Source organism: Aeromonas sp. QDB03 (assembly GCF_027707985.1).
In the GTDB taxonomy this organism is placed as follows: Bacteria; Pseudomonadota; Gammaproteobacteria; order Enterobacterales; family Aeromonadaceae; genus Aeromonas; species Aeromonas hydrophila.
Genome location: NZ_JAPCJG010000005.1, coordinates 1 through 57,671 on the forward strand (window position 1 = coordinate 1; position 57,671 = coordinate 57,671).

At 63.2% G+C, this 57,671-nt stretch carries 44 protein-coding genes and 1 tRNA gene (1 of these 45 running past the window's edge); 32 read left to right on the top strand and 13 right to left on the bottom strand.

Annotation, left to right across the window (positions count from 1 at the left end; genetic code table 11):
- Position 1 precedes the first annotated feature (1 nt).
- Positions 2 to 77 (bottom strand) — tRNA-Gly (locus PG900_RS13480).
- Positions 78 to 326: 249 nt separating this feature from the next.
- Between PG900_RS13480 and PG900_RS13485 the strand changes: the two genes are divergently transcribed.
- The 11 genes from PG900_RS13485 (at position 327) to PG900_RS13535 (ending at position 16,819) form a co-directional block, all read left to right on the top strand.
- Positions 327 to 3,764, top strand: coding sequence for an ATP-binding protein (locus tag PG900_RS13485; protein ID WP_270831609.1), 3,438 nt, complete (start codon positions 327 to 329; stop codon positions 3,762 to 3,764).
- A gap of 402 nt (positions 3,765 to 4,166) precedes the next feature.
- Positions 4,167 to 5,852 (top strand): ABC transporter substrate-binding protein, encoded by a 1,686-nt coding sequence (locus PG900_RS13490; protein WP_011706882.1) that lies wholly within the window; start codon positions 4,167 to 4,169, stop codon positions 5,850 to 5,852.
- Between the two features lie 119 nt (positions 5,853 to 5,971).
- Complete coding sequence (locus tag PG900_RS13495; RefSeq protein ID WP_011706883.1) at positions 5,972 to 6,955, top strand: ABC transporter permease; 984 nt, start codon at positions 5,972 to 5,974, stop codon at positions 6,953 to 6,955.
- A 1-nt stretch (position 6,956) separates the two neighbouring features.
- Complete coding sequence (locus PG900_RS13500) at positions 6,957 to 7,877, top strand: ABC transporter permease (protein ID WP_011706884.1); 921 nt, start codon at positions 6,957 to 6,959, stop codon at positions 7,875 to 7,877.
- A complete protein-coding gene (locus tag PG900_RS13505) occupies positions 7,874 to 8,896 on the top strand; it encodes an ABC transporter ATP-binding protein (RefSeq protein ID WP_270831610.1) in 1,023 nt (340 codons plus the stop codon). Before PG900_RS13500 ends, PG900_RS13505 begins: the two co-directional genes overlap by 4 nt.
- Positions 8,897 to 8,907: 11 nt before the next feature.
- Positions 8,908 to 9,900: an ABC transporter ATP-binding protein gene (locus tag PG900_RS13510; protein WP_016351558.1), complete on the top strand. Its 993-nt coding sequence runs from the start codon at positions 8,908 to 8,910 to the stop codon at positions 9,898 to 9,900.
- A 102-nt stretch (positions 9,901 to 10,002) separates the two neighbouring features.
- Entirely contained in the window at positions 10,003 to 11,730 is a 1,728-nt protein-coding gene (locus tag PG900_RS13515; RefSeq protein ID WP_270831611.1) for a glycoside hydrolase family 9 protein, read from the top strand.
- Complete coding sequence (locus tag PG900_RS13520) at positions 11,723 to 12,595, top strand: BadF/BadG/BcrA/BcrD ATPase family protein (protein WP_270831612.1); 873 nt, start codon at positions 11,723 to 11,725, stop codon at positions 12,593 to 12,595. The genes PG900_RS13515 and PG900_RS13520 overlap by 8 nt, the downstream gene beginning before the upstream one ends.
- Before the next feature lie 160 nt (positions 12,596 to 12,755).
- Complete coding sequence (locus PG900_RS13525) at positions 12,756 to 14,624, top strand: beta-N-acetylhexosaminidase (protein WP_270831613.1); 1,869 nt, start codon at positions 12,756 to 12,758, stop codon at positions 14,622 to 14,624.
- 217 nt (positions 14,625 to 14,841) lie between these two features.
- Positions 14,842 to 16,395 carry a methyl-accepting chemotaxis protein gene (locus PG900_RS13530; RefSeq protein WP_270831614.1) on the top strand — a complete coding sequence of 518 codons (1,554 nt, stop codon included), beginning with the start codon at positions 14,842 to 14,844 and terminating at the stop codon, positions 16,393 to 16,395.
- A 67-nt stretch (positions 16,396 to 16,462) separates the two neighbouring features.
- Complete coding sequence (locus tag PG900_RS13535) at positions 16,463 to 16,819, top strand: MGMT family protein (RefSeq protein ID WP_270831615.1); 357 nt, start codon at positions 16,463 to 16,465, stop codon at positions 16,817 to 16,819.
- A gap of 15 nt (positions 16,820 to 16,834) precedes the next feature.
- Here PG900_RS13535 and PG900_RS13540 read toward each other — a convergent pair whose 3' ends face one another.
- Positions 16,835 to 17,002, bottom strand: coding sequence for a hypothetical protein (locus tag PG900_RS13540; RefSeq protein ID WP_005303277.1), 168 nt, complete (start codon positions 17,000 to 17,002; stop codon positions 16,835 to 16,837).
- A gap of 114 nt (positions 17,003 to 17,116) precedes the next feature.
- Positions 17,117 to 19,738 carry a type I DNA topoisomerase gene (gene topA / locus PG900_RS13545; RefSeq protein WP_043160059.1) on the bottom strand — a complete coding sequence of 874 codons (2,622 nt, stop codon included), beginning with the start codon at positions 19,736 to 19,738 and terminating at the stop codon, positions 17,117 to 17,119.
- 361 nt (positions 19,739 to 20,099) lie between these two features.
- Between topA and astB the strand changes: the two genes are divergently transcribed.
- Complete coding sequence (astB, locus tag PG900_RS13550; protein ID WP_024944132.1) at positions 20,100 to 21,437, top strand: N-succinylarginine dihydrolase; 1,338 nt, start codon at positions 20,100 to 20,102, stop codon at positions 21,435 to 21,437.
- Between the two features lie 86 nt (positions 21,438 to 21,523).
- Here the strand turns inward: astB and sohB are convergent, their stop codons facing one another.
- Entirely contained in the window at positions 21,524 to 22,531 is a 1,008-nt protein-coding gene (sohB, locus tag PG900_RS13555; protein WP_024944131.1) for a protease SohB, read from the bottom strand.
- Positions 22,532 to 22,764: 233 nt separating this feature from the next.
- Here sohB and PG900_RS13560 point away from each other — a divergent pair, with 233 nt between their 5' ends.
- Together PG900_RS13560 and PG900_RS13565 are read left to right on the top strand one after the other, a co-directional pair.
- Positions 22,765 to 23,520 carry a YciK family oxidoreductase gene (locus PG900_RS13560; protein ID WP_016351568.1) on the top strand — a complete coding sequence of 252 codons (756 nt, stop codon included), beginning with the start codon at positions 22,765 to 22,767 and terminating at the stop codon, positions 23,518 to 23,520.
- Positions 23,521 to 23,619: 99 nt separating this feature from the next.
- Positions 23,620 to 24,504, top strand: coding sequence for a LysR family transcriptional regulator (locus tag PG900_RS13565; RefSeq protein WP_016351569.1), 885 nt, complete (start codon positions 23,620 to 23,622; stop codon positions 24,502 to 24,504).
- Between the two features lie 66 nt (positions 24,505 to 24,570).
- On the opposite strand, the gene PG900_RS13570 is transcribed toward PG900_RS13565, so the two are convergent.
- Positions 24,571 to 25,743 carry an MFS transporter gene (locus tag PG900_RS13570; protein ID WP_005303290.1) on the bottom strand — a complete coding sequence of 391 codons (1,173 nt, stop codon included), beginning with the start codon at positions 25,741 to 25,743 and terminating at the stop codon, positions 24,571 to 24,573.
- Between the two features lie 161 nt (positions 25,744 to 25,904).
- On the opposite strand from PG900_RS13570, the gene PG900_RS13575 reads away from it, so the two are divergent.
- Both PG900_RS13575 and PG900_RS13580 read left to right on the top strand, forming a co-directional pair.
- Complete coding sequence (locus PG900_RS13575) at positions 25,905 to 27,041, top strand: MalY/PatB family protein (protein WP_043160051.1); 1,137 nt, start codon at positions 25,905 to 25,907, stop codon at positions 27,039 to 27,041.
- 261 nt (positions 27,042 to 27,302) lie between these two features.
- Entirely contained in the window at positions 27,303 to 28,700 is a 1,398-nt protein-coding gene (locus PG900_RS13580; RefSeq protein WP_270831616.1) for a TAXI family TRAP transporter solute-binding subunit, read from the top strand.
- A 70-nt stretch (positions 28,701 to 28,770) separates the two neighbouring features.
- Here PG900_RS13580 and PG900_RS13585 read toward each other — a convergent pair whose 3' ends face one another.
- Positions 28,771 to 29,679: a LysR family transcriptional regulator gene (locus PG900_RS13585; RefSeq protein ID WP_011706900.1), complete on the bottom strand. Its 909-nt coding sequence runs from the start codon at positions 29,677 to 29,679 to the stop codon at positions 28,771 to 28,773.
- 187 nt (positions 29,680 to 29,866) lie between these two features.
- Between PG900_RS13585 and PG900_RS13590 the strand changes: the two genes are divergently transcribed.
- The 4 genes from PG900_RS13590 to ygjK all read left to right on the top strand — a co-directional run bounded on the left by PG900_RS13590 (position 29,867) and on the right by ygjK (position 35,361).
- Positions 29,867 to 31,123 carry an adenylosuccinate synthetase gene (locus PG900_RS13590; protein WP_005303296.1) on the top strand — a complete coding sequence of 419 codons (1,257 nt, stop codon included), beginning with the start codon at positions 29,867 to 29,869 and terminating at the stop codon, positions 31,121 to 31,123.
- 212 nt (positions 31,124 to 31,335) lie between these two features.
- Positions 31,336 to 31,872 (top strand): YbhB/YbcL family Raf kinase inhibitor-like protein, encoded by a 537-nt coding sequence (locus PG900_RS13595; protein ID WP_270797847.1) that lies wholly within the window; start codon positions 31,336 to 31,338, stop codon positions 31,870 to 31,872.
- Positions 31,873 to 31,883: 11 nt separating this feature from the next.
- Entirely contained in the window at positions 31,884 to 32,696 is an 813-nt protein-coding gene (locus PG900_RS13600) for a helix-turn-helix transcriptional regulator (RefSeq protein ID WP_270797846.1), read from the top strand.
- 184 nt (positions 32,697 to 32,880) lie between these two features.
- Positions 32,881 to 35,361 carry an alpha-glucosidase gene (ygjK, locus tag PG900_RS13605; protein ID WP_270797845.1) on the top strand — a complete coding sequence of 827 codons (2,481 nt, stop codon included), beginning with the start codon at positions 32,881 to 32,883 and terminating at the stop codon, positions 35,359 to 35,361.
- A gap of 78 nt (positions 35,362 to 35,439) precedes the next feature.
- Here ygjK and tyrS read toward each other — a convergent pair whose 3' ends face one another.
- Positions 35,440 to 36,639 carry a tyrosine--tRNA ligase gene (tyrS, locus tag PG900_RS13610; RefSeq protein WP_005303305.1) on the bottom strand — a complete coding sequence of 400 codons (1,200 nt, stop codon included), beginning with the start codon at positions 36,637 to 36,639 and terminating at the stop codon, positions 35,440 to 35,442.
- 114 nt (positions 36,640 to 36,753) lie between these two features.
- Here tyrS and PG900_RS13615 point away from each other — a divergent pair, with 114 nt between their 5' ends.
- Together PG900_RS13615 and PG900_RS13620 are read left to right on the top strand one after the other, a co-directional pair.
- Entirely contained in the window at positions 36,754 to 38,064 is a 1,311-nt protein-coding gene (locus PG900_RS13615; protein ID WP_270797844.1) for a peptidoglycan DD-metalloendopeptidase family protein, read from the top strand.
- A gap of 124 nt (positions 38,065 to 38,188) precedes the next feature.
- Entirely contained in the window at positions 38,189 to 39,292 is a 1,104-nt protein-coding gene (locus PG900_RS13620; protein WP_270831617.1) for an anhydro-N-acetylmuramic acid kinase, read from the top strand.
- A 99-nt stretch (positions 39,293 to 39,391) separates the two neighbouring features.
- On the opposite strand, the gene hchA is transcribed toward PG900_RS13620, so the two are convergent.
- Positions 39,392 to 40,255 carry a glyoxalase III HchA gene (hchA, locus tag PG900_RS13625; protein ID WP_270797842.1) on the bottom strand — a complete coding sequence of 288 codons (864 nt, stop codon included), beginning with the start codon at positions 40,253 to 40,255 and terminating at the stop codon, positions 39,392 to 39,394.
- An 826-nt stretch (positions 40,256 to 41,081) separates the two neighbouring features.
- Here hchA and PG900_RS13630 point away from each other — a divergent pair.
- The gene (locus PG900_RS13630; RefSeq protein ID WP_270797841.1) at positions 41,082 to 42,347 is read left to right on the top strand and encodes a RidA family protein; all 1,266 of its coding nucleotides are present in this window, start codon (positions 41,082 to 41,084) and stop codon (positions 42,345 to 42,347) included.
- 139 nt (positions 42,348 to 42,486) lie between these two features.
- Here PG900_RS13630 and PG900_RS13635 read toward each other — a convergent pair whose 3' ends face one another.
- Positions 42,487 to 42,888 carry a hypothetical protein gene (locus tag PG900_RS13635; RefSeq protein WP_270797840.1) on the bottom strand — a complete coding sequence of 134 codons (402 nt, stop codon included), beginning with the start codon at positions 42,886 to 42,888 and terminating at the stop codon, positions 42,487 to 42,489.
- Between the two features lie 410 nt (positions 42,889 to 43,298).
- Complete coding sequence (gene tkt, locus PG900_RS13640) at positions 43,299 to 45,290, bottom strand: transketolase (RefSeq protein ID WP_016351585.1); 1,992 nt, start codon at positions 45,288 to 45,290, stop codon at positions 43,299 to 43,301.
- 342 nt (positions 45,291 to 45,632) lie between these two features.
- Between tkt and metK the strand changes: the two genes are divergently transcribed.
- From metK to gshB, 5 genes are all read left to right on the top strand, one after another.
- Positions 45,633 to 46,784, top strand: coding sequence for a methionine adenosyltransferase (gene metK / locus PG900_RS13645; protein ID WP_270797839.1), 1,152 nt, complete (start codon positions 45,633 to 45,635; stop codon positions 46,782 to 46,784).
- Between the two features lie 69 nt (positions 46,785 to 46,853).
- Positions 46,854 to 47,399, top strand: coding sequence for a SprT family zinc-dependent metalloprotease (locus tag PG900_RS13650; RefSeq protein ID WP_270797838.1), 546 nt, complete (start codon positions 46,854 to 46,856; stop codon positions 47,397 to 47,399).
- Positions 47,400 to 47,475: 76 nt separating this feature from the next.
- Positions 47,476 to 48,159: an endonuclease gene (locus PG900_RS13655; RefSeq protein ID WP_060390007.1), complete on the top strand. Its 684-nt coding sequence runs from the start codon at positions 47,476 to 47,478 to the stop codon at positions 48,157 to 48,159.
- Between the two features lie 63 nt (positions 48,160 to 48,222).
- A complete protein-coding gene (rsmE, locus tag PG900_RS13660) occupies positions 48,223 to 48,954 on the top strand; it encodes a 16S rRNA (uracil(1498)-N(3))-methyltransferase (protein WP_029304178.1) in 732 nt (243 codons plus the stop codon).
- 114 nt (positions 48,955 to 49,068) lie between these two features.
- Complete coding sequence (gene gshB, locus PG900_RS13665; protein ID WP_270831618.1) at positions 49,069 to 50,022, top strand: glutathione synthase; 954 nt, start codon at positions 49,069 to 49,071, stop codon at positions 50,020 to 50,022.
- Positions 50,023 to 50,121: 99 nt separating this feature from the next.
- On the opposite strand, the gene PG900_RS13670 is transcribed toward gshB, so the two are convergent.
- A complete protein-coding gene (locus PG900_RS13670; protein ID WP_270831619.1) occupies positions 50,122 to 51,747 on the bottom strand; it encodes a methyl-accepting chemotaxis protein in 1,626 nt (541 codons plus the stop codon).
- A gap of 118 nt (positions 51,748 to 51,865) precedes the next feature.
- On the opposite strand from PG900_RS13670, the gene PG900_RS13675 reads away from it, so the two are divergent.
- Both PG900_RS13675 and ruvX read left to right on the top strand, forming a co-directional pair.
- Entirely contained in the window at positions 51,866 to 52,420 is a 555-nt protein-coding gene (locus PG900_RS13675; RefSeq protein WP_016351591.1) for a YqgE/AlgH family protein, read from the top strand.
- A gap of 46 nt (positions 52,421 to 52,466) precedes the next feature.
- Positions 52,467 to 52,889 carry a Holliday junction resolvase RuvX gene (gene ruvX, locus PG900_RS13680; RefSeq protein ID WP_011706917.1) on the top strand — a complete coding sequence of 141 codons (423 nt, stop codon included), beginning with the start codon at positions 52,467 to 52,469 and terminating at the stop codon, positions 52,887 to 52,889.
- A gap of 46 nt (positions 52,890 to 52,935) precedes the next feature.
- On the opposite strand, the gene dtpB is transcribed toward ruvX, so the two are convergent.
- Together dtpB and ampC are read right to left on the bottom strand one after the other, a co-directional pair.
- Positions 52,936 to 54,441, bottom strand: a complete 1,506-nt coding sequence (dtpB, locus tag PG900_RS13685; RefSeq protein ID WP_102988207.1) for a dipeptide/tripeptide permease DtpB — start codon at positions 54,439 to 54,441, stop codon at positions 52,936 to 52,938.
- Positions 54,442 to 54,955: 514 nt separating this feature from the next.
- Complete coding sequence (gene ampC / locus PG900_RS13690) at positions 54,956 to 56,104, bottom strand: FOX/MOX family class C beta-lactamase (RefSeq protein ID WP_270831620.1); 1,149 nt, start codon at positions 56,102 to 56,104, stop codon at positions 54,956 to 54,958.
- A 190-nt stretch (positions 56,105 to 56,294) separates the two neighbouring features.
- Here ampC and PG900_RS13695 point away from each other — a divergent pair, with 190 nt between their 5' ends.
- Positions 56,295 to 57,215, top strand: coding sequence for an AAA family ATPase (locus PG900_RS13695; RefSeq protein WP_016351595.1), 921 nt, complete (start codon positions 56,295 to 56,297; stop codon positions 57,213 to 57,215).
- Positions 57,215 to 57,671 carry the 5' end (the start) of a DUF58 domain-containing protein gene (locus PG900_RS13700; RefSeq protein ID WP_270831622.1) on the top strand. 530 nt of this gene lie beyond the right edge of the window, so the window shows 457 of its 987 coding nt (coding positions 1–457); it begins with the start codon at positions 57,215 to 57,217; its stop codon lies beyond the right edge, outside the window. Before PG900_RS13695 ends, PG900_RS13700 begins: the two co-directional genes overlap by 1 nt.

The following is a 57,671-nucleotide window of genomic DNA, read 5'->3' on the forward strand; positions in this document are numbered from 1 at the left end:
TTGGAGCGGGAAACGAGACTCGAACTCGCGACCCCGACCTTGGCAAGGTCGTGCTCTACCAACTGAGCTATTCCCGCCTGTACTGCTTGCTGCCAGTTGCCTGACAACGAGGCGCATTATACGTACCCCGAGCGCGGGCACAACCCTTTTTTCGCACTTTGGCCCCTTTCCCGTGCTGTTTGCTCAGGGTTTAGACGGCTTGCCCAAAAAATCCGCACCAGGCTGTGACCCCACAGGCGAATTTGAGATAAAGTCATTGAAATGATTAGCCTTTAGTCAGAGACTTGCTGCGGTTAGTAACCGGATTCTCAATTGAAAATCACCCGATGAAATGGATCTTCAAGCCCCGTGGGCTCAGGCCGCAGCTGATGCTGGCATTTTTCATGCTAGCCATGGTGCCCTTCCTGGTCGTCACCCTGTTTTTCCTCTATAGCCACGGCAAGGATCTCACTACCCAGACTTCCAACCATCTGGTTTCCGTTCGCAACATCAAGAAGAACCAGCTGGAAGACTATTTCGGCAACCTCAAAGAGCAGATCATCAACTTCTCCCAGCAGGATTTTGCCGGCAACAGTATCGGTCGCTTCTATGGCTTCACCGGTGCCTTCGAGAAACTCGGCACCACACCGCAGGAGGCCCGTGCCCGTGCCCAGGCCCGCTATGTGCCGGGCTCCTGGGATCAGCTGCAAAAACCCGACAGCACCAGCGACATCGAACCCTCCATCAGCGCCCTGATCCTGGCGGACGAGATGTACGGCCGGGTGCACCAGCGCTTTCACCGCGGCTACGCCGACATGGTGCGCAAGTCCAACTACAGCGACATCTTTCTCATCGATCTCAACGGCGACGTGGTCTATTCGGTCACCAAGCACGCCAATTTCGCCACCAACCTGCTCTCCGGCCCCTACCAGTCGAGCGGTCTTGGCAGCACCTTCGCCAAGATCAAGCGGCGCCTCGACGGCGGCCAGAAGCCACAGCAGATCTTCGAGTTCACCGATTTTGGCCGCAACGAGCTGACCGGCCAGGTGGTCGCCTACATGGCGGCCCCCGTGATGCAGTACGACTATGTGCGCGGCGTGGTGATCTTCGAGCTGCTGCCTGACAAGCTCAACCAGATCATGGCGGAGCGGGAAGGGCTCGGCGAGACCGGCGAGACCATCCTCATCGGCCCGGACAAGCGGATGCGGGCCAACGCTTGGCTGGCGCCTGAATTCAGCGTGGAGAATAGCTTCAGCCCCAACTTCCGGCCGCTGCAGACCCCGCTGGTGGTCAAGGCACTCTCCGGCGAGCAGGGGGTCGGCCTGTTTCGCTCCTACCACGATGACGAGGTGCTGGCCGCCTACACCCAGGTGAAGGTATTCGACACCGAGTGGGCCTTCATCGCCGAGATCTCCACCAGCGAGGCCTATCGCCCCATCCGCCAGCTGGAGACCCTGGTGATCCTGCTGGGGGCCGGCTCATTGCTGCTGCTGATCCTCTTCTCCCGCTGGCTCTCCCACTCCATCACTGCGCCGCTGCGCTCCCTCACCGCCGCCGCCGAGCAGGTGGCCGACGGTGCGCTGGATCACCCCATCGCCATCGAACGTACCGACGATGACATCGACCGGCTCGCCCAGGCGTTTCGCCACATGCAGCGCTCGGTGAAGGACAAGCTCGAACTCATCGAGCGCCAGACCCAGGAGCTGCAGCAGCAGGTCAAGCTGACCCACAAGCAGAACCTCAGTCTGCAACAGGCGGACAAGCTCAAGGATGAACTGCTGGCCAACACCTCCCACGAGCTGCGCACCCCCATTCACGGCATCAAGGGGATGGCCGAGTCCATGCTCGCCAGCCAGCAGGACTTGACCGAAGGGCAGCAAAAACAATTAGGGCTCATCATCAAGAGCGCCGACGGCCTGGCCCGACTGGTGGACGATCTGCTCGACTACCACCAGATGCGCTACGGCCAGCTGGAGATCCACCCCCAGCCGGTCTCCTCCAAGGGGGTCATCCGGCTGGTGCTGGATCTCTGCCAGCACCTGGTACAGGCCAAGCCGCTCACCCTGGTGGACATCAGCCCGGTGGAGCTGCCGCCGGTGCTGGCCGACGAGCAGCGGCTCGAGCAGGTGCTCTACAACCTGGTGGGCAACGCCATCAAATACACGCCGCAAGGCAAGGTGGTGCTGAGCGCCCTGGTGGAAGGCAACTTCCTGCGTATCAAGGTGACCGACACCGGCATCGGCATCGCCAAGGACCACTTGGAGCACATCTTCGAGCCGCTGGTGCAGATGAGCCCGGAGGTCAGCAAGCAGGGGGCCGGCCTCGGCCTCTCCATCACCCGCCAGCTGGTGCACCTGATGGGGGGCGAGCTGTTCGTGGAGAGCGAGCCGAGTGTCGGCTCCACCTTCGCCTTCACCCTGCCGCTCGCCAGCGGCAAGGCGGGCAGCCTGACCCTCGACAGCCGCCAGATAGAGCACCAGCTGGTGCGCCAGCAACCGCTGATCCTGCCGGACTGGGAGAGCGATGACCTCCCCCCTCCCCCCGAGGATGCGCCCCTCATCCTGGTGGTGGACGACGAGCCCATCAATTTGCACATACTGCGCCACCTGCTGCAGCCCTGTGGTTATCGCATCCTGCCCAGCAGCGACGGCCACGATGCGCTGGCCAAGCTGGCTCAGGAGCCGGTCGACCTCATCCTGCTGGACGTGATGATGCCCACCCTCTCCGGTTTCGACGTCTGCCGCCGGCTGCGCCAGCAACACCCCAAGGAGAAGCTGCCGGTACTGCTGCTCACCGCCCTCAACCAGCCCAAGGACATCGAGGAGGGCTTCAACGCCGGCGCCAACGACTATCTGGTCAAACCCTTCTGCAAGGAGGAGCTGTTCGCCCGGGTCAGGGCCCTGCTGGAAGCGAGCGCCGGGCGGGCCTCTCTGGTGGAGAACCGCTTGCTCAAGCAGGAGATAGAGCACCGTCTGCTGCTGCAGGAGCAGCTGCATCAGGATCAGGAGCGGCTGCTGGCCCTGCTCGGCGAAGGGGCCGACCCCATGGTGTTCATCGATGGCCAGGGCACAGTGCTGTTCGCCTCGCGGGCGCTGGCCCGCCTGCTGGGCCAGGAGCCGGAAGCCATGGAGGGGCAACCGCTGGACGACTGGCTGGCCAGCCCGCTCACCAGCCAGTGGCCCGATCTGCACGATCGGGGAGAGCAGCAGCTGGCGTTTCTGGTGGCCGGCCAGAAAGACGAACTCAATGCCCGCGCCCTGCCCATCAGCCTGGGGGGTCAGGCCGCCTTCGCTCTCACCCTCAGCACCGAACTGCGGCAGGACGAGAACCGGGTGATGGCGCTGGAGAACGCCCTCAAGAGCCTGTCACGCCAGGCCATCATCGAGGATGGCCAGCTACTGGGCGAGCTGAGCCGGCTGGGCGGGGAGTTCCGCTCGCTCGCCGACGACCTCATCCGCCAGCAGGATGACGAGCCCCTGCGCCGCGCCTTGGTGGACACCATGCGGCTCACCCTGGATGCCTGGCAGCAGAGCACCGGCAAGGGCAAGATTGTGCTGGCGGAGAAGAGCAAGCTGTGGCGGGTCTATATGGACCGCTCCAGCCCGCAGACCCGCACCCTCGACAAGTACCTGAGCCTGGATACCCTGCCCAAGGCGCCGCGCTGGAAGACGGTGGTCGCCACCGCCGAGTATGTGCTGGGCCACGGCCCGCTCAGCGAGGCCCAGCGCCAGCAGCTGCATCACAGCGCCCAGACCCTGCGTCAGCTCGCCAACCGCAAACCCTGATATCCACCGCCCAATCTGCGCCCTGGCTCACACTTGCCGGGACGGTTTTTTTTTGTGCAGAATTAAGCCTTCGCCATACGTCAAAACGAGAGCCGATCCAATTCACACAATTGTCATGAAAGGTCGATTGACAGGGACTTATTACGCCAAAGCAATTAACATAACCTGATGATTTAAATCGAGTTAAAAGCGATTTTGACGAAATTGACGTGAGGGCGTCGATTTTTACGATATCGACGATCTGAACAGTTGTTGTTTTCCTGTTAACTCTGCTTTGCTAGGGACGTTGGATGACACAACTACAAGGGTGCAAAACCTGGCCAACATTGAGGGCCGACCTCCCCAGCATGCGAAGTCGGTGCTCAAATCCAAACAAGGAATATAAATAAGAAAGGAAATAATATGCTTGCCAAAGTATCCAAAATCTCTACTGCTGTAATGCTGGGCACCATGATGCTTGCCGGCGCTGCCGGCAACGCCATGGCGGCCGACAACAAGACGGTGCTGACCCTGGTCGCACAACAGGAGACCGCGTGGGTCAAGAACTTCAACCCCTTCCTGCAAGCGGGTCTGTTGCACACCACCCGTCACTTCATCTATGAACCGCTGGTGATCTTCAACGATATGCAGGGTGGCAAACCCGTCTATCGTCTGGCCACCCACTACGAGTTCAGCAAGGACCTCAAGTCCGTCACCTTCGATCTGCGTGACGGCGTGAAGTGGTCGGACGGTCAGCCCTTTACCGCCGATGACATCCTGTTCTCCTTCAATCTGGTCAAGGCCAACAAGGCGCTGGACGAGCGCTCAATCTGGACCCAGATCAAGAGCGTCGAGAAGCTGGCCCCCAACAAGGTCAAGTTCGAGCTGACCGACGTCAACACCAACGTGGTGAACGATCTGGTACTGGTCCCCATCGTGCCCGAGCACCAGTGGAAGTCGGTGAAAGACCCGGTCGCCTTCACCAACGACAAGCCGGTCGGCACTGGTCCCTTCACCGAAGTGGACAACTTCTCCGCCCAGCTCTACACCCAGTGCCGCAACCCGCACTACTGGGACAACGCCAACCTCTCCATCGACTGCCTGCGCATGCCGCAGATGGCCACCAACGACCAGGTACTGGCAGCTGTGATGAAGGGTGACGTGGACTGGTTCGGTTCCTTCGTGCCGGACATCGAGCGCCTCTACGTCGGCAACGATCCGAAGAACAACAAGTACTGGTTCCCGGCCTCCGGCACGGTGGCGTTCAACGTCAACTTCCAGGCCAAGAAACCGGGCAACCACGAAGCCTTCAACGACATCAACTTCCGTCGCGCCTTCTCCATGGCGATGGATCGCCAGTCCATGGTGGATATCGCGGGCTACGGCTACCCCACCGTCAACGAGTACCCGTCAGGGCTCGGCAAAGCCTTTGACTCCTGGAACAACCCGGAAGTGGACAAGAAGTACGGCAAGTACAACAAGTTCGATCTGGAAGGCGCCAAGGCCCTGCTGAAGCAGGCCGGCTACAAGGATTGTGACGGCGACAAGTTCCTCGACACCCCCACCTGTCAGAAGATCGAGTTCAAGGTGCTGGTACCGAACGGCTGGACCGACTGGGTCAACACCGCCCAGATCGGCGTGGAAGGGCTGCAGGCACTGGGCCTGAACGCCAAGACCGCCACCCCGGAAGCCACCGTCTGGACTGAAAACCTCATCACCGGTGACTTCGACGTCGCCCTGCAGGGTTACTTTGCCGGTGCCAACCCGCACAAGTACTTCGAGACGGCCTTCCACTCCCGCAACATGGGTGAGCGCGGCAACCGCTTTGCGGCGCCCCGCTACAAGGATCCGGCGCTGGACAAGCTGATCGACGACTTTACCCAGACCGCCGATGCCGCCAAGCAGAAGGAGATCATGTTCGAGATCCAGGACAGGGTCGGTGCCAACCAGACCATCATCCCGGTATTCAACAACCCGACCTGGTACGAATACAGCACCAAGCGTTTCCACGGCTGGTTCAGTGCCGACAACCCGGTCGCCAAGCCGCAGGTTCACCCGGACACCCCGGAGCGTCTGCTGCACGTGTTGTCACTCAAGCCGAACAGCTAATCAATCCCGGCCCCCTGCGGGGGGCCCTCTTCCCCGCCCATCCCCCTTTTTTCCCGGCTCTGCCGGGGTTGGGGTAACTATGCCCGGCGCGGGGCGGACCAGCAGTAAAAGGTATCATCATGGGATTCATACTGAGACGCTTTTCCTTCTATCTGGTCGCCTTTCTGGTGGCCGCCACCATCAACTTCCTGCTACCCAGAGCCATGCCGGGGGATCCCGTCTCCGTCATGTTCGCCCGGGCTGGCGCCATGATGGAACCCGCCGCCCTGGAAGCCCTCAAGGCCACCTTCGGGTTCGTGGACGGTCCCATCGGCACCCAATTTCTCACCTATGTGAAGAGTGTCTTCACCTGGGATCTCGGCACCTCGGTGCGCTACTACCCCCAACCGGTCGCCGACGTGCTCGGCCGCGCCATCGGCTGGACCCTGTTCCTGGTGGGCACCTCCACCATTCTGAGCTTCTCCATCGGTTCCATCGTCGGCATCTTCGCCGCCTGGCACCGGGGCGGACGCATGGACAGCTTCCTCTCCCCGCTCACCCTGGTGATGCAGGCCATTCCGCCGGTGGTCATCTCGCTGCTGGCGCTCTTCCTGTTCGGGGTGAGCCTGGAGTGGCTGCCGATTGGCTACGCCTACAGCCCGGAGATCAAGCCTGACTGGGGCTGGGAGCACATCAAGAGCATCCTGACCCACGCCATCATGCCGGTGGGCACCCTGGCCATGGTGCAGGTGGGGGGCTTTCTCATCACCATGCGCAACAACATGATCAACCTGCTGGGCGAAGACTACATCACCATGGCCAAGGCCAAGGGGCTCTCCAGCAACCGGGTGATCTTCAACTACGGCGCCCGCAACGCCATCTTGCCGAGCGTCACCGCCCTCTCCATGGCGCTGGGCTTCGTCATCGGCGGATCTCTCATCACCGAGGTGATCTTCAACTACCCGGGACTGGGTCTGACCCTCTATCAGGGCATTCTGGCCCGCGACTACCCGCTCATTCAGGGGCAGCTGCTCATCATGACCATCACCATGCTCAGCTTCAACTTCCTGGCCGACGTGCTCTACGTCTTCCTGGATCCCCGTCTGCGTACCGGAGGCAAATAAGATGCGCATGCCGACTATTCTGAAAATCCTGCTGGGCAACAAGAAGGCCGCCTGCGGCCTCTTCATCGTGGTCAGCTTCGTGCTGATGGCGCTGTTCGCCCCGCTGCTGGCCAGCTACGAGCCGACCAAGCGGGTCTCCCGCCCGCACCAGCCACCCAGTGCCGAGTACGTGATGGGCACCACCCGCATGGGTCACGACATCTGGGCCCAGTTCACCAACGGCGCCCGCATCTCCCTGATGGTGGGGTTCGGGGCCGGCATTCTGGTGTGCGCCCTCGCCATCACGGTCGGCATCACCGCCGGCTACTTCGGCGGCGTCATAGACGAGTGCCTCACCTTCCTGATGAACGTGGTGCTGGTGATCCCCAACCTCCCCTTGCTGCTGGTGCTGGCAAGCTTTATCGGGGAGGCGTCACCGACGGTGATCGCGCTCATCATAGGCTTTACCTCCTGGGCCTATGGCGCGCGCGTCATCCGGGCCCAGACCCTGGCGCTGCGCGAAAAAGAGTTCGTCATCGCCGCCGAAGTGCTTGGCGAGCCGGCCTGGCGCATCATCTTGGTGGAGATATTGCCCAACCTCATCTCCATCATCGGAGTGAGCTTCATCGGCTCCATCATCTACGCCATCGTCACCGAAGCGACCCTGGAGTTCCTCGGCCTGGGCGACCCCACCGTGGTGAGCTGGGGCATCATGCTCTACAACGCCCAGACCTCCAGCGCCATCCTGGTCGGCGCCTGGTGGGAGATCCTGGCCCCCTGCTTCGCCATCGCAACGCTCGGTGCCGGCCTGGCCCTGCTCAACTTCGCCATCGATGAAATCGCCAACCCGCAGCTGCGCTCCCACAAGGGGCTCAATCGCTGGAAGAAACTCGCCGCCCCCGTCACCACGCCGGTGCCGGCCGTACAGGAGAAGACAGCATGAGATCGCAACAACCCCTGCTGTCGGTACGCAACCTCTGCGTCGACTACATCACCGAGAACGGCGACGTGCGCGCCGTCAACTCGGTCAGCTTCGACATCGCCCCCGGTGAAGTGTTCGGCCTGGCCGGCGAGTCGGGCTGCGGCAAGTCCACCGTCGCCTTCTCGGTGGCGCGGCTGCACAAGCCGCCCGCCTACATCAGCGGCGGCGAGATCCTGTTCAAAGGGGAGAACATCCTCCACTACAGCGACGAGCGGCTGCGCGCCTACCGCTGGCAGCAGGTGTCGGTGGTGTTCCAGTCCGCTATGAATGCGCTAAACCCGGTGCTGCGCATGGAGGAGCAGTTCTGCGACGTGCTGCTGGCCCACAACCCGGGGCTGACCCGCTATGAGGCGATCAAGCGCGCCCAGGAGCTGCTCGCCATCGTCGACATCCACCCGAGCCGGCTCAAGGACTACCCGCACCAGTTCTCCGGCGGCATGCGCCAGCGGCTGGTGATCGCCATCGCCATGGCGCTCAACCCCGAGCTGCTCATCATGGACGAGCCGACCACGGCGCTCGATGTGGTGGTGCAGCGGGAGATCCTGCAGAAGGTCTATGCACTGAAAGAGAAGTTCAACTTCTCCATCCTGTTCATCACCCACGACCTCTCCTTGATGGTCGAGTTCTGCGATCGCATCGGCATCATGTATGCCGGTGAACTGGTGGAGGTGGCGCCGGCCAAGGCGATCCTGACCGCGCCGCTGCACCCCTATACCAAGGGGCTTGGCAACTCCTTCCCGCCCCTGCATGGGCCCAAGACGGTGCTGGAAGGGATCCCGGGCACCCCGCTCAACCTGCTGGAGGTGCCGGTGGGCTGCCGCTTTCAGGCCCGCTGCGCCAGGGTGCACGAGCGCTGCCGCCAGCAGTACACCAAACTGGCCGAGATCCGCCCCGGCCAACAAACCGCCTGCCACCTCTATGAGGCGCAGGATGAGCAACAAGATCCCCTGATCTATCTGGACAAGGCCGCTGGCTGTTAAGGATGTCTGTCATGCAAATCGCCCAAACCGACGCCCCCATCATCGAAGTCCAGCACCTCTACAAGGACTTCCCCGTCAACTCCAACGCCATCAAGAGCGGCAAGATGCGGGCCCTCTCGGACATCACCTTCAACCTGCACCGGGGCCGCGCCCTGGCGGTGGTGGGGGAATCAGGCTCCGGCAAGAGCACCATCGCCAAGATCATCGCCAAGATGTACAAGCTCTCCGGCGGCCGCATCCTCTATCGCGGCCGCGACCTCGAGGAGTTCAACAAGGGCACTGCCCTGCTCGACTACCGCCAGAGCGTGCAGATGGTGTGGCAAGATCCGTTCGGTTCACTGAACCCGACCCACACCATCTACCACCACATCGCCCGCCCCCTGCTGCTGCACAGCAAGGTGATCGACAAGAAAGATCTGCCCGACATGGTCTACGGCCTGCTGGAGAAGGTAGGGCTCACCCCCGCCAAGGCCACCGCGGCCAAGTACCCGCACCAGCTCTCCGGCGGCCAGCGCCAGCGGGTCAACATCGCCCGCAACCTGGCGGTGGAAGCCGAAGTGGTGCTGGCGGACGAGCCCACCTCCATGCTCGACGTCTCCATTCGCATCGGTATCCTCAACCTGATGGAGCAGATGAAGGATGAGCTCGGGGTCTCCATGCTCTACATCACCCACGACATCGCCACCGCCCGCTACGTAGCCGAAGATCTGGCGGTGATGTACGTGGGCCACATGGTGGAGTGGGGCGAGGTGGACGAGATCCTGCACCACCCCCAGCACCCCTACACCCAGCTGCTCATCTCGGCGGTGCCCGACCCCGAGAAGAGCATCCACGCCGAGCTGGAGGGGGGCCGCAAGGGGGAGATCCCGCTCTGGACGCCGGAGTCCTGCGGTTGCCCGTTTGCCGGGCGCTGCAATCAGGCGATGCCCCGCTGCAAGGAGACCCTGCCCCCCGTCAGCAAGCTCGCCGACAACCACTTCGTGCGCTGCTACCTCTACCAATGACAGACCGGCCGGACATGGCGTCCGGCCACGCCTCGCCACGGGGTCGTCAGGGCCCCGCAATGTGCCTCGCCACGCCAGGCGAGCCACAGGAGTAAGACGTTGATGGAACTCTTGATCAATCAGGTGGGTTACCAGTGCGACGGGGAGAAGATCGCCCTGTTGCAGAGCGACACCGACCTCGATATCCGCGGCCACCTCAGGCTGCTGCGCCAGGATGACGAACGCATCCTGCTGGAAATCCCACTGCAGCCGGCCGGCCAGGTCGAGGGCTGGCAGGGGCGCCACTACTGGCGCGCCGACTTCTCCCCCTGCAAAGAGCCCGGCCACTACCGGCTGGAGGCCCTCATCCAGACGGGTGCCAAGGAGCGCATCGTGCGCACCGCCCCCTTTGCCATCGGCCAGGATCTGCTGGCCAACCGCTGCCTCTCCGACGTCATTCACTACTTCAAGGGACAGCGCGCCAGCGGCGCCTTCGATCGGACCGACCGCAGCGCCCGCCTGTTTGGCAGCGATCAGCGCAAAGACGTGCACGGCGGCTGGTATGACGCCAGCGGGGATGTGAGCAAGTACCTGAGCCACCTCTCCTACGCCAACTACCTCAACCCCCAGCAGACCCCCATGGTGGTCTGGTCCCTGCTCAAGTGCCGGGAGCTCTTGGCCCCGCGCCAGGACATCGACGGGGTCAACCTCTGCAAGCGGCTCAACGACGAGGCGCTGCACGGCGCGGATTTTCTCTGCCGGATGCAGGATGAGTCGGGCTTCTTCTACATGACCCTGTTCGACAGATGGAGCAAGGATCCCACCCAGCGCGAGCTGTGCGCCTACGCCACCCAGCAGGGGCTCAAGTCCACCAGCTGGCAGGCAGGTTTTCGACAAGGGGGCGGCATGGCCATCGCGGCGCTCGCCCGCGCCGCCCGCGAGAGCGTCAGCGGCGACTTTGATGCCAGCCGTTACGCCGAGGCGGCCCGTCGCGGCTACCTGCACCTGCGTGAACACAACCTCGCCTATCTGGACGACGGGGTCGAGAACATCATCGACCACTACTGCGCCCTGCTGGCCGCCATCGAACTGACCCGCACCTTGGGCCCCGAGTGGCTGGCAGAGGCCAGAGTGCGGGCCAACAGGCTGTGTGCCCGCCAGCGCCCTCACCCGGATCTCGGCCACTACTGGTCGGCCAACGAGGATGGCTCGCGCCCCTACTACCACGCCGCCGAGGCGGGCCTGCCGGTGCTGGCGCTGCTGGAGTATCTCGCCATCGAGCCGGATCCGGTGCGCCAGGGGACGGCCCAGCGCGTCATCGAACAGGCGCTGGCCGCCGAGCTGGCGCTGTGCGCCCGCCCCGGCAACCCGTTCGCCCTCGCCCGCCAGTATGTGAAGGGAGTCGATGAGACGCCCCGGGTGAGCTTTTTCATGCCCCATCACAATGAGTCGGGTTACTGGTGGCAGGGGGAGAACGCTCGGCTGGCATCGCTGGCCGCCATGGCATTTGCCGCCGCTGCCCAGCTGCCGCGCCAGCGCAAGCCGCTGCTCACCTTCGGCCAGCACCAGCTCGACTGGATCCTGGGGCAGAATCCCTTCAACGCCTGCATGCTGGCAGGCCATGGCAGCAACAACCCCGCCTACACCGCCGGTTATCCCAATGCGCCGGGGGGGATCTGCAACGGCATCACCGCCGGCTTCGATGACGAGGCGGAGATCGCATTCATTCCAGAGGCGTACAAGGATCGGCTGGATCAGAACTGGCGCTGGGGCGAGCAGTGGATCCCCCACGCCGCCTGGTTCGCCCTGGCCATCAGCTGGCAGAGCGCCCTCGGAGGTTCCCATGATTGAGTACTGGGTCGGGGTCGATGGCGGCGGTACTCACACCCGCGCCCGCATTCGGGATCGGGCCGGCAAGCTGCTCGGCGAGGGGCGCGCCGCCGGCTCCAATCTGGAGCTCGGCATCGCGCTCGCCCACGGCAACGTGCTGGCTGCCATCGAACAGGCCCGTATTGAGGCCGGCCTGGCGGAGGATGCCCAGCAACAGATGGGGGTCGGGCTGGCGCTCGCCTCCGCCGAGCTGGCCGACTGCTATCACGCCATACTGACCATGCCCTTCCCCTTTGCGAGCGTGCGACTCACCTCCGACGCCTTCGGTGCCTGCCTGGGCGCCTTTGGCGGCGAAGAGGGGGCCATCCTCATCGCCGGCACCGGCTCGGCCGGGCTCATCTATCGCCACGGCCAGCTGCACACCTGCTCCGGTCGCGGTTTTCCCATCTCGGATCTGGGCAGCGGCGCCTGGCTGGGGCTGCGCGCCATCCAGCAATCCCTGCTCTGCCACGACGGCATCCTGCCCCCCAGCACGCTGGCCATCCGCTTGCTCGATCACTTCAAGCGGGATCAGGCCGAGGTGGTGCGCTGGGCCGCCCGCGCCATTCCGGCCGACTACGGCCGCTTCGCCCCCTGGGTGTTCGATGCCGCCAGCGACGGCGACGAGCTTGCCTGCCAGCTGCTGGATGAGACCTGCCAGCAGCTGGCTACCCTGCTGGAGGGGATGCGCCAGCTGGGTGCCGACCGGATAGCCCTGCTCGGCGGCATCGGCATGCGCCTCGCCCCCCGTCTGGCACACCTGCCGCTGGTCAGCCCCGCTGCCGATGCGCTGGAGGGGGCCATCCTGTTTGCCAGATCGGAGGCCTACCCATGTCTGCATCCCTGAACCTGCCCCCATTCACCCCACCTCAAAGTGCGGGCCTGACCCCGGTCTGCCCGCTGCGGGGGATGCCCATGTCAGCCCTTCGGCTCCCGGCCGGGGTTGACCAATACCACAAGGACGCTGTCTGGCTGTTCGTCCCCTTCACTCCATCAGAGGAATTTTCATGTCTGCACCCCTGATCCACACCCAGGTCGACCGACGCGACGGCGACGACGTCTGGTTTCGTTTCAGCCTGAGCCAGCTGCCGGATGCCCCCTGGAAACTCCACTTCTGCCTGGCCCGCCACATCGACCCCGGCTCGGTAGAGGGGGGGGAGCTGGAGCGCCAGAGCGGCAGCTACAAGGTCTTGATCCCGCAAACGGGGGCCAGCGAGCTGTGCTTCTGCTGTCGCAACACCCCCATCAAGCGCCTCTCCGACATGCCGCGCGGCTTCTTCCTGAGCCTGCCCCAGGCCAGCGGCGGCCCCCAGCTGATGCCGGTGGAACTGACCGGCGAGGAGCTGGGCCTGCCACAATCCGCCACTGCGGCGCCGGATCTGCCCGAGGTGGAGCCCCTCGCCGGCATCGTGCCCCAGCCGGATCGGCTGTTGCTGCTGGAGGGCAACTTCCGGCTGGCGGAGCGCGCCCACGTCAGCGGCCCGAGCCCCCTGCTCGGCCCACTGCTGGCCCACTTCAACGAACTGACCGGGCTCGCGCTGGCGCAGGATCACGACGCCGAGATCCGGCTGGTTGAAAGCGGTCTGGGTCCGGAGGCCTACCGGCTGACCATCACCCCGGAGGAGATAGTGATTGCCGCCAGCGGCGAGGCGGGCTGGCGCCACGGCCTCGTCAGCCTGGCCCAGTGGTATCTGCAGCACGGCGAGAGCCTGCCCTGCATCGAGCTCAGCGATGCACCGCGCTTCGGTTTTCGCGGCATCTTTCTCGACTGTGCCCGCCACTTTCACTCCCTCGCCACCCTCAAGCGCCTGCTCAAGCTGATGAGCCTCTACAAGTTCAACCGCTTCCACTGGCACCTGACCGATGACGAGGGGTGGCGACTCGAGATCAAGGCCTTCCCCCAGCTGACCGAGCTGGCTGCCTGGCGCGGTCACGCCCTGCCGGTGGGGCCCCAGCTGAGCGGCGGCCCGGAACCCTACGGCGGCTACTACACCCAGAGCGAGGTGCGCGAGCTGGTGGCCTACGGTGCCGGGCTCGGCATCACCATCATTCCGGAAATTGACATCCCGGGTCACTGCCACGCCGCCATCAAGGCGCTGCCCGAACTGCTGGTGGAGGAGGCCGACCGCTCCCGCTACCTGTCGGTGCAATATTTTGACGACAACGTGCTCAACCCGGCGCTGCCCGGCACCTACCGCTTCCTGGAAGCCGTGATGGACGAGGTGTGCAAACTGTTTCCGGGGCCGCTGGTGCACATGGGGGGGGACGAGGTGCCCGCCGGGGTCTGGACCGACAGCCCCGCCTGCCAGCAGCTGATGAAGCAGCAGGGATATCAGGATTGCCGCGAGCTGCAGGGCCACCTGCTGCGTCACTGCCAGCAGTACCTGGCCGGCAAGGGCAAACGGATGCTGGGTTGGGAGGAAATTTTGCACGGCGACAAGGTGAGCCGGGACGCCACCATCTTCGCCTGGACCAGCTTCCAGGCCGGGCTCGACGCGGCGACGGCGGGCTATCCGGTGGTGATGGCACCGGCCCAGCACCTCTATCTGGATCTCGCCTGGAGCCAGGACATCCATGAACCCGGTCTCTACTGGGCGGGCACCCTCAATCTGGCGCAGGTCTACGCATGTGACCCGGCCCCAGCCGATTTCCATGCCAACGATAACATCCTGGGGGTGCTGAGCCCCTTATGGTCGGAGCTGATCACCTCTCGCGATCGCCTCGACTATATGTTGTTCCCGCGCATGCTGGCGACCGCCGAGGTGGCCTGGAGCGACCCCGCCCGCAAGGCGTGGGAGCACTTCGCCGCCCGTCTGCCGGGCCAGCTGCAGATCCTCGACCAGCTTCAGGTGCGTTACCGGGTACCACAGAGGTAGTGTTATCTTTTTTTCCTTGGCGGCCCTATGGCCGCCTTTTTTTTACGATTCGCCAACAAAACATCAACTTGCCCCTACCATTCATCCGCCATTGTTGGCAAAATTCAGCCCCCTATGAAGCCGGTCTGCCGCCTGCTGGCGCGAGCCTGCAGCCACCTCCAGATCTGCCACAATAACAACGACAAAGTTATCAACAAGAACATCGGAGCGTATTCCTATGGCCCGCAGAGACGTCCATACCCTGGACAGCGAAGTGGAGTTTCCTGCCGACGAACAACTCGTTTCCACCACGGATCTGCGCGGGGTGATCACCTACGCCAACCCCGCCTTCTGCCGCATCGCCGGCTACCCCGTCGAGGAGCTGGTCGGCCACAATCACAACCTGGTACGCCACCCCGACATGCCCAAGGCCGCCTTCGCCGATCTCTGGGCCCGCCTCAAGGAGGGCAAACCCTGGCGTGGCATGGTGAAGAACCGCTGCAAAGATGGCCGCTACTACTGGGTCGATGCCTATGTGACCCCCATCTACGAGGGCAACCGGATCAGCGGCTACCAGTCGGTGCGCTGCAAGCCGGATCCCCAGCTCAAGCGCATCGCCAGCCAGACCTACCAGGCCTTGCTCAAGGCGGAGCGCGGTACCAGCAGCCGCCTCCCCTCCCTCGCCCGTGCCCGCCTGCCGCTGCTCGCGCTGTTGCTGCTCGGCCTGCTGGGCTGGGCCGCCAGCAGTCAGGGCCCGATGATCGCCCTGCTGATGCTGCTGCCCCTGCTGCTCATCGGCGGCGCCTACTGGCGCGAGCTCTTCGCCCTGCCGCTCTATCTGCAGCAGCTCGGTCGCGAATACGACAGCCTGACCCGGCTGGTCTACTCAGGGGACGGCCCCGGCGCCATCGCCGACTTTCATATCAAGATGCTGCAGGCCCGCATCCGCACCGTACTGGGCCGGGTCAACGATGCGACCAATCCGCTGCAGACCCTGGCCACCAACCTGAAACAGGCCTCCCATCAGGCCTGCCTCGACATCAACGAGCAGGATGCCCAGACCCAGCAGATGGCCGCCGCCATGACCCAGATGGCCAGCACGGCCCACGAGATCGCCCGCAACATCCAGGACTCCAACGGTCAGGTCAACGAGGCCCGCAGCCGCTGCCAGCACACGGACAAGCAGCTGGCCCAGACCGAGCAGCGCATCGAACAGCTCGCCAGACAGGCGGAGCAGGCCTTCAACTCGGCGGTGGAGCTGGCCAGCGAGTCGGAGCGGATCGGCAGCGTGATGGGGGAGATCCAGGGCATCGCCGACCAGACCAACCTGCTGGCGCTCAACGCCGCCATCGAGGCGGCCCGGGCCGGCGAGCAGGGGCGCGGCTTTGCGGTGGTGGCAGACGAGGTGCGTACCCTGTCGACCCGCACCCACAAGGCGACCGAGCAGATCCAGGGCAGCATCCAGCAGATCCAGCACACCCTGGGCCGCTGGAAGGGGATGATGCAGGAGAACCTGCAGCAGACCCGCGAATGCGCCGAGATGACCCGCCAGGGCTCCAGCAGCCTGCATACCGTGCTGCAGGAGATCGAGCTGGTCACCGAGTTCTCCACCCAGATCGCCGCCGCCGCCGAGCAGCAGCAGACGGTGGTGGAGGACATCAGCCGCAGCATCAACCAGATCTCCGAGTACTCCCACGCCAACAGCCAGAAGATGCAGGAGGTCGACGACTCCAGTCAGGAGCTGCTGGAGCGGGCCAAGCAGCTCAAGGGGCTCAGCCAGACCTTCGGCTGACCCATTTGCCAGCCACCCGACAGAAGCGCCACAATGGCGCTTCTGTCGTTATTGACGAGTGATCCGGATGAGAATGGAATCGACCCCTGCCCCGCTGAACAAGGTTGCCCGCATCGAGGCGATCCTCGCCCTGATCCCGGCCGGTCGCGTGGTGAGTTACGGCCAGGTGGCGGATCTGGCGGGGCTGCCCGGTCGGGCCAGGCTGGTGGGCAAGGTGCTGCGGGAGACCGACAAGGTGCTGCCCTGGCATCGGGTACTGGGCGCGGCGGGCACCATTTCACTGCCCAAGGGGTCGACAGGCTTCGATAAACAGGCGGGATTGCTGCAGGAAGAGGGGGTGCCCGTGATTGGCGGGCGGGTCAGGATGCGGGAGTGGCAGTGGCAGCCCGACCTCGCCGAGCTGCTGTTTCTCCTGCCCTTTTGACGATGGCGGCCCGCCTCACCGGGTGATGGGGGCCAGGATCTCGTCGCTGCGCACCTGCACCGGGATGGTTTCGTACTCCCGCTGCAGCAGCACCAGCAGACTCTGCTTGTCTACTTCCAGCACATAGGCGGTTCCTTCCCGGGTCAGACAGGTCATTCCCGGCCGGATCTCGTTAATCTCCATCACAACCTCCGTGTCCAGCGCTGCCATCCTTGCAGCGGTTTCAGTATACCGCCATCCGAAAACAAAAAGGCCCCTGCGAGGGGCCTCTTTCATCAGAGTGTGAACTGCGCGCAATCACGCCTTCTTCGACTTGGCCAGGCTCTCCTGCCACTTGCCGTTGTCGTAGTGCGCCGTCCAGCCGGTCGCCTTGCCGTTGACCTCGGTCATCACGTACTGCTCCTTGGTCTTGCGACTGAAGCGCACGATGGCGGCGTTACCGTCAGGATCTGACGCCGGGGCATCGGCCAGATACTGGTGCTTGGGCGACAGACGCTCCTTGAAGCGCTTGAGCTCTTCCACCAGCGGCGCACGGGTCTCGCGGGATTTCGGGAAGTTGCTGGCGGCAAGGAACAGACCGGCCGCCCCGTCACGCAGCACGAAGTGGGCGTCGGACTGGGTGCACTTGAGCTCCGGCAGCGGGACCGGGTCTTCCTTCGGCGGCGCGATATCACCGTTTTTCAGGATCTTGCGGGTGTTCTTGCAAGTGTCGTTGGTGCAACCCATGTACTTGCCGAAGCGGCCGTTCTTGAGCTGCATCTCGGAGCCGCAGCGGTCGCACTCGATGCTCGGCCCTTCGTAACCCTTGAGCTTGAACTGGCCTTTTTCGATTTCGTAGCCATCGCAATCCGGGTTGCGACCACAGACGTGCAGCTTGCGGCTGTCGTCGATGATGTAGGCATCCATGGCTGTGCCACACACACCACAGCGATGCTTGGCACGCAGCGCCTCGGTTTCTGCCTCTTCACCGTCGGTGGCGGAGACGAACTCGTCGGCGGAAACCAGGTTGATGGTCTTCTTGCAACGCTCTTTGGGCGGCAAGGCGTAGCCGGAACAGCCGAGGAACACCCCGGTGGTGGCGGTACGGATACCCATCTTGCGGCCGCAATCCGGGCAGTCGATGTCGGTCAGCACCATCTGGTTGGCACGCATGCCCCCCTCTTCCGGCGCCTTGTCCGCTTTTTCCAGCTCCTGGGTGAACTCGGCGTAGAAGGCGTCCAGCACCTTCTTCCACTCCAGGCTCCCTTCGGCGATGCCATCGAGCTTGTCTTCCATCTTGGCGGTGAACTCGTAGTTCATCAGTTCGACGAAGTTCTCCACCAGCCGGTCGGTGACAATCTCACCCATCTTCTCGGCGAAGAAACGGCGGCTCTCGACCCGCACATAGCCACGATCGACGATGGTGGAGATGATGGAGGCGTAGGTAGACGGACGGCCGATGCCGCGCTTCTCCAGCTCGCGTACCAGCGCCGCTTCGGTGAAGCGGGCGGGCGGCTTGGTGAAGTGCTGGCGCGGATCCAGCTTGACGAGTTTGAGGATCTCGCCGACGGTCACCGCCGGCAGCTGGCTGTCTTCGCCCTTGCGGCCCATCGGCGGCAGCGCCTTGGTCCAACCGGCGAAGCGCAGGGTACGGCCGCGCGCCTTGAGCTCGAACTCACCCGCCTTGACGGTCAGGGTGGAGGAGTCGTACTGGGCCGGCGTCATCTGACAGGCGACAAACTGACGCCAGATGAGGTCATAGAGCCGCATGGCGTCGGGCTCCATCCCTTCCAGCATCTCGGCAGTCACCAGCACGCTGGAGGGGCGGATCGCCTCGTGGGCCTCCTGGGCATTGGCCTTGGCGCCATACAGGTTTGGATCGCTCGGCAGGTAGGCGGCGCCATACTGCTCGCCGATGTATTCCCGCACCGCCTCGACCGCCTCTTTGCTGAGGTTGGTGGAGTCGGTACGCATGTAGGTGATGTAACCCGCTTCATAGAGACGCTGGGCCATCATCATGGTCTTCTTGACCCCGAAGCTCAGCCGGGTAGAGGCCGCCTGCTGCAGGGTAGAAGTGATGAAAGGGGCGGACGGCTTGGAGCCGGTCGGCTTGTCTTCCCGGTTCACTACCTTGTAGTCGACCCCTTCCAGGGCGGCCACGGCGGCGAAGGTCTCGGCCTGGGTCACCGGCTTGAAGTCGGCGCCGTTGCGGCTGACCACTTCCATCCGCAGATCGCTCTTGTCGGCGGTCAGCAGATCGGCGTTGAGATCCCAGAACTCGACCGGTACGAACGCCTTGATCTCACGCTCTTTATCGACGATGAGGCGCACTGCGACGGACTGTACCCGACCGGCGGAGAGGCCGCGGGCCAGCTTCTTCCAGAGCAGCGGGGAGACCATGTAACCCACCACCCGGTCGAGGAAACGACGGGCCTGCTGGGCGTTGACGCGGTGAATGTTCAGCTCGGATGGCTGGGCAAACGCCTCCTGGATGGCGGTCTTGGTGATCTCGTTGAACACCACGCGCTTGTAGCGGCTGTCGTCGCCGCCGATGATCTCGCGCAGGTGCCAGGCGATCGCTTCTCCCTCTCTATCCAAGTCGGTTGCGAGATAGATGGTGTCGGCCTTCTCGGCCAGACTCTGCAACTCGCTGACCACTTTTTCCTTGCCGGGCAAAATCTGGTAGTTGGCCTGCCAGCCTGCGGTCGGATTGATCCCCATCCGTGAGAACAGGGCATTGCGATCCTTGGCAGCCTTCTCTGCTTCGCTCAGCTTGATGCCGCGAATGACAGGTTTTTTGGGCTCGTTGCTGGCGCTGCCGCTGGTGGGCAGATCGCGCACGTGACCGACGCTGGATTTCACCACGTAGTCCTTGCCCAAATATTTGTTGATGGTCTTGGCCTTGGCCGGAGACTCCACTATGACCAGTGATTTGCCCATGCTGTAACTATTATCCTCATTGCACCCGACGGGGTTGGTGTGCGGTTTTGTGGGGCTGTATAAGAGATTTGACGGGAAAAAGCAATCTTGTGAGCAAATTTGCCCGGCAGCCCGAACCACTTTGTTTCTTTATTTATTAATGCGAAGCCGAGCCGCGGGAAGCAACCGCTTTTTTATTTTTATGCTATATCCACCCTCTTTTTATATTTGAAACGACATAACCAACCGCTCTTGTAACATAACAAACCAGCTTCGTTATCAGCTTGTTACAAAAGACAAAATCTCCTTATAATGGCTGCATCCCGCAGCATTGTGCGCGGAAGGAACCGCTACCCATATAAAAATCGAAAGGATGTACTCAATGAAGCACTTCGAGGTCAACTTCGACGGCCTGGTCGGCCCGACTCACAACTATGCCGGCTTGTCCTATGGCAACGTCGCCTCCCAGAACAATGCCAAGGAGGCGTCCAATCCGAAGGAGGCGGCCAAGCAGGGTCTGCGCAAGATGAAGGCACTGACCGAGCTCGGCATGACCCAGGGAGTGCTGGCCCCGCAGGAGCGACCGGATCTCGCCACCCTGCGCCGCCTTGGCTTCACCGGTAACGATGCCAGCGTGCTGGCCCAGGCCGCCAAACAGGCCCCTGCCGTGCTGGCCGCCTGCTATTCGGCCTCCAGCATGTGGACCGCCAACGCCGCCACCGTCTCCCCGAGTGCCGATACCCAGGATGGCCGCATCCACTTCACCCCCGCCAACCTGACCAACAAGTTTCACCGCTCCCTCGAACCCGAGGTAACCGGCCGCATCCTGCGCGCCGTGTTCAACAACGACCGCCACTTCTATCACCATCAGCACCTGCCGGAGAACGACCACTTCGGTGACGAGGGGGCCGCCAACCACACCCGGCTGTGCCGCGCCTATGGCGAATCCGGGGTCGAGCTGTTCGTCTATGGCCGCAGCGCCTTCGATGTCTCCCAACCCGCCCCCAAACGCTACCCGGCCCGCCAGACCCTGGAAGCGAGCCAGGCCATCGCCCGCCTGCACGGCCTGGGGGACGAGAGCGCGGTCTTCATCCAGCAGAACCCGGACGTCATCGATCAGGGGGTGTTCCACAACGACGTGATCGCGGTGGGCAACCAGAACGTGCTGTTCTTCCACCAGCAGGCGTTCCTCAACACCGCCTCGGCGCTGGCCGAGGTGCGCACCAAGTTCGGCGACGGCGAGCTGCACTTTATCGAGGTGCCGACTGCCGAGGTGTCGGTGCAGGATGCGGTGAAGTCCTATCTGTTCAACACCCAGATCCTCACCCTGCCTTCCGGCGAGATGGCGATCATTGCCCCCACCGAATGTCGCGACAACCCGGCGGTATCGGCCTATCTGGCCAAGCTGGTGACCCTGGGGACCCCGATCAAGGGGGTGCACTACATGGACGTGAAGCAGAGCATGCGCAACGGCGGCGGCCCCGCCTGCCTGCGGCTGCGAGTGGCCATGAACGACACCGAACTGGCCGCGGTCAACCCTGCCTGCCTCATCACCGACAGCCAGTTTGCCCGCCTCGATGGTTGGGTCGATCGCCACTACCGCGACAGCCTGGCACTGGACGACCTGCGGGATCCGGCGCTGGTCATGGAGTCCCGCACCGCGCTGGATGAGCTGACCCAGATCCTCAAACTCGGCTCCGTCTACCCGTTCCAGCGCTGAGACGCGCCATTGGCCTGCAGCGCCGATGCAATGAAAAAGCCGGGCAAGTGCCCGGCTTTTTTTATTGGGTTTTACGTTGCCCTGGCTCAGCGCCAGGGGCCCTGCTGCCACAGCCGACCAAGACCGGACTCCAGCGCCACGGCGGCCTGCTGACCGAGCTTCTGGGTCAGGCTTTTTGGCTTGCTGTAGCGAATGCCGACCACCTTGTGCTGGCTGGCCTGAGCCAGCAGATAGTCATCGCTGGTGCAGAGGCTGTCCACCAGCCCGAGCTGCTTGGCCTGGCTCGCCAGCCAGTGCTCGCCGGTGGTGACGCTGTCGATGTCGAGGTTGGGTCTGTGCTCGGCCACGAATGCCTTGAAGCGCTCGTGGATGGCCCCCAGCTCCTCGCGAAACTTCTCGCGCCCCTGCTCGTCGTTCTCGCCAAACATGGTGATGGTGCGCTTGTACTGACCAGCGGTGTGCATCTCGAACTCGATGTCGTGCTTTTTGAGCAGCTTGTTGAAGTTCGGCAGCTGGGCGATCACCCCGATGGAGCCGACGATGGCGAACGGCGCCGCCAGGATCTGATCCGCCACGCAGGCCATCATGTAGCCGCCGCTCGCCGCCACCTTGTCGATGGCCACGGTCAGCTTGATGTCACGATCCCGCAGCCGCTGCAGCTGGGAGGCAGCCAGGCCGTAGCCGTGCACCACGCCGCCGCCGGATTCGAGCCGCAGCAGCACCTCGTCGCCCGGCTGGGCCACCCCTATCACGGCGCTCACTTCTTCACGCAGGGAGGCCACCTCCTTGGCATCCATGCTGCCGTGAAAATCGATGACGAACAGCCGGCTGCGGGCATCTTCGCTCTTGGCCCGGGCCTTGTGCTCGGCCTTGCGCGCCTTCTCCAGCTGCTTGCGCTCCGCCTTGCCGGCCAGCGCAGCCTGCAACTGGTGACGTCCCTGCTCCAGCTCGCTGGAGAGATCGGTCACCACCAGTTCCCCCTTGCGGGATTTGGGCTGACGGCTGCTCACCACCATCAGGATGACGGCGCCGATGGCGAGCAGTAGGGTGAGGGTCTTGGCCAGGAACAGGCCGTATTCGGTCAAAAATGCCACTTGATGCTCCACTGGTGTGCCCCGGGGGGACGATTTTTTCACATTCTAGGGAGTTTGCCCGGTGTGCGCAAAAACTCTGCGTCAACCCGTCAAAAATGCCAATCGACAATCACAACCCCTCTGATTTATTCACATTTTTGCCATCTCATACTGGTCAAACGCCGTGCGGGATCAGTACACTTGCCCCTCTATTTGCCGCGCGCATCTGCCACGAATTGTTAACAGGAGTTGTCATGTTCAACTATCAGGCCCCCCGGGATCTGCTCAAGGACAAGGTCATTCTGGTCACGGGTGCCGGTGACGGCATCGGCCGCGAAGCGGCGCTCACCTATGCGGCCCACGGCGCCACCGTGATCCTGCTCGGCCGCACCAGCGCCAAGCTGGAGGCTGTCTACGACCAGATTGAGGCGGCCGGCCATCCGCTGCCCGCCATCGTGCCGGTGGATCTGAAAGGGGCGACCAAGAGCCACTACCTTGGCATGGCCGAGACCTTCGCCCAGCAGTTCGGCCGTCTCGACGGCGTGCTGTTCAACGCCGGCCTGCTCGGCACCCTGTCACCGTTCGAACACATCCAGGAGCAGGAGTGGGACGAGGTGATGCAGGTCAACGTCAAATCCGAATTCCTGCTGACCCAGGCGCTGCTGCCGCTCATCCGCCAGACCGCCAAGGAGCAGGGCGATGCCTCCATCGTCTACACCTCCTCCAGTGTGGGCCGCAAGGGCCGCGCCTACTGGGGCACCTATGCCATCTCCAAGTTCGCCATCGAAGGCATGATGGAAGTGCTGGCGGACGAGCTGGAAAATACCGGTGTGCGGGTCAACACCCTCAACCCGGGCGGCACCCGCACCAAGATGCGGGCCAGCGCCTTCCCGGCCGAAGATCCGATGAACCTCAAGACCCCCGCCGACCTGATGCCGCTCTATCTCTATCTGATGGGCGCGGACAGCCGGGGCAAAACCGGCCAGACCTTTGTGGCCCAGCCCAAATAAATCAACAAAATAACCGCAACCCTGCGCCGCATGGGGTTACATTCAATAGGGTGCCGTCGGCACCCTGTTTCAACATCCGCTCCCTTATCAGGTTGAGATATGTTTCGTCCCAAGAGCACGTTTGAGCAATGGCGGATCTTTCAGGCCGTGGTTGACTGTGGCGGCTACGCCCAGGCCGCCGAGGCGCTGAACAAGAGCCAATCCTCTCTCAATCATGCGGTAGCCAAGCTGCAGCAGAGTCTGGGTGTGGCTCTGCTGGAGGTGAGAGGGCGCAAGGCGGTATTGACGCCGGCGGGGGAGATCTTCCTCAAGCGGGCCCGTCAGCTCAGCCAGCAGGTGGAAGAGTTGGAGAACCTGGCCAACAACCTGGAGCGGCAGTGGGAGCCGCAGATCAACCTCTATGTGTCGGTGCTGCAGCCGCGCGAGCGACTCTATCGGGCACTGGCCAACTTCTATCCCCGCAGCCGGGGCTGCCGGGTCAATCTGCACGAGCGCATTCACTGCCACTTCAACGCCCTGCAGGTAGGGGATCTGATGCTCTCCGAGCACCTGCCCCACGATCGCACCGGCCTGCCGCTGGACGAGGTGTGCCTGCTGCCGCTCTGCTCGGCCGAGCACCCGCTCGCCACCCAGGGTGGCGCCATCGCCGCCGAGGAGCTGGCCAGCCACAACCAGATCAGCCTGCATCCCCCCATTCACCGCTCGGTGGACTGGAACGATGCGGACGACACCGGCTGGAAGGCGACCCACTACCACGAGGTGATCGCCATGCTCAAGCTCGGCCTCGGCTACGCCTGGCTGCCGCGCCACCTGGTGCAGGAAGAGCTGACAAGCGGCGCCCTGGTACCGCTGGATCTGGCGAGCGGCAACGAGCGCCACCTCTATACCTATCTGCTGACTCCGTCGGCCGACGCGCTGGGCCCGGCCACCGAGCTGCTGCTGCGCTGCCTGCGCAACGAATACCAGAACGACAACGACCGCTAGAGCACCTCCCCGCCGCCATCAGACATTGAGGCGGGCCGACCCGCTCGCCCCCTCACCCTTTCCGCTTCAGACGTTCGGCACTCGCCAGCAGGCGGCCAGCGCCAGCAGCGCCAGGCCCATGGCCACCATGAAGACCCCGTGGAAGCTCCAGATCTCCGCCACAGTCCCGGCAATAGCACCCGCCATGATAGAGCCGGTACGGATGCTGTTGGCGAACAGGGTGGTCGCCACCCCGGCGCGACCCGGCATCAGATCCTGGAAGTAGGACATGCCGATGCCGGCGACGATGCCGATGAAGATGGCGTTGAGCAGTTGCAGCGCAATGAGGGCATGCTGGCTCGACAGGGTCACCAGCCCCACGTAGAAGCCGACCCCGGCCAGCACCGCCAGCAGCATCATGGGGCGCTTGCCAAAACGCTGGGTGTAATGGCCCGCCAGCAGCATGAAGGGGATCTCGAGGGCCGCCGCCGTGCCCATCAGCACCCCGGCCAGCTTCTCCTCCAGCCCAAGCTCGCGGGTGATGTAGAGCGGCATGTTGATGAGGTACATGCTGTTGCAGGTCCACATCAGGGTGGAGGCGATGAAGAGCGCCCGCACCGACGGATCCCGCCAGCTGCTGACCCGCTCCACCTCGCTGTCCATCACCGGCAGCGGCAACGAGGGCAGCCAGCGCCACACCACGAAGGCGCAGAGCAGATAGGCCACTGCGGAGGCGAGGTACATCACCTCAAAGCCGTAGCCGATGGCCAGCGCGAAGGCGATGGGCGGCCCTATCACCCAGGCCAGCGAGAACTGGGCCCGCAGCACCGAGCTGAACATGTCGGCCCGCTTGTTGCGGCTGTCGGCGTATTCACGCGCCAGCGCGAACAGCTGGGGACTGGCGGTGGCGGCCAGGCTCGCCAGCAGCACCCCCAGGCTCACCAGCAACCAGTACTGCCGGTTCCAGGCGAACAGCAGGGAGAGCACCACGCCGGCGAAGCAGCAGCGCAGGATCAGCCGCTTGCGATCCCCCTTGTTGTCGGAACGATGGCCGAGCCACTGGCTGATGAGGATGCCGATCACCGCGTTGACGGTATAGAAGAGCCCCACCAGGAAGGGGCGCACCTGCACCTCCTCGGCCAGGAACAGGCTCAAGGTGGGCACCTGCAGTGCCACCGCCACCCCGGTCATAAAGGTCACGGCCAGAAAAGAGAGGGAGACGGGATCCGTCCTGTTGCGAGCGGCGGTCAGCAAGCGCATAGAATTACCACTGATTGGAGGGAAGAAAACTGGCCAAAATTCGGCAAGTGCATGAAATGGCGCCGCTTATTTTATGTCATTATCAAGAGCCACCTCAAGGCTTGCGACCCCGTCCCCGACCCCGTACAGTGAAAGCCCACTGGCCAGCATAAGGATTTCACATGTTTGATTTTGACCGGGAAATAGATCGCAGCGGCACCATGAGCCTGAAATGGGACAAGTACAAGGGACAGGACGTGCTGCCCATGTGGGTTGCCGACACCGACTTCGTCTCCCCCCCTGCCGTCATCGAGGCCCTCACGGCGCGAGTCGCCCACGGCATCTTCGGCTACTCGCGCCCCTCTCCCCGGCTGATCGAACTCATCATCGCGCGGCTGGCCAGCCGCTATGGCTGGACCATCCAGCCCGAGTGGATCGTCTTCCTGCCCGGGGTGGTGCCGGGTCTCAACCTCGCCTGCAAGGCCTGGAGCCAGCACGGCCGTGGCATCATCACCCCCAAACCGGTCTACTACCCCTTCCTGCAGGCGCCGGGCTTCAACGATCGGCCGCTGCTCACCGTGCCCATGGTGGAAGAGGCCGGTCGCTGGGTGCTGGATATCGAGGAGCTGGAACGCCAGGCGCCAGCGGCGGATCTGCTGCTGCTGTGCAACCCGCACAACCCGGGCGGCACCGTGTTCACCCGCGAGGAGCTGCTGGCCATCGACGCCATCGCCGAGCGCCACAACCTGGTGATCTGCTCCGATGAAATTCACTGCGACCTGCTGCTGGACAAGGACGCCCGCCACATCCCCTACGGCGCCATCAGCCCGGCGGCGGCCGAGCGCTCGGCGGTGATGATGGCCCCGAGCAAGACCTTCAACATCGCCGGGCTCTGCTGCTCCTTCGCGGTGGTGCCCAATGCCCGTCTGCGCCTCAAGCTGCAGCAGGCGATGCGCGGCATCAGCGCCGACGTCAATCTGCTGGGCTTCGTGGCGGCAGAGGCGGCCTATGAAGGGGGCGAACAGTGGCTCAGCGAACAGCTCGACTACCTGGCCGCCAACCTGGCCCTGATCGAGCAGGCGGTCGCCCGCTGGCCCGGCATCAAGCTGGCGCGCCACCAGGCCACCTACCTCGCCTGGATCGACATGAGCGCGCTCGGGCTGGACGACCCCATCGCCTTCTTCGAGCAGGCCGGGGTGGGGCTCTCTCCCGGTGCCCAGTTTGGTGACGGCCAGTTCGTGCGGCTCAACTTCGGCTGCACCCGGGCCCGCCTCGTCGAGGCGCTGGCCCGCATGGAGAAGGCCATTCTGGCGCGCTGATCACGCGCGTTCTCACCCATGGCCTCACCATATGGGTAGTGGCGGGGCCGGCAGCAGCCGGCCCCGCAATATATTGAAGTCAGCCAGATCCGTATCCGATCGCAATAGGGTATATTTTCGCAACATGCCGCCACGGCCCCGCAACCCGGGATGTCGATGGCGCCGAATACGGCACAGTACCGCCGCCAGCAGCTGGCGCGGCCGAATGCCAACCGGGATGGGCCAGCCCATCCCTTTTATCAGCCATTGATCCGGTTCACTATGCCCCAACCAGCCTTGCACCCTCTGCCGACTCTGCTTCGCCGCACCCTGCCCTGGCTGGCAGCGGCCCTGGCGCTGCCCCTGCAGGCAGCCACGCCTGCCTATCTCACCATCGGTACTGGGCCGCTCAACGGCGTCTACTACCCGACCGGTGGCGCCATTTGCCGGCTGCTCAATGAAGAGACGGCCAGCCATGGTCTGCACTGCTCGGTGCAGAGCACCTCCGGCTCCCTTGCCAACCTGAAGGCGCTGCATCAAGGGAAAGTGCAGCTGGCGCTGGTGCAGTCCGATGTGGTGCACCATGCCGCCCACAGCACCGGCCCCTTCATGGGTCAGGCGCCCGACGAGCAGCTGCGCAGCCTCTACCGGCTTCATCAGGAGTCGCTGACCCTGCTCGCCAGCGCCAACAGCAACATCAACACCCTGGCCGACATCGAGGGCAAGCGGGTCGATTTGGGCAACCCGGGCTCCGGCGAGCACATCACCAGCCAGACCCTGCTCGACGCCATGGGCTGGCAGGCCAAGAGCTTTTCTCCCGTCATCCCCGCCGCGGCCAACAACCGGTTGGAGGGACTCTGTGACGGCACCCTGGACGCCGCCTTCGTGGTGGCGGGCCACCCCAACCAGGCCATCGGCGATCTCACCGGCCGCTGCAAGGCGCGCCTCATCCCCATCGAAGGGGAGCAGGTCGACGCGCTGCTAAAACAGCATCCCTACTATCAGCGCAGCCGCATCGGCGCCAACCTCTACCCGGGCCAGCCCAGCGGCGTCAACACCTTCGCCGTCACCGCCGAGCTGGTGGCGCTGGCCAGCCTGCCAGAGGGCGAGGTGCGCACCGTGCGCGACGTGCTGAGCGGGCGACTCAAGCAGTTCACCCGCCTCCATCCGGCCCTCACCGCCCTCACCCTGGAGGGGATGCAGGGCGAGGCGGAAGTACCGCGCCACGCCGGCATGGCGGATGCCGCTCCCGCCCTGCTGCCCGAAGCCCTGAGCCCGGCTCCGGCCACCTCGGAAGCTCTGGCAACCTCAGCGGCGCAGCCCACCGAAGTGGAACACCCCGCCGGTGAGGACGCGAAACAACCTGCCGGCGAAACGGGAGCCCCCTCCCCGGAAGGTACGCCCGCCACCTCGTCCGGGCAGACCCCTGGCGCCCTGCTGCCGACCCCCTCGGCAGCCGTCGCCACTGAGCCGGACGCTAGTACCGTGCTCGAAGGGGCCGCCGTGGAGCAGGGCGGCAAGCTGACGGGCACGGCCGCGCCAAGCCCCTCTGCCGTGATGAGCGGGGAACAACCCGCCTCGCCTGCCCCCGCCGAACCGGCATCGACAGCACAGGTACCGATAACACCGCCCGCACCGAGCGCCGCCTCACCGACCGGGGACGGCGCACCTGCCCAGTAAGGTCGCCAAACAGCCACAACGACAGAGGCCACCCAAGGGTGGCCTCTTTTTGTTTCGATATTGGGTGGACTCACGCCCTGGCGTCCGGCAACGGCTGCGGGCGCTGGATCTCCTGCTCCACCCAGTGCAGCAGTTGCTTGATGGCGCGCGACAGCACCTGGTTCTGGCGCACTACGTACCCTAAGCTGGTGCCGGGAAAGTCGGTGAGCCGGGTCACCGGGGCGGTCAGCTTGAGCCGCGGGTGAATGGAAAAGTCCGGCACTATGGCCACTCCGAAGCCCGCTTCGGCCCAGTCGAGCTGGGCGTCCACGCTGCCCACCTCCATGATGCGGCAGCTGGGCAGACCGAGCAGCGGCAAAGAGGGGTCGATAAGCGCCCGGGTACGGGTGTCGTGGCCCAGCAGGATCAGGGTCGGCTCGTCGAGGGGATCGCTCTCCCCCGCCTTTGCCCGCGCCTGCCAGCGGGCGAGACCGTGGCCCAGCGCGCACCAGGTCACCTGCTGCAACTCGGTGTAGAACAGCGGCTCGCTGCGCTTTTGCGCCATCACGAAGCCCAGATCCGCCTTGCCCGCCTTGACCAGCTCAGCTGCCTGATCCGAAGTGGTGTTGAACAGGGTGAGGTCGATGCCGGGGAACTCCTGCTTGAAGCGCTGAAAGGGTTGAATGAGCAGCAGGCGCGAGATGATGTCGCTGGCGGCGATGGCCAGCGTCCCCTGACTCAGCTGGTTGAGGGCGTTGAGATCGGACTGGCAGAGCTGCAGCTCGGCGATGGCGCGCTCGGCGCTTTGCAGCAGCCGCTCGCCGGCCTGGGTCAGCCGAAACGGGCTGCGCTCGATGAGTTTGACCCGGGTGGCCTGCTCCAGATTCTTGAGGTGCAGGCTCACATTGGGCTGGGTCATGTGCAGTTCGGTGGCGGTCTGGCCGAAGTGCTGCAGCCGGGCCAGGGTGACGAAGGTGTGCAGCCAGTGAATATCCAGCATGGGGATCCTCTTGTGCCGCCACGGCCGCACGGGCCCCTGACGGGGATGCCGGCACGGCAGCGGGGCGGTTTGCCGATAAATTCACCGCAATTATATGACTCTCTTATCGGAATTATAAAGATAATTAATTTTTCTAATCCTCCTGAGCCTCCTAGGATGATCGCCTAACGTCTTAGGAGAAAGAGTCATGTCGTCTATCGTAGTCGTAGGTGCCAACTGGGGTGATGAAGGCAAAGGCCGCATCGTGGATTATCTGGCAGGCCAAGCAGGCGCCAGCATTCGCTTCCAGGGCGGCAACAACGCCGGCCATACCGTCGTCAACGACCTTGGCACCTTCAAGCTGCACCAGGTTCCGAGCGGTGTGTTCAACCCGGATTGCCTGGTCGTGCTCGGCCCTGGCATGGTGATCAGCCCCGAGAAACTGACCGTCGAGCTGGACGAAGTGAAAGCCTCCGGCGTCACTCCCAAGCTGGCCATCTCTGATCGCGCCACCCTCTGCCTGCCGCTGCACGCCATGGAAGATACCCTGGAAGAGCAGCGCCTGGGCGACGGCGCCTACGGTTCCACCCGTCAGGGCATCGCTCCCGCCTATGGTGATCGCGTCATGAAGAAAGCGATCCTGGTGGGCTGGCTGAAGCAGCCGGAAGTGCTGGTCGAGCGTATTCAATTCTTCCTCGACTGGAAACTGCCGCAGCTCAAGGCACTCTACCCGACCTTCGAATTCAACCAGACCGCCCAGGAGATGGCCGACTGGCTGCTGGAAGTGTCCGCCCCCTGGATCGACTCCGTCTGCAACGTCAGCATGCCGCTCAAAGCGCTGCAGGCCGAAGGCAAGACCCTGCTGTTCGAAGCCCAGCTGGGCGCCGGCCGTGACCTGATCTACGGCGAATACCCCTGGGTGACCTCCTCCCACGTCTCCGGCGCCTATGCCGGCATCGGTGGCGGCCTGCCGGGTCTGCGTCCCGAGCGCGTCATCGCCGTCGCCAAGGCGTTCAGCACCTCCGTCGGTACCGGCACCCTGCTGACCGCCATGGAGAACCAGGACGAGTTCCGCAAGATCGCCAACGAGTTTGGCGCCACCACCGGTCGTCCCCGCGACGTCGGCTACTTCGATGCCGTTGCCACCAAGAACGGTGTCGAGCTGCAGGCTGCCAATGAAGTGGCACTGACCAAGCTGGACTGCCTGACCGGTCTGCCGGATCTGAAGATCTGCGTCGCCTACGAAGGTGCCCACACCGAGAACCCGATCTGGCCGCAAACTGCCGGTCTGAAGCCGGTTTACGAAGTGATGGAAAGCTGGAGCGAAGACATCACCGGCTGCCGTACCTTCGCCGAGTTGCCCAAAGCGGCTCAGCAGTACGTACTGCGCATCGAAGAGCTGCTGGGCGTACCGGTGCCGATGGTCTCCGTCGGCCCGGGCCGTGACGAGATGATCCTGCGCTAAGTTGCGCGATCAGCTGTCAGCACAGTAAAAAACCGGCATCCTGGATGCCGGTTTTTTTATGCCCGGCGTGCCACCCTCTTTCGCAGCGCTCACCAGCAATCAACATAACGACTCATATCATGGCAGTAAAACGGCCACTTTGAGCGGTTGAGTCACTCACCTTCTCCCCCTCTTCGCTAGACTGATCCCATCATCCACCGAGGAGCCTCACCATGAAGATTGCCAAGCGAACCACCCTGCTCTCCCTGCTGTGCGTGGCGACCCTGCCCGCCAGTGCCATGACCCTAAAGAGCAGCGACATCCACGAAGGCCAGCTGATGGACAAGGCCTTCAGCTTCAACGGCTTTGGCTGCAGCGGTGACAACCGCTCGCCCCAGCTGAGCTGGCAGGACCTGCCGGCCGGCACCAAGAGCGTCGCCATCACCGCCTATGACCCCGACGCGCCCACCGGCAGCGGCTGGTGGCACTGGCTGGTAGTGAACCTGCCGGCCAGTCAGAGCGAGCTGCCGAGCAACACCTCCGGCAAGCTCAAGCAAGGGCTGGAGCTTAAGACCGACTTCGGCAGCCAGGGTTACGGCGGCCCCTGCCCGCCCGCCGGCCACGGCATGCACCGCTACCAGTTTACCGCCTGGGCCCTGCCCCAGGCCCTGGAGGTGAAGACAGACACCCCGCCCGCCATGGTAGGCTACATGCTCAACAGCATGGCCCTTGGCAAGGCCACCCTGACCGCCACCTTCGTCACCCCCTAGGAGCCAGCCGGATGAGCACGCCGCTGCTGCAACTGCACCACTATCTCGGGATCCGCCAGCAGCCGCTGCACCGGGTGCTCATCTACGCCCCCACCATCATCTGGGTGGAGCAGGGTCACAAGCAGTTGTGGTGGCAGGAGAAGCGCCTGGCGTTCGATCAGGCGAGCTGGCTGCTGATCCCGGCCGGTCACCAGCTCACCTTCGTCAACCAGCCGGAGCAGGGCAAGTTTCGCTCCCGCGCGCTGACCCTGCTGACCCCGCCCCCCGTCGAATGGCTCAGCGCCGCCCAGGCCGGCCCGCTCAGGGAGCCGCGCCTGGCGGTCAGTCCGGCGCTGGCCTTCTGTTTCGAGCTGGTCTGCTCCATGGCGGATCGGCGGCTCCATGAGGCCACCCAGGTCCAGCTGCTGCAGGGCTTCTATGCCGAGCTGCAGGCCGCCGGCGGGCTCGACCTGCTGTTTCCCGCCCATGCCATGACCCTCGGCGAGCGGCTGGCCCGCTACCTAGGGGTGGAGCCGGGCGCCGATCACACCCTGGAGGGGGTCGCACCGCACTTCGCCATGAGCCGCGCCTCCATGGCGCGCAAGCTGGCCGCCGAGGGGCGCAGCTTTCGCCAGCTACTGGCCCAGGTGCGTATGAGCCACGCCCTCACCCTGCTACAGCAGGGGCTGGCGCCGCTGGAGACGGCCCTCGCCTGTGGCTACGACTCCCCCAGCCGCTTTGCCGCCCGCTTCAAGCAGGAGTTCGGCCTGACCCCCTATCAATACCTGCGTACCTGCCCCTCCTCCCTCTCGCTGGCTGCCGCCAGACAAGTAAATAGTTACTAAAACACCAAACTATGTAACCTCGTGTAACCGGGTGATCCGGCTCACACCTCCCCCTCCTGCACTGTGACGCAGCGCCAATATTCCCCTCAACATCGCCCTATAATGGCTCTCGCAAACGCTTTCACTAAAACAAGTACTAAAAAACACCTTCCTTAACCTACAAAAACTGTCATTGGAGCGAGAGATGTTTCGTAAAAGTTTACTGTCCGTCACCCTGAGCGTCGCCCTGTTCGGCCTCACTGCCTGCAACGGCAATGACTCCAGCAGCCCGGCCGCCCCCAGCGCCACCCTGGCGAACCAGTATCAGAACGTGATCGACCGCAGCGGCACCCCGCTCCAGTTCCGTGACTTTGACAGCTACTCCAACCTCAAATACAACCCGCTGCTCGATCTCGGTGCCTGGCACGGCTTCCTGCTGCCCTCCAGCGACAGCGAGTGGGGCGGCTTTACCGGACCCATGGTCATCGCCGAGGAGTACAGCCTGTTCTTCGCCAGCGAATTGGACAAGCTGACCCTGAGCGACGAGAGCGGCCGCGCCTTCCCGCTCACCAGCGCCAGCAAGCAGGCGCTGTACGCCATCCCGGGGGCGCTGGTGCAGCGCTTCGAATTCGACCCCTTCACCCTGGAACTGGAGCTGCGCTACGGCGATGCCCGCACTGCGCTGGTTCGCACCCGTCTCATCAACCACACTGACGCACCGCTCACCCTCAAGCTCAACTGGCAGGGGGAGCTGCTCAACCAGTGGGATGCCAACAAGACGGTCGCCGAGCAGTACCCCACCTGGACCCGCAGCATCAGCCAGACCGAGCGCGGCGTGGCATTCCAGTTCGGCAAACTGCGCAGCACCTGGAACATCATGCAAAGCGGCAGCGCCAGCTACCGCATCGATCGCACCCTGCCTAGCCGTACCACCCTCGACGAGCAGGGGCTCGGCTACGTGAGCGAGGCCAGCCTCACCCTGGCCGCCAAGGGCCAGCAGGATATCTACACCCTGCAGAGCTATGTCCACAGCAGTGCTGAAGCGAGTCGTTTCGAGCAGAGCCGCCAGGCGCTGCTGGCCGACCCCGCCAGCCATTTCGACGACTCCATCCGCCGCTGGGAGGATTACCTGGCGCGCGGCCTCTCCAATCAGGGGATCCCGGAATCGGAGCGGCGTATCGCGGTCAAGGCGATGGAGACCCTCAACGGCAACTGGCGCTCGCCGGCCGGTGCCATCCTGCACGACGGGGTGACCCCCTCCAACACCGCCCGCTGGTTCGACGGGGTCTGGGCCTGGGACAGCTGGAAGCACGCCTACGCCATGGCCCACTTCAACCCCGAGGTAGCCAAGAACAACGTGCGCGCCATGTATGACTACCAGATCCAGGCCGATGACCCGGTTCGGCCGCAGGATGCCGGCATGGTGATCGACGCCGTCTTCTACAACAAGCTCGCCGATCGCGGTGGCGACGGCGGCAACTGGAACGAGCGCGACACCAAGCCGCCCCTCTCCGCCTGGGCCATCTGGGAGATCTACAGCGCCACCCAGGACAAGGCCTTCATCGCCGAGATGTATCCGAAGATCCAGGCCTATCACGACTGGTGGTACCGAGCGCGGGACAACAACCGCAACGGCATCATCGAATATGGCGCCACCCGCCACGTCGAGCACAACGACGAGTTCGGCAACATCACCTTCAAGGTGCAGTACCCGACGGGGGCACCGGTCGGGCTGGATCTGTCGAGCTGTACCGATGAGGGAGATGGCTGGTATGGCTGCGCCGGCATGGCGCTCTATCAGCAGGTATTGAGCGTTGGCGGCTACGCCGACATGGATATCGGCGCCCAGCACGGCGCCGGCTGGGAGTCCGGCATGGACAACGCCGCCCGCTTCGGCTTTATCGAGCCGGATCAGCTCAAGCGCTATGCCGACAAGACCTATGGCGGCGACATGGCCAAGGCGCGCCAGGACTGGAACGTCTTCTTCTTCGAAAACCATCAGGACGACGGCAGCCTCATCGGCTTCTCCATCGATCAGGAGTCGGTGGAGCTCAACGCCTTCCTCGCCAAGGAGAAGCGTATCCTGGCCGACATGGCCGAGCTGCTCGGCAAGCCGGACGAGGCGATCCGCTATCGCGAAGGGGCGACCCAGCTGGCTGGTTACATCAACAGCTGCCTGTTCGATGAGGCCTCCGGCTTCTATTACGACCGCCAGATAGCCCAGGGGGATCTGCCGGACGCCAACGGCTGCGTCGGCAAGCTGTTGACCGCCCGCGGCCGTGGCCCGGAAGGGTGGAGCCCGCTCTGGGCCGAGGTGGCGGACAAGGAGAAGGCGGCGCGGGTACGCGAGGTGATGCTCAATGCCCAGGAGTTCAACACCAGGGTGCCGCTCGGCACGGCGGCGCTGACCAACCCGGCCTACGACCCCGACATCTACTGGCGCGGCCGGGTCTGGCTGGATCAGTTCTACTTCGGGGTGAAGGGGCTGGAGAACTACGGCTATCGCAGCGATGCCCAACAGCTCGTCAACAAGCTGTTTGCCAACGCCGAGGGGCTGGCGGGCAGCGGCCCCATCCGCGAGAACTACAACCCGGAGAGCGGCGCCATGCAGGGGGCCAGCAACTTCAGCTGGAGCTCGGCCCACCTCTACATGCTCTATCGCAACTTCCTGAAAACCGAGGGCTGATCCCTATCAGCAGAAATGAGCAAACAAAAAGGCCTCCGCAAGGGAGGCCTTTCTTATGGCGGCGCCGGTGGTGGCGACTTACTTGACGGTCACCCGAGCAAACTTGCGCTTGCCGACCTGGTAGACGGCGGTACCGGCACCGATGAGTGCCTTGCCATCGTCCAGCTTCTCGCCGTCAACCTTGACCGCGCCCTGCTTGATCATCCGCAGCGCTTCGGAGGTGGTGGCCACCAGATCGGCGTCTTTGAGCAGGTTGGCGATGGCCAGCCCTTCGCCTTCCAGTGCCAGCTCGACTTCCGGCATTTCGTCCGGAATGGCGTTCTTGGAGAAGCGCTGGGTGAAGTCTTCGTGGGCTGCTTCGGCCGCCGCCTCGTCGTGATAACGGGCGATGATCTCCTTGGCCAGCCAGATCTTCACGTCGCGCGGGTTGAGAGTGCCGGCGGCAATGCCCGCCTTGAACTCTTCGATTTCAGCCAGCGGACGGAAGGAAAGCAGCTCGTAGTAGTTCCACATCAGATCGTCGGTGATGGACATGATCTTGCCGAACATCTCGCCCGGGGCGTCGTGTACGCCGATGTAGTTGGCAGCGGACTTGGACATCTTCTTGACGCCGTCCAGGCCCACCAAGAGCGGCATCATCAGCACGCACTGGGTCGCCATGCCGGCATCTTTTTGCAGCTCGCGGCCCATCAGCAGGTTGAACTTCTGATCGGTACCGCCGAGCTCGACGTCCGCCTTCAGCGCGACCGAGTCATAGCCTTGCAGCAGCGGATAGAGGAATTCGTGAATGGCGATGGACTGGCCGTTGCTGTAGCGCTTCTTGAAGTCATCGCGCTCCATCATGCGGGCCACAGTCTGCTTGGCCGCCAGCTTGATCATGCCGGTCGCGCCCAGCTCGCTCAGCCAGGTCGAGTTGTACTCGATGCGGGTCTTGGCGGGATCGAGGATCTTGAACGCCTGCTCGGCATAGGTGAGGGCGTTGTGCTTGATGGCCTCTTCGGAGAGCGGCGGACGGGTGGCGTTCTTGCCGGAGGGGTCACCCACCATGGCGGTGAAGTCACCGATCAGCAGGATCACTTCATGGCCCAGATCCTGGAAGGTCTTCAGCTTGTTGAGGATCACGGTATGACCCAGATGAATGTCGGGAGCCGTCGGGTCCATCCCCAACTTGATGCGCAGCGGGCGCCCTTCCTTCAACTTGGCGACCAGTTCTTCTTCCACCAGAATTTCTTCCGCTCCGCGCTTGATCTCGGCTAGCGCCACCTCGAGCTGGGACATTTTTTGACTCTCCAATCACGATTCCACAGGGCCAGACATATTACTGGAATGGCGGGCCAATTGGAAAGGCGGTAAACTCCGACATTCTTCCCGGCTCAACTTCGTCTGCTTCTCATGGTCATTTGGCACGCCTTCAACTCTCTCCCTCACTGGCACCGAAAAATGGTGCTGATCCTGAGCATCATGGTGATGATGCTGGCGGCCTGGCCCAGCGAACAGGCGGTCGCTACCCGGGTCGATGACAACGGCAACAAGCTGGCCATGGAGCAGCAGGTCGACGAGGAGGCGCTGCTGGCCGAAGCCAAGCCCGTCGCCCCGCCCAAGCCGAGCTACATCACCAAACAGGTGAAGGTACGCAGCGGCGACAACATGGGGGTCATCTTCCAGCGCCTCGGCCTCAGCACCACGGATCTGCACCTCATCGACCAGCTCGAGGGCACGGATACCCTGCGCCTGCTCAAACCCGGTCAGGAGCTCACCTTCAAGCTCACCAAGGGCGGCGAGCTGCACAGCCTCTACTACCCCCACAGCCTGGAGCAGGCGCTGAAAGTGAGCCGCAAGGCCGACAGCTTCGTGGCCAGACCGGTCAAGCTCGAACTCGACACCCGCGAACAGGTGGCCAAGGGCGAGATCCGTTCCAGCTTCTGGGGCGCCGCCGTCGACGCCGGCATGACCGAGGATCAGATCATGGACTTGGCCGCCATCTTCGGCTGGGACATCGACTTCGCCCAGGACCTGCAGCCGGGCGACAGTTTCCGGGTGGTCTACGAAGAGAAGTATCAGGATGACGAGCGGGTTGCCTCCGGCGACATCCTGGCCGCCGAGTTCGTCAACCAGGGTGCCACCTATCGCGCCGTGCTGAACGAGGACGGCAACTACTACACCCCGGATGGCAAGGCGATGCGCAAGAGCTTCCTGCGCGCACCGGTCAACTTCAAATACATCAGCTCCAACTTCAATCCGCGCCGGCTGCACCCGGTCACCGGCAAGGTACGCCCCCACAACGGCATCGACTACGTGGCGCCGGTGGGCACCCCCATCATGGCGGCGGGCTCCGGCAGCGTGGTGGCCGCTGGCTACAACCAGTTCAACGGCAACTACGTCTTCATCAAGCACGCCGGCAACTACGTGACCAAGTACCTGCACCTCTCCAAGCGCACCGTCAACAAGGGGCAGCGTGTCAAGCAGGGGCAGACCATCGGCAATCTGGGGGGGACCGGACGGGTCACCGGGCCGCACCTGCACTATGAATTCGTGGTGGGCGGCGTGCACAAGAACCCGCGCACCCTCAACCTGCCGCAGGCGGAGACGCTGAGCGGACGGGCACTGGCCAACTTCAAGGCCCAGGCCATGCCCCAGCTGGCCAAGCTGGACAGCCCGGAGCTGCAGCTGGCCCAGAACAAGCGGGCCAACGGCGGCAATTGACCCACAAGGAGCAGTCATGAGCGAGCGTTATATCGGCTTGATGCCGGGTACCAGAATACGGTATGGAATCGAGGCAGCTCCCTCTCTCACGTGCTTTTTCCCGACCTGCAAGTAAGGAAGCCCCATGACTGAACGCTATATAGGCTTGATGTCTGGTACCAGCATGGATGGTATCGATGCCGTGCTGGTGCTGATCGAGGGGGATGAACTGCGGGTCGAGGCGGCCCTCAGCCACCCCTGGCCCACTGCGCACGAGCTGCACGCCCTCTGCACCCCGGGCGACAACGAGATCGACCGCATGGGGGTGGCCGACAACCTGGTCGCCCGCGAGTTTGCCGCCGCCACCCACGCCCTGCTGGCCAAGGCGGGGCTGACTCCCAGGGATATTCGCGCCCTCGGCAGCCACGGCCAGACCATCCGCCACCGCCCCCAGCTCGGCTTTACCCTGCAGATCGGCAACGCGGCCCTGCTGGCGGCGCTGACCGGCATCGATGTGGTGGCCGACTTTCGCACCATGGACATGGCCCTCGGCGGTCAGGGGGCGCCGCTGGTGCCCGCCTTCCATCAGGCCTTCTTTGCCCACCCCGGCGCCCTGCGGGTGGTGCTGAACCTCGGTGGCATCGCCAATATTTCGGTGCTGCCGGGCCAGGCGGACGGCGTCTATGGCTTTGATACCGGCCCGGCCAACACCCTGCTCGACGGCTGGTATCGCCGCCATCACCCCAAGGGAGCCAGCTACGATGCCGGCGGCCAGTGGGCGGCCAGCGGCCAGCTTATCCCTGCACTGCTGGAGCAGTTGCTGGCTCACCCCTACTTTACCGCCCCCCACCCCAAGAGCACCGGGCGGGAGATGTTCACCCTCGACTGGCTCGATGGCGAGCTGGCCGGCCACTCCCATGCCCCGGCGGATGTGCAACGTACCCTACAGGCGCTCACCTGCCACAGCATCGCCCGCCAGCTGCCCGCACTGACGGATGCGCAGAGCCGGCCCGAGCTGTATGTCTGCGGCGGCGGCGCCCATAACGCTCCGCTGCTGGTGGAGCTGGCCAGCCTGCTGCCCGGCTGGCGCATCGCCAACACGGCCGAGCTGGGGATCGCCCCCGACTGGATGGAAGGCGCGGCGTTTGCCTGGCTGGCGCAGCGCTTTATCCACCGCCAACCCGGCAACCTGCCCGCAGTCACCGGTGCCAGCCGCCCAGCCGTGCTGGGTGCCCTCTATCACGCCTGAGCCAGGCCTGGTCCAGACCCAATAAAGCAGGGCCGTCACTCGACGGCCCTGCTTTATTTCCTGCCTGCTCTGCCAGTTCCTCTTGCAAGGGGCGTGACGCTATTGGCGGCTCACCGCCTCCAGCAGGGTAGTGGCGGCCAGCTTGCCGAGCGGATTGCCGGCCAGCGGGCTGTCACCGGTCAGCAGATGGCGATCCCGGCACACCTCCCCCGAGATGCCGCTGTTGACGATCTCAAACCCCATCCCCTTGAGCCGCTCGCCAAACTTCCAGGTGAGCCGACCCGGCATGTAGCCGATCGCCGGCGTCTGCTCATCCAGCGCATCGGGGAAGGCGCAGATCCGGTAGCCGGCGAAGGTGTGCGGATTGGCTACCGCCAGCAAGGCCGCCGGCCCGTGGCAGAGGGTGATGATGAAACGCTCGTGGGCCATCGCCCACTCCAGCAGCGCCTTGACCTCGGCGCTCTCGGGCAGCCCCATCAGGGCGCCGTGCCCGCCGGGAATGAACACGCCGAGGTAGTCCGAATCGGGGGCCTGCACCTGGGCCAGCAGCTCCGCCAGTTTGGCGGGCTGGCGGAACTGCCCCTGGTATTTGCCATAGAGCCCCACCACCGCCTCATCCTCCGTCGGCATGGCCCACCACTCGAACTTGACCGGATTGCCCGACAGGGTGGCCACCTCAAAGGCAAAGCCCGCCTTGTCGAGGTGATACATGGGCAACAGGGTTTCCACCGGGTGGTTGCCGGTAGAGAACAGGGTGCCGTTGTCGGTGGGCAGATAGCGCTCATCGGCCCCGATCAGCAGGATCTTCCAGCGGCCGCCGCGATAGGGGGCGGGATAATCGGCCCCCGCCAGATCCGACTTGCGCGAAGTGAACTGGCTCAATGAATAGGGGGAAGGGAAAAAGGCATTCTGCTCCGCCGGATCCGGGGTCGGTTGCTTGTCGTCAATCAGCTTCTCGGTCATGGGACGCTCTCCATCATGGGTTGACTCGCTCTCACAGTATTGGCTGCCAGGGGCTGGGTAAATGCGCCGTGCCCTTCCCTCTGACAGGTTGCTGACGTACGGCGCCCGCGCAGCCAGGTCATGTTCGCACCGCTGAAAATATATGGCATATGCAGGCTTCCATCCTGCCCGCCTGGTTGCCGCATCCGGCAGTGAACGGCGCCCCTCATTTCCATCCGCTCTTGCCGCCTCAGCTTATTGCCATGCAGATGGGCTGAATGTTATTTCAATGGCTCGCTTGTGGCTCACTTCAGGCATATTTTTGGTCTTATGAAAAGCCCTTCCCCAAGCCGAAAAATAAATAGCTATGCAAAACCGGGATAATATCCTGCAAGTTGGTCAGATTTATTAACCTGGGATTTACAGCTGGTAACTTGAATCGACGCAAATAAAGGCACCATCAGCCGCCTGCATGGCAAAAAGTGGGAGCCCCATCACCTTTATTGCTCTTTCTGGTCATGCATTGAATAGCAAAGTGAATATATTTCACTCTGTTGAGCCACCTCATAGAAACCGGATCCCGGTTTGCATCCGCTGGCGAACGCCCCCTAGAATCCTCCCGTCTGAATCATCAAGCCGATTTATTTCTCCCTTATCCGTTTGCACGCGCCGGCGGCACCGGCACAAGGCTTTACACAGTGATGACCATGGTCCCCTGCCCTCGTCGCCCTGCGGCGGGAATGGGCAACTGTTGCCGCCATCATGGGTATCGCCCTGCGTGACGCATTCGGCCAGGGAAGAACAACGCGGCCTGACCCTACATCAAAAACGAAAAAGGAGTATCGCCATGAGTGGTACCATCATCAAGTCAGCCAGAAATACCGCCAGTGCACCGCAGGATCTGAGCCCCAGCACCCAGAGCGTGGCGTTCTCCCACTACAACAATATCTCCGCCCAACTGCCGGTCGACCCGAAAACGGGCGCGCTGGTCGCAGGGGATATCAAGGCGCAGGCCAGACAGTGCCTCACCAATATCAAGGCCATCGTCGAGAGCATCGATCATGTGATGGATGACGTGGTCAAAATCACGGTGTTTCTCAAAGAGATTGCCGATCTCGACGCGGTCAACGCCGTCTATGGCGAGTTCTTCCCGCGCTTGCTGCCGACTCGCACCGTGCTGGCGGTGGCCGGTCTGCCGCTCGGCGCCGCCGTGCAGATGGACGCGCTCATCTCCAACGGTGAAGGCACCTTCCCGCAAGCCCCCTGCCCGCTGCTGAAGCTCTCCCGCAACAGCGACAAGGCGCCGCAGGATCCGCTCTCGACCCATACCGTCGCCTTCTCCCACTACAACAATATCGGTGCCCAGCTGCCGGTCGATGCCGCGTCGGGCCAGCTGGTCGCCGGTGGCATCCAGCAGCAGGCTGGCCAGTGCCTGCGCAATATCAAGCACGTGCTGGAGAGCATCGATGTGCCGTTTGACGATATCGTCAAGGTCACCGTCTATCTGACTGATCTGGCCGATCTGGACGCCGTCAACGAGGTCTACACCACCTTCTTCCCGGACTCCGCCATTGCCCGTGCCGTCGCCTACCTGCCGGCGCGCAGCGTGATCGTGGCCTCCGCCCTGCCGCTGGGCGCCCGGGTGCAGATGGATGCGGTCATCTCCCACGGTGACGGCACCCCGCCGCAGCTGGTGGAAGACAGACACAATCTGGTGATCAGCGCCCGCAATACCGACAAGGCACCGCGCAGCCCGCTGCACACCCAGACTGTCGCCTTCTCCCACTACAACCACATCGCCGGCCAGCTGCCGGTTGATCTGGCCACCGGCAAGATCCTGACCGGTTGTGTCAAGGAGCAGACCGCCCAGTGCCTCGGCCATATCAAGACCATCGTCGAGAGCATCGGCCACGTGATGGACGATATCGTCAAGGTCAATATCCAGGTGAAGAACATCGCGGATCTGGCGGACGTGGATGCCATCTACACCAAATACTTCCCGGCCTATCTGCCCGCCCGCACCGTGATTGGTGTGAGCGAGCTGCCCGCCGGCGCCCTGGTGCAGATTGATGCGGTGATGTCCAACGCGGAAAGTACCCCGCCGCAGGCATAAGACATGCCCTGAATAATAAAAAGAGACCGGCTGAATGCCGGTCTCTTGTTTGGTAACAGGAAGGGATATTATGGCATCGACGCAGATATGCGAACGTTCGATGACGCTTCGCCAATCGAACCTGCGGGCCAATAACACGCTATCGAATATGGTGCTTTAGTTCAGCTTCCCACTGTTTGAACAATGTAAAGTCACTCTCGGCTCGACTCTTGGCTGCCGTGAACCATTGCACCCCTACCTCATCAGAATGCCTGAACTCCAACCGAAACTCATACTTGGTACTTATCACCAGTGCCAGACATGCACCAATCAAAAATGCAATAGCAGGAAGAATCCATGTAATAACCTGACCTTGTGCATCCGTTGGCACAAATATGAAAAGTAAACTGGAAGCAATGGCCCCCAACATAATCATATTGAGTATTTTGTCTCTCCAGGAAAGGACCCGAACCTGTACATTCGATATTCTTCCTAGATCGTAGCTGTCCTTATTTACTTGTAGTTTCTGTGCTGACTGATTGATGACAATGGAACAAGACATGGGAAACTCCATTTCAGATATACGTCACATGACATTTTTATAATCAAGAACTCTTCATGAAAAACTGACCGCCATCCCGACAACCCTGCTGCATGACACCAAGCAGCCAGCAACCATCAAATAGCCCGAACGTTGCCAACCAGGCTTGTTCAATGGACGCTACCGAATATTGGTTTATGCCTTGTAATGACGGGGGTAAGCCGCCCAACATGGTATCGTATGACGCCAAACTTGAAAGCAAATTCAAAAGAAAAAGGGAGATTGATCAAATAATCGATCTGAATACCTCCCGTATCGGCCCACACACTATTTCGTCATACCCAAGCAGCCATAAAAAACGCCCTCCATCTTGCGATGGAGGGCGTTTTATCGTTCCGGCTATTGAGTCAGCTTGACCCAATATTCAGCGATTACAGGGATTCAGCAGTCGCAACCACGTTTTCCACGGTAAAGCCGAATTCCTTGAACAGCAGCTCGGCCGGCGCAGACTCACCGAAGGTGGTCATGCCGATGATCTTGCCGCCAAAGCCCACGTACTTGTACCAGTAGTCGGCGATACCGGCTTCGATGGCCACACGCTTGGTGACGGAGGCCGGCAGGACAGACTCTTTGTACTCGGCAGACTGGGCGTCGAACACGTCGGTGGCCGGCATGGAGACCACGCGCACGGCACGGCCCTTGGCAGTCAGCTGCTCATAGGCGGCAACGGCCAGTTCCACTTCGGAACCGGTGGCGATCAGGATCAGCTCAGGCTTGCCAGCACAATCCTTCAGCACGTAGCCACCCTTGGCGGTGTCGGCCAGTTGCTGGGCGCTGCGGTCCATCTGGGCCAGGTTCTGACGAGAGAAGATCAGCGCAGTCGGGCCGTCGGTACGCTCGATGGCGTGCTTCCAGGCGATGGCGGATTCAACCTGGTCACACGGGCGCCAGGTGCTCATGTTCGGGGTCAGACGCAGGGAAGCGATCTGCTCGACCGGCTGGTGAGTCGGGCCATCTTCACCCAGACCGATGGAGTCGTGGGTGTAAACGAAGATGGCGCGCTGCTTCATCAGGGCGGCCATGCGCAGGGCGTTGCGGGCGTATTCCATGAACATCAGGAAGGTGGCGCCGTAGGGGATGAAACCACCGTGCAGGGCGATACCGTTCATAATGGCGGACATGCCGAACTCGCGTACACCGTAGTGGATGTAGTTGCCGGAGGCATCGTCGTTGGTCAGGGACTTGGAACCGGACCACATGGTCAGGTTGGACGGCGCCAGGTCGGCAGAGCCACCCATGAACTCCGGCAGCAGCTTGCCGAAGGCTTCCAGCGAGTTCTGGGACGCTTTGCGGGTCGCGATCTTGGCCGGGTTGGCTTGCAGGGTTTCGATGATCTTGGCGGATTCAGCGGCCCAGTTGGCCGGCAGCTCGCCAGCGGTACGGCGCTTGAATTCGGCAGCCAGGGTCGGGTGAGCGGCTTCATAGGCGGCAAACTTGGCAGCCCAGTCGGCTTCCAGTTTGGCGCCCTTCTCCTGACCGTTCCACTCGGCAGCGATGTCGGACGGGATAACGAACGGCGCGTGGTCCCACTTCAGGAAGGCACGGGCGGCGGCGATCTCGTCATTGCCCAGCGGTGAACCGTGGCAGTCGTGGGAGCCGGACTTGTTCGGGGAACCGTAACCGATGATGGTGCGGCAGCAGATCAGGGTCGGCTTGCCGGTCTCGGCCTTGGCGGCTTCGATGGCAGCGTTGATCGCTTCCGGGCTGTGGCCGTCAACGGCGGCAATCACGTGCCAGCCGTAAGCTTCGAAGCGCTTGACGGTGTCGTCGGTGAACCAGCCTTCCACGTGACCGTCGATGGAGATGCCGTTGTCATCCCAGAACGCGATCAGTTTGCCCAGTTGCAGGGTACCGGCCAGGGAGCAGGCTTCGTGGGAGATACCTTCCATCAGGCAGCCGTCGCCCATGAAGGCGTAGGTGTAGTGGTCGACGATGTCGTGACCCGGCTGGTTGAACTGCTCGGCCATGGCCTTCTCGGCGATCGCCATGCCCACGGCATTGGTGATGCCCTGACCCAGCGGACCGGTAGTGGTTTCAACGCCCGGCGCGTAACCGTACTCCGGGTGACCCGGGGTGCGAGAGTGCAGCTGGCGGAAGTTTTTCAGATCGTCGATGGAGAGGTCATAACCGGAGAGGTGCAGCAGGGAGTACAGCAGCATGGAGCCGTGGCCGTTGGAGAGAATGAAACGGTCGCGGTCGGCCCACTTGGGGTTGTTCGGGTTATGTTTGAGGTGGCTGCGCCACAACACTTCGGCGATATCCGCCATTCCCATGGGGGCGCCCGGGTGACCGGAGTTGGCTTTTTGAACGGCATCCATACTCAATGCGCGAATGGCATTGGCAAGCTCTTTACGAGAAGGCATCTGTATCTCCTGCGATTGCTTCATTTGATGGCCAAGATTAAGGCGCGTTATTGTCCCAGCAGGGGGCGCGGCGTGCAAATATTATCTGGGCGAATAAAGTGGCTTTGGGAGCTCAATCGCTTTTCTTGACAGGGCAAACGATTGAGCCGTAACCGCTTTACACCCCAAATGGGGTAAAGCGCGGATCTTGTTCGGCCAGGGGGCGGTAAAACCAAAATAGTGCTGGCAATCGAGGGGGGCGCTAACTAAAATGGACGTCCAGATGTAGATACCTCTACAATCATCCTATCATCACCCGGTTATTGCTGCGGCGATAACCCCAGACAAGCTGAGAATCCCATCATGGCAAAGCTGTTTACTTCCGAGTCGGTCTCCGAAGGCCATCCCGACAAGATTGCGGACCAGATCTCCGATGCGGTCCTGGACGCCATCCTCAAGCAAGACACCAAGGCCCGTGTCGCCTGCGAGACCCTGGTCAAGACCGGCATGGTCATGGTGGCCGGTGAAGTAACCACCACCGCCTGGGTAGACATCGAGCAGATCGTGCGCGACACCGTGCGCGACATCGGCTACACCCACTCCGACATGGGCTTCGACGCCGACTCCTGCGCCGTGCTGAACGCCATCGGCAAGCAGTCCCCGGACATCAACCAGGGCGTTGACCGCAGCGATCCGCTGGAGCAGGGCGCGGGCGACCAGGGCCTGATGTTCGGCTACGCCACCAACGAAACCGACGTGCTGATGCCGGCCCCCATCACCTACTCTCACCTGCTGGTGAAGCGTCAGGCTGAAGTGCGCAAGAACGGCACCCTGCCGTGGCTGCGCCCGGATGCCAAGAGCCAGCTGACCTTCGCCTACGACGACTCAGGCAAGATCATCGGTGTGGATGCCGTGGTTCTGTCTACCCAGCACGCCGAGTCCATCAGCCACAAGGATCTGGTGGAAGCGGTGCGCGAAGAGATCATCAAGCCGGTACTGCCGGCCGAGTGGGTCAACAAGGACACCAAATACTTCATCAACCCGACCGGCCGTTTCGTCATCGGCGGCCCGATGGGTGACTGCGGTCTGACCGGTCGCAAGATCATCGTCGACACCTACGGCGGCATGGCCCGTCACGGTGGTGGCGCCTTCTCCGGCAAGGATCCGTCCAAGGTTGACCGCTCCGCTGCCTACGCCGCCCGCTACGTGGCCAAGAACATCGTCGCCGCCGGTCTGGCCGATCGCTGTGAAATCCAGATCTCCTACGCCATCGGCGTGGCCGAGCCGACCTCCATCAGTGTCGAAACCTTCGGCACTGCCAAGGTGGCCGAGGATCTGCTGGTCAAGCTGGTACGCGAGCACTTCGAACTGCGCCCGTACGGCCTGATCCAGATGCTGGATCTGAAGCGCCCGATCTACCAGGCCACTGCCGCCTACGGTCACTTCGGTCGCAACGAGTTCCCGTGGGAACAGACCGACAAGGCCGAACTGCTGCGTTCCGCCGCCGGTCTGTAAGCGTCACGCTTGTGGTATAAAGGGGAGCCTGGCTCCCCTTTTGCTTGTCCGCCATTTGCCGAGAACCCGATGTCCGTCACCGCTACCCGCCTCGACTCTGCCCTGCACCAGCAGTTGCTCGCCCGTGTCGATGCCTGTTTTGTGCAGGCCGAAGCGCGCCTTGGCCGCCCCTTTCCCCGCCCGCAAGTCCATTGCAACATGCGTGGCCGGGCGGCAGGGTCGGCGCGGCTGCAAACCTGGGAGCTGCGCTTCAACCCGGCCCTCTATCAGGCCAACCAACAGGCGTTTCTGGCCGAGGTGGTGCCCCACGAGGTGGCCCACCTGCTGGTTTATGCCCTTTGGGGTGAACATAGCGGCGAAGGGCGTGGCAGATCGCGGGTGCTGCCTCACGGCCGCCAGTGGCAATCGGTGATGCGGGAGGTGTTCGGCCTTGAGCCCAGAACCACCCATAGCTTCGATCTGGCGGTCCTGGCGCAGCCGACCATCCCCTATCGCTGCCTCTGCCAGCAGCATCAGCTGTCGGTGCGCCGCCACAACAAGGTGGTGCGCGGCGAGGCTCGCTACCACTGCCGCAGCTGCAAGCAGCCGCTGGAACGGGCTGGCTCGTCGCAGTAAGCCAGCCGGTGTTGCGTCCCTGTGCTAGGGTGCCTCTCTGCTTTTTCCGCCAACCATCTCATTGCCAAGGATCACCATGTTTCGTCCCCTGCTCTCTCTCGCCCTGACCCTGCTGGTCAGTCTGCCCCTGCATGCCCAGACCTTTCGCGCCGCCAAACAGGATCTGAACCGCCTCTATCAGGATCACCCGGTTACCTTCTATTGCGGCTGCAAGATTGACTATCAGGGCAAGAAAATGAGCCCGGATCTGGCCAGCTGCGGCTATGAGCCGCGCAAGCAGCCCAAGCGCGCCGCCCGCATCGAGTGGGAGCACGTGGTACCGGCCTGGGAGTTCGGCCACCAGCTTCAGTGCTGGCAGCAGGGCGGTCGCAAGAATTGCGGCAAAAGCGACGAGTTCAACCAGATGGAGGGGGACATGCACAACCTCTTCCCCGCCATCGGCGAGGTGAACGGCGATCGGGCCAACTTCCGCTTCTCCGACTGGAATGGCACCCCGGATCAGTACGGCCAGTGCCGGATGCTGGTGGACTTCAAAAATCGCCAGGTGCAGCCGCCCAAGGGGCCGGTACGTGGCCAGATCGCCCGCGCCTACCTCTACATGAGCCAGCAGTATGGGCTGCGTCTGGCGGCGCAACAGCGTAAACTGTTCGAAGCCTGGGACAGGCAGTACCCGGCCGACGGCTGGGAGTGCGAGCGCAACCGCCGCATCGGCAAGCTGCAAGGCAATACCAACCCCTTTATTGAAAAGCAGTGCCGATAACCCCATCTATGGGCACAAGGGATTTAAACCCCCTCTTCTTGAACCAGAGACTGACACTGAGCCATGCGCATTCCACGTATCTATGAACCGGCCGCCCTGCAGGTGGGCCAGACCCTCGCCCTGTCGGAAGACGGTGCCAACCACATCGGCCGGGTGCTGCGCATGCAGCCGGGTCAGCAGCTCGAGCTGTTCAACGGCGACGGCAACCAGTACCCCGCCACCATCGCCAACGTCGGCAAGAAGTCGGTGGAAGTGACCATCGATAGCTGCGACACCCGCTCGGTGGAATCCCCGCTGGCCATCCACCTCGGTCAGGTGATCAGCCGCGGCGACAAGATGGACTTCACCATCCAGAAATCGGTGGAGCTGGGCGTCACCTGCATCACCCCGCTCTTCTCCGAGCGCTGCGGCGTCAAGCTGCCGGCCGATCGACTGGAGAAAAAACGCGAGCAGTGGCAGAAGGTGGTGATCAGCGCCTGCGAGCAGTGCGGCCGCAATACCGTGCCCGAGGTGCGCATGCCGATGGAACTAGACGCCTGGCTGGCGGAAGAGACTCAGGAGCTCAAGCTCAACCTGCACCCGCGCGCCCCTTACAGCATCAACACCCTGCCAATCCCTGAGCACGGCGTGCGCCTGCTGATCGGCCCGGAAGGGGGCTTGTCGAGCGACGAGATCGCCCGTACCGTGCAGGAAGATTTCAAAGAGATGCTGCTGGGGCCGCGGGTGCTGCGCACCGAAACCGCCGCCCTGACGGCGATTACTGCGCTGCAATGCCGATTCGGCGATCTCGCTTGATCCCATCGGCCGCATTGAGCAGCCGCACGGCAACCTCGATGCAGCCGCAAGCGGCCGATTACGCTGCGCTAATCGACCCTACAACCCCCTCGAGCCATTAAGAAGGAACAGCGGATGACCATTAAACTCGGCATCGTGATGGACCCCATCTCGGCCATCAACATCAAGAAGGACTCCAGCTTCGCCATGCTCGAAGAGGCGCAAAAGCGCGGCTACGAGCTGTTCTATCTGGAGATGAAGGATCTCTACATGGAGGCCGGCCGCGCCTTTGGCACCATGCGCCCGCTCACCGTCAAATATGACTATGCCGACTGGTACACGCTGGGCGAGGTGGTGGATCAGCCCCTCTCCAGCCTGGACGTGATCCTGATGCGCAAGGATCCGCCGTTCGACACCGAGTTCATCTACGCCACCTACATGCTGGAGCGGGCCGAGGATGAAGGCTGCCTCATCGTCAACAAGCCGCAGAGCCTGCGTGACGCCAACGAGAAGCTCTACACCGCCTGGTTTGCCGAGCACACCCCGACCACGCTCGTCACTCGCAGAGCCGACAAGCTGCGCGCCTTCCACGCCAAGCACAAGGATGTCATCCTCAAGCCGCTGGATGGCATGGGCGGCGCCTCCATCTTCCGCATGAAGGAGGATGACGCCAACGTCGGCGTCATCATCGAGACATTAACCTCTCACGGCAGCCAGTACTGCATGGCGCAGACCTATCTGCCCGCCATCAAGGATGGCGACAAGCGGGTGCTGGTGGTGGACGGTGAGCCGGTGCCCTACTGTCTGGCCCGTATTCCGGCGCAAGGGGAGACCCGTGGCAACTTGGCGGCCGGTGGCCGTGGCGAAACGCGCCCCTTGAGCGACGCGGACTGGGCCATCGCCCGCGCGGTGGGCCCGACGCTGAAAGAGAAGGGACTCATCTTCGTCGGCCTCGACATCATCGGCGATCGGCTGACCGAGATTAACGTCACCAGCCCGACCTGCATCCGCGAGATTGAAGCAGCCTTCGATGTGCACATCACCGGCATGCTGATGGATGCCATCGAGCGTCGGCTGGCCAAGGCTTAAGCGGCCTCAACCCAGCTACGACCACAGGCGATAAACAACAGAGGCGGCCCCGGGGCCGCCTCTTTTCTATCCTGTTTTTTTCCATCCTGCCTCTGCCCATCAGCAGCGGAACTGCCCCACCTTTGCCTTGAGTTCGCTCGATAGCTGTTCCAGCTCGTGGCAGCTCTGGTTCAACTGGGATGCAGCCTCTGTCGACTCGCTGGCGATGTGGGCGATATTGACCACATTGCGGCTGATATCCTCGGCCACCTTGCTCTGCTCCTCCGCCGCCGTGGCGATGTGGGTATTCATCTCGTTGATCACGTTGACCGAACAGACTATCTCGCCAAGCGCCTGACCGCAGGCCAGCACGGTGCGGTTGGACTGCTCCACCTGATCCAGTCCCAGCTCCATGCTGGAAGCCGCCTGAGTAGCCCCCTGCTGTAACTTGACGATGGTCTTGCCAATCTCCTCGGTGGAGCGCTGGGTTCGCTGGGCCAGGGTGCGCACCTCGTCGGCCACCACCGCAAAACCCCGTCCCTGATCACCGGCCCGCGCCGCCTCGATGGCGGCGTTGAGCGCCAGCAGGTTGGTCTGCTCGGCGATGCCGCGAATGGCATCCATCACGCTGCTGATATTGCGGCTGTCATCGGCCAGCTGGGTGATCATGGCGGCGGTGTTCTGGATCTGGGACGACAGCCCCGACATGCACTGGATGGCGTCCGCCACTATCTGGTGACCGTGCCGAGCACTCCCGTCGGCATGGCGCGCCGCATCGGCAGCGTTGTTGGAGCTGTTGGCCACTTCCGCCACGGTCGCGCTCATCTGGTTCATGGCCGTCGCGGTCTGATCGGTCTCGGCCTGCTGCTGGGCGAAGCGCTGGCGGCTCTCGACGCCGATATGGGCCAGCTGGGCCGACTCCCTGGCGAGCTGCTCCGCCATGCCGTTGATCTGGGTGATGAGTTCGCGAAAATGGCAGATCACGTCGTTGAGGGAGTGAGCCAGTCCGCCCATCTCGTCCTTGCGCAGCACAGGTGCCAGCTTGCTCAGATCGAGATCCCTCTGCATGCCGCGCAAGATCCCGCCCATGGCGGCCAGGGGCTGGCTGACGCTGCGCCCGGCCCACACCCCGAAGAACAGGATGCAGGCGCCGCCGACCACCAGCAGCAAGATAAACAACCGGTTGAGCTGCACCCTGAGCCCGTTGAGCTCGGTCATGTTCTTCTCGGCTTCCTTCAGCTGATACTCCACCAGGGCGCTGATCCCGTCGCTGACCGGGTCGATCACCCGATAGAGCGGCATGATATGGGCGGCCAGCTGACCCTGATTGCTCCCCTGCATGTCGGCCAGGATCTGCATCACCGCCTCAATCTCCTGGTCTGCCGCCGCAAACAGCCCCTGCATCTGGTCGGCTTCCCGCTGCTCGGCATGGCTCATCGGCTGGCTGCGGTAGCCCTGCCAGATGCGCTTGATCTCCTGCTGGGCGGCATTCATGTCCGCGCGCGATCTGGCGGGGTCAAAACCCCCCACATTGGCCTTGTTGGCCGCATCGATCACCTTGACCGCGTAGAGATCGGCGATCTGCTTGAGCTCCTTGAGCTGCACCACCTCCCCCTGATACATGCTGTTCATGCCAGCCATCAGCTGGGACATCGCCTGGACAGCCCCGATCACCAGCAGCACCAGTGCCAGCAGGGGTACCACACAGCCCAGGATCAACTTCTGTCTGATCGAAATACCTTCCATGGTGTTATCTCCATCCTGGCTGCGGCGGGGAACCGGCCCGCAAGCGGTAAAAAGCGGTTTTGCCCGCCTCGGCGAACTGCCATAATTGACCCAAATACCTTTGCAATATTTGGCCCATATGCAAACACTGCAAAATCACTTCCTGCTCGCCATGCCGAGCCTCTCCGATCCCTATTTCGAGCGTTCGCTGGTCTACCTGTGCGAACACAGCGAAGAGGGTGCCATGGGGCTGGTGGTCAACATCCCGGTGGACATGTCGCTGGATGCCATGCTGACCCAGCTCAAACTGGCGCCGCCCCCCAGCCCCGAGCTCAAGCAGCCGGTGCTGCAGGGAGGGCCGGTGCACGCCGACCGCGGTTTCGTGCTGCACAGCTTCCGACCCGGCTTCAACTCCACCCTGCAGGTGGGGGATGAGCTCATGGTCACCACTTCCAAGGATATATTGGAAACCCTGGGCACCGAGGAGGCCCCCGCCCACTGGCTGGTGGCGCTCGGATATGCCGGCTGGAGCGCCGGCCAGCTGGAGCAGGAGCTGGTCGACGGTGCCTGGCTGGTGATACCGCCCAATCCGGATCTGGTGTTCAAGACCCCGATCCATCAGCGCTGGCAGCAGGCCGCCGCCAGCATAGGGGTCAACCCCATCCATCTATCCAGCGACATCGGCCACAGCTGATGCCGTTTGCCACGCATTTTGCGAGGCATTTTGAGGAATCAATGCAATGTCATCACGCAGTATCATGGGCTTTGACTACGGCACCAAAAGCATAGGGGTGGCCATCGGTCAGGAGCTCACCGGCACGGCCCAGCCCCTGCGCGCCATCAAGGCCAACGACGGCATCCCCAACTGGGACGATATCGACAAGCTGCTCAAGGAGTGGCAACCGGATCTGCTGGTGGTCGGTCTGCCGCTCAACATGGACGGCACCGAGCAGGAGATCACGGTGCGGGCCCGCAAGTTCGGCAACCGGCTGCACGGCCGCTTCGGCAAGCAGGTGGAGTTCAAGGACGAGCGGCTCACCACCACGGATGCGCGGGCGCGTCTGTTCGAGCGGGGAGGTTATCGGGCGCTGGAGAAAGGCAGCGTGGACGGGGTCTCCGCCCAGCTCATTCTGGAAGCCTGGATGGAAGAGCAGTACGGTTGACAGACGGGGGAGAGGCAGGTCAAGCCTGCCCCTCCCCATGCCTGCATCAGGCCTTGGCCTGTTGCGAGAGCAGACTCTCCCCTTCTTCACCCTGGCCGGCATGCATCATGCGGTTGAGCCAGGGCACCATCAGCGCCATCACCACCGCCACCAGCAGCGTCACCAGCCCAATCTTGCCAAACACGTCCGTGTAGATGGGCAGGGTCTGCAGCGGATCGGTCACCCCTTGCGGCACGGCGGTAAAGGTCGCCACATAACCCCCCAGCAAAGAGGCCATCGCCTGGGTCAGGAACCACATCCCGAGGATGAACCCCATCAGCCGCTGCGGCACCAATGCCGCCACCATCGCCAGCCCCAGGGCGCTGATCATCAGCTCTCCCAGACTCTGGAACAGATAAATGAGCACCATGAACCAGGGCGAGGTGAGCCCCTGTGCATCGGCAAACCAGATGCCGGAGGCTGCCGCGGTGAGAAAACCGAGGGAGCAGAACAGCATGCCCAGGGTGAACTTGAGCGGCATGGTGAGATCCCGCCCCTTGCTGCCCAGCCGGGTATAGATCATCGCCAGCACCGGGCTGCCGACCACCACCCAGAAGGGGTTGAGCGCCTGGAAGCTGATGGGGTTGACGCTCATCCCCAGCATCTCGTGATGCATGTTGTTGATGGCAAAGAAGTTGAGCGAGGTCGGCATCTGGGCGTAGAGCACGTAGAACACCACGGCTTCCAGCATCAGCACGAAGGCCACGTACATCTTGTTGCGAGCCACCGCATCGAGCTTGAAGGCCTCGCGAAAGAAGAAGATCACCACGGCCAGGGTCACCGTCATCAGCACCATGTTGGCGATCACCACGTGGTGCATCAGCCAGGCGCAGAAGAAGACCAGCGCCACCGATCCCAGCAAGACCAGCAGCAGCTTGCCGTAATCGAGCGGCAGATGGTCGGGTTCGGAGCCGATGTCCCTGACCATGTGGCGACAGGCGAAGAAGGTCAGCAGCGCGATGACCAGACCCACCCCGCACAGGTTGTAGGTCACCGTATAGCCGTAGTGATCGGCGATGACCGGCGCCAGCGACAGCGAAATGAGCGAGCCGATGTTGATCGACATGTAGAACAGGGTGAAGGCCCCATCCAGTCGGGGATCGCCGCGCTCATAGCACTTGGCGAGCAGACTGGCAGGGTTGGCCTTGAACAGGCAGTTGCCGACCGCGATGGTGCCCAGTGCATAGAAGATGAGGTCGGGATTGTAGATGGACATGCCGGTCATGAAATAGCCGATGACCAGCACGATGGCCCCCAGCACCATGGTGCGCTTGGTGCCCAGCACATGGTCACCCACATAGCCGCCCACCGAGATGAGGCCATATACCAGCGCCGAGAAGGCACCGAAGGTGATGAACGACTGCTCCTGTGAAAATCCCAGTTGCTGGACGAAGAACACCGCCAGGATCCCCTGGACGCCGTAATAACCGAAGCGCTCCCAGAGTTCGACGAAGAAGATCATGAAAAAGGGTTTGGGCTGTTGCAACAACCCGGTCGGGGCCGATGGACGCATGCTAACCTACCTGTCTTGGTGTTTTTTATTGGTGTGATATGGGGCCGCCGCACGGATAAGTGTGCGCGGGCACCTCTGTCTGTGGTGATCACCACTGTGCTCGCAGCGGCGGATGGTCAGCTGGCAGGGCTGGGAATAAGCCGGATGGCTCCTGACACGATAAGGTGGGGATCGGGCGGCTTCATGCCCGGCACAATATTCCGCAGGCGTTTGGCAACGGGCTGGCAGCCGCTTGTAGCCGTCATCGTACACCGGACACTCTCGCGACAATTGTAAAAGCCGAAAAACCGACAGATTACATGATAAGACACTACTATTAACGCAAACCAATAGCCGATCACACTTCACTTGTTGCAATAGGTGAAGTTTTCTAATGAAACCACATTAGTTTTATTGGTGCAAACGGATCTGTTTTTCCCGCTGCCAACCCTCTATGCATAAAAAAACGCCGGACTGGCCGGCGTTTTTCAATATGGTGTTGGCGACCCGTGGGCCGTCCGCCAAGTGTGGCGGATCAGGGGGCCAGCTGGCTCAAAATGGCATGGGCCGCGCTGATCCTGGCTTCGTTGGGGTAATTGCGGTTGGCCAGCATGACGACACCGATCCCTTTGGCGGGCACGAAGGCCACATAGGCACCAAAGCCGTTGGTCGAGCCGGTCTTGTTGTAGAGTCGCGCCCCCCCCGTCTCTTGGGACGCGGCAACAGGTTTGACCGGGTTGGCATTGTAAATCACCGCCGAGGAGTTGCCCGCCAGCAGCGTCTGCTCGCTGACGGGATAGGGGTAACTCTCCCAGCCCAGCCCCTGGGTCATCTCGCCGACCGAGTAGCGTCCTTGGTGGGTCAGGGAGATGGCCTGCTGCAACGCCTTGTCATCAACCCCGCTGATATTGGCCTTCACGAAGGCGAGCAGATCCGCCGAGTTGGTCTTGATGCCGTAGGCCTCGTCGGCCAGCATGCCGGGATTGACCCTGATGGGCTTGTCCTCTTTCGAATAGCCATAGGCATAACTCGCCATGGCCTGCTTCGGCACATCGAGATAGGTGTGATGCAAGCCGAGCCCGGGCAGCAGGGTCTGCGCCATCAACTGGGCAAATGGCTGCTGCAGGCTGCTCGCCGCCAGATAGCCGAACAGGCCGATGCTGGGGTTGGAGTACTGACGATGGCTGCCCGGCTGATAGGCTGGCGTCCACTGGCGATAGTAAGCCTGCATCTGCTCGACCGATTCCACCTCGTCGGGGAATTGCAGCGGCAGCCCGCCGGCACTGTAGGTGGCGAGCTCGGCCATGGTGACGCCATCAAAGGCGGAGCCCTTGAGCCAGGGCGCGTGCCGGCTCACCTTGTCATCCAGCCCAATGCCCCCCTTGACCACGGCGTAGGCGCCGAGGGTGGCGGTATAGGTCTTGCTGACCGAACCAATCTCGAACAGGGTCTGCTCGCTGACCTTGGTCCCGGCCGCCATATCGGCCAGCCCGTAGTTGAAGTAGTGGGCCTGTCCCCCCTTCAGCACGGCGACCGCCATGCCCGGGATCCTGTGCTGCTTGAGCATGGGGCGGATGGCGTCATCCACCACAGCGTTCAGCGGATCGACGGGGGCTGCCAGGGAGAGCGGGGCAAGCAGCAGGGTGCCGAGGGCCAGCAGTGGCAGGGATCTGGTCTGTTTCATGGCAAAAATCTCAGTATGTTCAGGAGCTGTCAGCCTAACCGGCCTGCGTGTGCCGAGCATGAGCCTGGGTGAAGTCTGTGTGAAGTCGCCAGCCAAATCATCCAGATTCAATGAGTTATCCATGACTTGCCCTCCTTGCCATGCGGCTGGCGTATAAGCTGTAGGGGAAGCATCACACAGGGAGGCGCACGTGCAGACACAACCACAGATAACCCGGCTGCTGACGGCACTGGAGCAGGTGATCCTCGGCAAGCCGTTGCAGCTCAAGATAGCGCTGGTGACCCTGCTGGCCCGCGGCCACCTGCTGATCGAGGATCTGCCCGGCATGGGCAAGACCACCCTGGCTCACGCCCTGGCGCAGGTGCTGGGGCTCGACTGCCGGCGGGTGCAGTTCACCGCCGATCTGCTGCCGGCCGACCTGCTGGGGCTGCAGATCTTTGATCCCCACCAGCAGCAGTTTCGCTTTCACCCGGGCCCCGTCTTTGCCCAGGTGCTGCTGGCGGACGAGATCAACCGCGCCAGCCCCAAGGTACAGAGCGCCCTGCTGGAGGCCATGGCCGAGGGCAAGGTGAGCATAGAGGGAGAGAGCCACCCGCTGCCCTCCCCCTTCTTCGTCATCGCTACCCAGAACCCGGCGGATCAGGCGGGCACCTATCCCCTGCCGGAATCCCAACTCGATCGCTTCGCGGTGCGCCTCTCCCTCGGTTTTCCCACGCAGGAGGCGGAGCGCCGACTGCTGCGCGGGGCCAGCCAGAGCGCGCCCCTCGAGCGGCAGCTGAGCGCCGCCGAGCTGGCCGCCCTGCAGGCCGAGGCGGCGCAGATCCACCTCTCCGATGCCAGCCTCGACTACCTGCTGGCGCTGGTGCAGCAAAGCCGCTTCGACGCCGACCTGCCGCAACCACTCTCGCCTCGCGCCGCCCAGACCCTGCTGGCGGTGAGCCGGGCCTGGGCGCTGGTGGCAGGCCGCCGCTTCGTCAGCGTGGAGGATGTGCAGGCGGTTTTCCCCTACGTGGCCGAACACAGGCTCAGGGGCAGCTTCGGAGTGCAGCGCGGTGAAGCCTGCCCGCTGAGCCAGCGCCTGCTGGCCCGGGTCGATCCGGATCGCCCCTGATGAACTGGCGCCAGCGCAGGGCCAGGTGGCAACAAGGCTGGCTGGCCCGGCGCATCCCGCCAGCCCGCCAGATCACCCTGCAGGGGCGCAGCCTGTTCATCCTGCCCACCCGGCTCGGCCTCTGGTATCTGCTGGTGATGCTGGCCATCTATCTGCTCGGCACCAACTACCAGAACAACCTGGTGTTGCTGGTGGCCTACGGCCTCGGCAGCCTGTTCATGGTCACCATGTGGCTCACCCACCGCAACCTGCTGGGGCTGTCTCTGCTGGGGGGGCCCGCCGTGCTGGGAGAGGCGGGCAGCCCCCTGCCCATCCCCATCGCGGTGCGCAGCGAACGGCTGCTGCAGGCACTGCAATTCTCCCTCAATGAAGGGCGGCTCTGGCTGGCGCAGGTGGATGCGGTGCCGCAACCCCTGCTCCTGCCGGTGCAGGGCCCCCGGCGCGGACGCCTGCCGC

What these genes read in the sequence shown, in the direction of transcription:
- PG900_RS13485 (WP_270831609.1), top strand. Translation starts at nt 327, where the DNA reads ATGAAATGGATCTTCAAGCCCCGTGGGCTCAGGCCGCAGCTGATGCTG.
- PG900_RS13490 (WP_011706882.1), top strand. Translation starts at nt 4,167, where the DNA reads ATGCTTGCCAAAGTATCCAAAATCTCTACTGCTGTAATGCTGGGCACC.
- PG900_RS13495 (WP_011706883.1), top strand. Translation starts at nt 5,972, where the DNA reads ATGGGATTCATACTGAGACGCTTTTCCTTCTATCTGGTCGCCTTTCTG.
- PG900_RS13500 (WP_011706884.1), top strand. Translation starts at nt 6,957, where the DNA reads ATGCGCATGCCGACTATTCTGAAAATCCTGCTGGGCAACAAGAAGGCC.
- PG900_RS13505 (WP_270831610.1), top strand. Translation starts at nt 7,874, where the DNA reads ATGAGATCGCAACAACCCCTGCTGTCGGTACGCAACCTCTGCGTCGAC.
- PG900_RS13510 (WP_016351558.1), top strand. Translation starts at nt 8,908, where the DNA reads ATGCAAATCGCCCAAACCGACGCCCCCATCATCGAAGTCCAGCACCTC.
- PG900_RS13515 (WP_270831611.1), top strand. Translation starts at nt 10,003, where the DNA reads ATGGAACTCTTGATCAATCAGGTGGGTTACCAGTGCGACGGGGAGAAG.
- PG900_RS13520 (WP_270831612.1), top strand. Translation starts at nt 11,723, where the DNA reads ATGATTGAGTACTGGGTCGGGGTCGATGGCGGCGGTACTCACACCCGC.
- PG900_RS13525 (WP_270831613.1), top strand. Translation starts at nt 12,756, where the DNA reads ATGTCTGCACCCCTGATCCACACCCAGGTCGACCGACGCGACGGCGAC.
- PG900_RS13530 (WP_270831614.1), top strand. Translation starts at nt 14,842, where the DNA reads ATGGCCCGCAGAGACGTCCATACCCTGGACAGCGAAGTGGAGTTTCCT.
- PG900_RS13535 (WP_270831615.1), top strand. Translation starts at nt 16,463, where the DNA reads ATGAGAATGGAATCGACCCCTGCCCCGCTGAACAAGGTTGCCCGCATC.
- PG900_RS13540 (WP_005303277.1), bottom strand. Translation starts at nt 17,002, where the DNA reads ATGGAGATTAACGAGATCCGGCCGGGAATGACCTGTCTGACCCGGGAA.
- topA (WP_043160059.1), bottom strand. Translation starts at nt 19,738, where the DNA reads ATGGGCAAATCACTGGTCATAGTGGAGTCTCCGGCCAAGGCCAAGACC.
- astB (WP_024944132.1), top strand. Translation starts at nt 20,100, where the DNA reads ATGAAGCACTTCGAGGTCAACTTCGACGGCCTGGTCGGCCCGACTCAC.
- PG900_RS13560 (WP_016351568.1), top strand. Translation starts at nt 22,765, where the DNA reads ATGTTCAACTATCAGGCCCCCCGGGATCTGCTCAAGGACAAGGTCATT.
- PG900_RS13565 (WP_016351569.1), top strand. Translation starts at nt 23,620, where the DNA reads ATGTTTCGTCCCAAGAGCACGTTTGAGCAATGGCGGATCTTTCAGGCC.
- PG900_RS13570 (WP_005303290.1), bottom strand. Translation starts at nt 25,743, where the DNA reads ATGCGCTTGCTGACCGCCGCTCGCAACAGGACGGATCCCGTCTCCCTC.
- PG900_RS13575 (WP_043160051.1), top strand. Translation starts at nt 25,905, where the DNA reads ATGTTTGATTTTGACCGGGAAATAGATCGCAGCGGCACCATGAGCCTG.
- PG900_RS13580 (WP_270831616.1), top strand. Translation starts at nt 27,303, where the DNA reads ATGCCCCAACCAGCCTTGCACCCTCTGCCGACTCTGCTTCGCCGCACC.
- PG900_RS13585 (WP_011706900.1), bottom strand. Translation starts at nt 29,679, where the DNA reads ATGCTGGATATTCACTGGCTGCACACCTTCGTCACCCTGGCCCGGCTG.
- PG900_RS13590 (WP_005303296.1), top strand. Translation starts at nt 29,867, where the DNA reads ATGTCGTCTATCGTAGTCGTAGGTGCCAACTGGGGTGATGAAGGCAAA.
- PG900_RS13595 (WP_270797847.1), top strand. Translation starts at nt 31,336, where the DNA reads ATGAAGATTGCCAAGCGAACCACCCTGCTCTCCCTGCTGTGCGTGGCG.
- PG900_RS13600 (WP_270797846.1), top strand. Translation starts at nt 31,884, where the DNA reads ATGAGCACGCCGCTGCTGCAACTGCACCACTATCTCGGGATCCGCCAG.
- ygjK (WP_270797845.1), top strand. Translation starts at nt 32,881, where the DNA reads ATGTTTCGTAAAAGTTTACTGTCCGTCACCCTGAGCGTCGCCCTGTTC.
- tyrS (WP_005303305.1), bottom strand. Translation starts at nt 36,639, where the DNA reads ATGTCCCAGCTCGAGGTGGCGCTAGCCGAGATCAAGCGCGGAGCGGAA.
- PG900_RS13615 (WP_270797844.1), top strand. Translation starts at nt 36,754, where the DNA reads ATGGTCATTTGGCACGCCTTCAACTCTCTCCCTCACTGGCACCGAAAA.
- PG900_RS13620 (WP_270831617.1), top strand. Translation starts at nt 38,189, where the DNA reads ATGACTGAACGCTATATAGGCTTGATGTCTGGTACCAGCATGGATGGT.
- hchA (WP_270797842.1), bottom strand. Translation starts at nt 40,255, where the DNA reads ATGACCGAGAAGCTGATTGACGACAAGCAACCGACCCCGGATCCGGCG.
- PG900_RS13630 (WP_270797841.1), top strand. Translation starts at nt 41,082, where the DNA reads ATGAGTGGTACCATCATCAAGTCAGCCAGAAATACCGCCAGTGCACCG.
- PG900_RS13635 (WP_270797840.1), bottom strand. Translation starts at nt 42,888, where the DNA reads ATGTCTTGTTCCATTGTCATCAATCAGTCAGCACAGAAACTACAAGTA.
- tkt (WP_016351585.1), bottom strand. Translation starts at nt 45,290, where the DNA reads ATGCCTTCTCGTAAAGAGCTTGCCAATGCCATTCGCGCATTGAGTATG.
- metK (WP_270797839.1), top strand. Translation starts at nt 45,633, where the DNA reads ATGGCAAAGCTGTTTACTTCCGAGTCGGTCTCCGAAGGCCATCCCGAC.
- PG900_RS13650 (WP_270797838.1), top strand. Translation starts at nt 46,854, where the DNA reads ATGTCCGTCACCGCTACCCGCCTCGACTCTGCCCTGCACCAGCAGTTG.
- PG900_RS13655 (WP_060390007.1), top strand. Translation starts at nt 47,476, where the DNA reads ATGTTTCGTCCCCTGCTCTCTCTCGCCCTGACCCTGCTGGTCAGTCTG.
- rsmE (WP_029304178.1), top strand. Translation starts at nt 48,223, where the DNA reads ATGCGCATTCCACGTATCTATGAACCGGCCGCCCTGCAGGTGGGCCAG.
- gshB (WP_270831618.1), top strand. Translation starts at nt 49,069, where the DNA reads ATGACCATTAAACTCGGCATCGTGATGGACCCCATCTCGGCCATCAAC.
- PG900_RS13670 (WP_270831619.1), bottom strand. Translation starts at nt 51,747, where the DNA reads ATGGAAGGTATTTCGATCAGACAGAAGTTGATCCTGGGCTGTGTGGTA.
- PG900_RS13675 (WP_016351591.1), top strand. Translation starts at nt 51,866, where the DNA reads ATGCAAACACTGCAAAATCACTTCCTGCTCGCCATGCCGAGCCTCTCC.
- ruvX (WP_011706917.1), top strand. Translation starts at nt 52,467, where the DNA reads ATGTCATCACGCAGTATCATGGGCTTTGACTACGGCACCAAAAGCATA.
- dtpB (WP_102988207.1), bottom strand. Translation starts at nt 54,441, where the DNA reads ATGCGTCCATCGGCCCCGACCGGGTTGTTGCAACAGCCCAAACCCTTT.
- ampC (WP_270831620.1), bottom strand. Translation starts at nt 56,104, where the DNA reads ATGAAACAGACCAGATCCCTGCCACTGCTGGCCCTCGGCACCCTGCTG.